45 protein-coding genes (1 of these 45 running past the window's edge) are annotated in these 57,671 nt (G+C 51.0%); 26 read left to right on the plus strand and 19 right to left on the minus strand.

Annotated features, from left to right (window positions below; genetic code table 11):
- Positions 1–136: 136 nt before the first annotated feature.
- The 3 genes from RIC19_RS21210 to RIC19_RS21220 all read right to left on the minus strand — a co-directional run bounded on the left by RIC19_RS21210 (position 137) and on the right by RIC19_RS21220 (position 4,459).
- The gene (locus RIC19_RS21210; RefSeq protein WP_350180374.1) at positions 137–1,330 is read right to left on the minus strand and encodes an immunoglobulin domain-containing protein; all 1,194 of its coding nucleotides are present in this window, start codon (positions 1,328–1,330) and stop codon (positions 137–139) included.
- 267 nt (positions 1,331–1,597) lie between these two features.
- The gene (locus RIC19_RS21215) at positions 1,598–2,185 is read right to left on the minus strand and encodes a Crp/Fnr family transcriptional regulator (RefSeq protein WP_350180375.1); all 588 of its coding nucleotides are present in this window, start codon (positions 2,183–2,185) and stop codon (positions 1,598–1,600) included.
- Between the two features lie 111 nt (positions 2,186–2,296).
- Positions 2,297–4,459, minus strand: a complete 2,163-nt coding sequence (locus RIC19_RS21220; RefSeq protein ID WP_350180376.1) for a T9SS type A sorting domain-containing protein — start codon at positions 4,457–4,459, stop codon at positions 2,297–2,299.
- Positions 4,460–5,181: 722 nt separating this feature from the next.
- Between RIC19_RS21220 and RIC19_RS21225 the strand changes: the two genes are divergently transcribed.
- The 3 genes from RIC19_RS21225 to RIC19_RS21235 all read left to right on the plus strand — a co-directional run bounded on the left by RIC19_RS21225 (position 5,182) and on the right by RIC19_RS21235 (position 8,363).
- The gene (locus RIC19_RS21225) at positions 5,182–5,964 is read left to right on the plus strand and encodes an enoyl-CoA hydratase/isomerase family protein (RefSeq protein ID WP_350180377.1); all 783 of its coding nucleotides are present in this window, start codon (positions 5,182–5,184) and stop codon (positions 5,962–5,964) included.
- Between the two features lie 156 nt (positions 5,965–6,120).
- Positions 6,121–7,713 (plus strand): GMC family oxidoreductase, encoded by a 1,593-nt coding sequence (locus RIC19_RS21230; RefSeq protein ID WP_350180378.1) that lies wholly within the window; start codon positions 6,121–6,123, stop codon positions 7,711–7,713.
- Between the two features lie 230 nt (positions 7,714–7,943).
- The gene (locus RIC19_RS21235; protein WP_350180379.1) at positions 7,944–8,363 is read left to right on the plus strand and encodes a sll1863 family stress response protein; all 420 of its coding nucleotides are present in this window, start codon (positions 7,944–7,946) and stop codon (positions 8,361–8,363) included.
- Between the two features lie 82 nt (positions 8,364–8,445).
- Here the strand turns inward: RIC19_RS21235 and RIC19_RS21240 are convergent, their stop codons facing one another.
- The 4 genes from RIC19_RS21240 to RIC19_RS21255 all read right to left on the minus strand — a co-directional run bounded on the left by RIC19_RS21240 (position 8,446) and on the right by RIC19_RS21255 (position 13,729).
- Complete coding sequence (locus RIC19_RS21240; protein WP_350180380.1) at positions 8,446–10,785, minus strand: hypothetical protein; 2,340 nt, start codon at positions 10,783–10,785, stop codon at positions 8,446–8,448.
- A complete protein-coding gene (locus tag RIC19_RS21245; protein ID WP_350180381.1) occupies positions 10,730–11,752 on the minus strand; it encodes a hypothetical protein in 1,023 nt (340 codons plus the stop codon). Before RIC19_RS21245 ends, RIC19_RS21240 begins: the two co-directional genes overlap by 56 nt.
- Positions 11,753–11,783: 31 nt before the next feature.
- Entirely contained in the window at positions 11,784–12,653 is an 870-nt protein-coding gene (locus RIC19_RS21250; RefSeq protein WP_350180382.1) for an alpha/beta fold hydrolase, read from the minus strand.
- An 86-nt stretch (positions 12,654–12,739) separates the two neighbouring features.
- Positions 12,740–13,729, minus strand: coding sequence for an NYN domain-containing protein (locus tag RIC19_RS21255; protein ID WP_350180383.1), 990 nt, complete (start codon positions 13,727–13,729; stop codon positions 12,740–12,742).
- A 378-nt stretch (positions 13,730–14,107) separates the two neighbouring features.
- On the opposite strand from RIC19_RS21255, the gene RIC19_RS21260 reads away from it, so the two are divergent.
- The 8 genes from RIC19_RS21260 to asnS all read left to right on the plus strand — a co-directional run bounded on the left by RIC19_RS21260 (position 14,108) and on the right by asnS (position 21,674).
- On the plus strand, positions 14,108–14,878 hold the full coding sequence (locus tag RIC19_RS21260) for a Bax inhibitor-1/YccA family protein (RefSeq protein WP_350180384.1): 771 nt from the start codon (positions 14,108–14,110) through the stop codon (positions 14,876–14,878).
- Between the two features lie 131 nt (positions 14,879–15,009).
- On the plus strand, positions 15,010–15,345 hold the full coding sequence (locus RIC19_RS21265; protein WP_350180385.1) for a TraR/DksA family transcriptional regulator: 336 nt from the start codon (positions 15,010–15,012) through the stop codon (positions 15,343–15,345).
- 470 nt (positions 15,346–15,815) lie between these two features.
- The gene (radA, locus tag RIC19_RS21270; protein ID WP_350180386.1) at positions 15,816–17,192 is read left to right on the plus strand and encodes a DNA repair protein RadA; all 1,377 of its coding nucleotides are present in this window, start codon (positions 15,816–15,818) and stop codon (positions 17,190–17,192) included.
- Between the two features lie 33 nt (positions 17,193–17,225).
- Positions 17,226–17,630: a thiol-disulfide oxidoreductase DCC family protein gene (locus RIC19_RS21275; protein ID WP_350180387.1), complete on the plus strand. Its 405-nt coding sequence runs from the start codon at positions 17,226–17,228 to the stop codon at positions 17,628–17,630.
- Between the two features lie 3 nt (positions 17,631–17,633).
- Positions 17,634–18,527 (plus strand): RluA family pseudouridine synthase, encoded by an 894-nt coding sequence (locus RIC19_RS21280; RefSeq protein WP_350180388.1) that lies wholly within the window; start codon positions 17,634–17,636, stop codon positions 18,525–18,527.
- A 160-nt stretch (positions 18,528–18,687) separates the two neighbouring features.
- Positions 18,688–18,939 (plus strand): RpnC/YadD family protein, encoded by a 252-nt coding sequence (locus RIC19_RS21285; RefSeq protein ID WP_350180389.1) that lies wholly within the window; start codon positions 18,688–18,690, stop codon positions 18,937–18,939.
- Positions 18,940–19,106: 167 nt separating this feature from the next.
- The gene (locus RIC19_RS21290) at positions 19,107–19,775 is read left to right on the plus strand and encodes a porin family protein (RefSeq protein WP_350180390.1); all 669 of its coding nucleotides are present in this window, start codon (positions 19,107–19,109) and stop codon (positions 19,773–19,775) included.
- 444 nt (positions 19,776–20,219) lie between these two features.
- Complete coding sequence (gene asnS, locus RIC19_RS21295) at positions 20,220–21,674, plus strand: asparagine--tRNA ligase (RefSeq protein WP_350180391.1); 1,455 nt, start codon at positions 20,220–20,222, stop codon at positions 21,672–21,674.
- Between the two features lie 61 nt (positions 21,675–21,735).
- On the opposite strand, the gene RIC19_RS21300 is transcribed toward asnS, so the two are convergent.
- From RIC19_RS21300 to RIC19_RS21325, 6 genes are all read right to left on the minus strand, one after another.
- Positions 21,736–22,227 carry a DUF4199 domain-containing protein gene (locus tag RIC19_RS21300; protein WP_350180392.1) on the minus strand — a complete coding sequence of 164 codons (492 nt, stop codon included), beginning with the start codon at positions 22,225–22,227 and terminating at the stop codon, positions 21,736–21,738.
- A gap of 62 nt (positions 22,228–22,289) precedes the next feature.
- Positions 22,290–22,685 carry a hypothetical protein gene (locus tag RIC19_RS21305; protein ID WP_350180393.1) on the minus strand — a complete coding sequence of 132 codons (396 nt, stop codon included), beginning with the start codon at positions 22,683–22,685 and terminating at the stop codon, positions 22,290–22,292.
- 56 nt (positions 22,686–22,741) lie between these two features.
- Positions 22,742–23,377, minus strand: coding sequence for a hypothetical protein (locus RIC19_RS21310; RefSeq protein WP_350180394.1), 636 nt, complete (start codon positions 23,375–23,377; stop codon positions 22,742–22,744).
- Positions 23,378–23,461: 84 nt separating this feature from the next.
- Complete coding sequence (locus RIC19_RS21315) at positions 23,462–25,243, minus strand: T9SS type A sorting domain-containing protein (protein WP_350180395.1); 1,782 nt, start codon at positions 25,241–25,243, stop codon at positions 23,462–23,464.
- 92 nt (positions 25,244–25,335) lie between these two features.
- Positions 25,336–27,051 (minus strand): sodium:solute symporter family protein, encoded by a 1,716-nt coding sequence (locus RIC19_RS21320; protein WP_350180396.1) that lies wholly within the window; start codon positions 27,049–27,051, stop codon positions 25,336–25,338.
- A gap of 68 nt (positions 27,052–27,119) precedes the next feature.
- The gene (locus RIC19_RS21325) at positions 27,120–27,266 is read right to left on the minus strand and encodes a hypothetical protein (RefSeq protein WP_350180397.1); all 147 of its coding nucleotides are present in this window, start codon (positions 27,264–27,266) and stop codon (positions 27,120–27,122) included.
- A 313-nt stretch (positions 27,267–27,579) separates the two neighbouring features.
- On the opposite strand from RIC19_RS21325, the gene RIC19_RS21330 reads away from it, so the two are divergent.
- The 5 genes from RIC19_RS21330 (at position 27,580) to RIC19_RS21350 (ending at position 33,780) form a co-directional block, all read left to right on the plus strand.
- Positions 27,580–27,864: an AbrB/MazE/SpoVT family DNA-binding domain-containing protein gene (locus tag RIC19_RS21330; RefSeq protein WP_350180398.1), complete on the plus strand. Its 285-nt coding sequence runs from the start codon at positions 27,580–27,582 to the stop codon at positions 27,862–27,864.
- Entirely contained in the window at positions 27,861–28,304 is a 444-nt protein-coding gene (locus RIC19_RS21335) for a type II toxin-antitoxin system VapC family toxin (RefSeq protein ID WP_350180399.1), read from the plus strand. The genes RIC19_RS21330 and RIC19_RS21335 overlap by 4 nt, the downstream gene beginning before the upstream one ends.
- Before the next feature lie 22 nt (positions 28,305–28,326).
- Positions 28,327–29,544, plus strand: coding sequence for a TPM domain-containing protein (locus RIC19_RS21340; RefSeq protein WP_350180400.1), 1,218 nt, complete (start codon positions 28,327–28,329; stop codon positions 29,542–29,544).
- A 76-nt stretch (positions 29,545–29,620) separates the two neighbouring features.
- On the plus strand, positions 29,621–30,862 hold the full coding sequence (locus RIC19_RS21345) for a M14 family metallopeptidase (protein WP_350180401.1): 1,242 nt from the start codon (positions 29,621–29,623) through the stop codon (positions 30,860–30,862).
- Between the two features lie 62 nt (positions 30,863–30,924).
- Positions 30,925–33,780: a M16 family metallopeptidase gene (locus tag RIC19_RS21350; RefSeq protein ID WP_350180402.1), complete on the plus strand. Its 2,856-nt coding sequence runs from the start codon at positions 30,925–30,927 to the stop codon at positions 33,778–33,780.
- 23 nt (positions 33,781–33,803) lie between these two features.
- Here RIC19_RS21350 and RIC19_RS21355 read toward each other — a convergent pair whose 3' ends face one another.
- Positions 33,804–36,764, minus strand: a complete 2,961-nt coding sequence (locus RIC19_RS21355) for a DEAD/DEAH box helicase (RefSeq protein WP_350180403.1) — start codon at positions 36,762–36,764, stop codon at positions 33,804–33,806.
- A 333-nt stretch (positions 36,765–37,097) separates the two neighbouring features.
- Between RIC19_RS21355 and RIC19_RS21360 the strand changes: the two genes are divergently transcribed.
- Positions 37,098–38,228 (plus strand): ATP-binding protein, encoded by a 1,131-nt coding sequence (locus RIC19_RS21360; RefSeq protein ID WP_350180404.1) that lies wholly within the window; start codon positions 37,098–37,100, stop codon positions 38,226–38,228.
- Between the two features lie 13 nt (positions 38,229–38,241).
- On the opposite strand, the gene RIC19_RS21365 is transcribed toward RIC19_RS21360, so the two are convergent.
- Positions 38,242–40,104, minus strand: coding sequence for a hypothetical protein (locus RIC19_RS21365; protein ID WP_350180405.1), 1,863 nt, complete (start codon positions 40,102–40,104; stop codon positions 38,242–38,244).
- Positions 40,105–40,533: 429 nt separating this feature from the next.
- Between RIC19_RS21365 and RIC19_RS21370 the strand changes: the two genes are divergently transcribed.
- The 5 genes from RIC19_RS21370 to RIC19_RS21390 all read left to right on the plus strand — a co-directional run bounded on the left by RIC19_RS21370 (position 40,534) and on the right by RIC19_RS21390 (position 46,481).
- The gene (locus tag RIC19_RS21370) at positions 40,534–42,849 is read left to right on the plus strand and encodes a hypothetical protein (RefSeq protein WP_350180406.1); all 2,316 of its coding nucleotides are present in this window, start codon (positions 40,534–40,536) and stop codon (positions 42,847–42,849) included.
- 130 nt (positions 42,850–42,979) lie between these two features.
- Positions 42,980–44,257 carry a dihydroorotase gene (locus RIC19_RS21375; protein ID WP_350180407.1) on the plus strand — a complete coding sequence of 426 codons (1,278 nt, stop codon included), beginning with the start codon at positions 42,980–42,982 and terminating at the stop codon, positions 44,255–44,257.
- Between the two features lie 69 nt (positions 44,258–44,326).
- Positions 44,327–44,893, plus strand: coding sequence for a DUF4199 domain-containing protein (locus RIC19_RS21380; RefSeq protein ID WP_350180408.1), 567 nt, complete (start codon positions 44,327–44,329; stop codon positions 44,891–44,893).
- A 57-nt stretch (positions 44,894–44,950) separates the two neighbouring features.
- Complete coding sequence (locus RIC19_RS21385) at positions 44,951–45,457, plus strand: DUF4199 domain-containing protein (RefSeq protein ID WP_350180409.1); 507 nt, start codon at positions 44,951–44,953, stop codon at positions 45,455–45,457.
- 52 nt (positions 45,458–45,509) lie between these two features.
- Positions 45,510–46,481 carry a glycosyltransferase family 2 protein gene (locus RIC19_RS21390; protein ID WP_350180410.1) on the plus strand — a complete coding sequence of 324 codons (972 nt, stop codon included), beginning with the start codon at positions 45,510–45,512 and terminating at the stop codon, positions 46,479–46,481.
- Positions 46,482–46,541: 60 nt separating this feature from the next.
- Here RIC19_RS21390 and RIC19_RS21395 read toward each other — a convergent pair whose 3' ends face one another.
- Positions 46,542–48,065 (minus strand): M20/M25/M40 family metallo-hydrolase, encoded by a 1,524-nt coding sequence (locus RIC19_RS21395; RefSeq protein ID WP_350180411.1) that lies wholly within the window; start codon positions 48,063–48,065, stop codon positions 46,542–46,544.
- Positions 48,066–48,344: 279 nt separating this feature from the next.
- Here RIC19_RS21395 and RIC19_RS21400 point away from each other — a divergent pair, with 279 nt between their 5' ends.
- The 3 genes from RIC19_RS21400 (at position 48,345) to RIC19_RS21410 (ending at position 52,981) form a co-directional block, all read left to right on the plus strand.
- Entirely contained in the window at positions 48,345–51,005 is a 2,661-nt protein-coding gene (locus RIC19_RS21400; protein ID WP_350180412.1) for a TonB-dependent receptor domain-containing protein, read from the plus strand.
- Positions 51,006–51,166: 161 nt separating this feature from the next.
- Positions 51,167–52,114 carry a DUF4249 domain-containing protein gene (locus RIC19_RS21405; protein WP_350180413.1) on the plus strand — a complete coding sequence of 316 codons (948 nt, stop codon included), beginning with the start codon at positions 51,167–51,169 and terminating at the stop codon, positions 52,112–52,114.
- A 186-nt stretch (positions 52,115–52,300) separates the two neighbouring features.
- Entirely contained in the window at positions 52,301–52,981 is a 681-nt protein-coding gene (locus RIC19_RS21410) for a Crp/Fnr family transcriptional regulator (RefSeq protein WP_350180414.1), read from the plus strand.
- 144 nt (positions 52,982–53,125) lie between these two features.
- On the opposite strand, the gene RIC19_RS21415 is transcribed toward RIC19_RS21410, so the two are convergent.
- From RIC19_RS21415 to RIC19_RS21425, 3 genes are all read right to left on the minus strand, one after another.
- Positions 53,126–54,208: a T9SS type A sorting domain-containing protein gene (locus RIC19_RS21415; protein ID WP_350180415.1), complete on the minus strand. Its 1,083-nt coding sequence runs from the start codon at positions 54,206–54,208 to the stop codon at positions 53,126–53,128.
- Positions 54,201–54,902, minus strand: a complete 702-nt coding sequence (locus RIC19_RS21420) for a DUF547 domain-containing protein (RefSeq protein WP_350180417.1) — start codon at positions 54,900–54,902, stop codon at positions 54,201–54,203. Before RIC19_RS21420 ends, RIC19_RS21415 begins: the two co-directional genes overlap by 8 nt.
- Before the next feature lie 123 nt (positions 54,903–55,025).
- On the minus strand, positions 55,026–56,786 hold the full coding sequence (locus tag RIC19_RS21425; RefSeq protein ID WP_350180418.1) for a M28 family peptidase: 1,761 nt from the start codon (positions 56,784–56,786) through the stop codon (positions 55,026–55,028).
- A 222-nt stretch (positions 56,787–57,008) separates the two neighbouring features.
- Here RIC19_RS21425 and RIC19_RS21430 point away from each other — a divergent pair, with 222 nt between their 5' ends.
- Positions 57,009–57,671, plus strand: partial view of a TapB family protein gene (locus RIC19_RS21430; RefSeq protein WP_350180419.1) — the 5' portion only. 27 nt of this gene lie beyond the right edge of the window; the window shows 663 of its 690 coding nt (coding positions 1–663); the start codon lies at positions 57,009–57,011; its stop codon lies off the right edge, out of view.

Here is a 57,671-nt window from a genome sequence, read left to right on the forward strand (position 1 = left end):
GAACACTGATGAATGCAATGCCTCTATCAACATTATGGACAACACCAAACCTACCGCAGCCTGCAAAAACATCAATATATTCCTCGACCCGCAGGGCAACGCTTCCGTTTCCGCAGAGCAGGTCGATAATGGGTCCTCAGATAACTGCGCAATAGAACTGATTGGGGGCTAGTGCCCTGGACTGAATTGCGCAGTTGTCTGAGGACCCATTATCGACCTGCTCTGCGGAAACGGAAGCGTTGCCCTGCGGGTCGAGGAATATATTGATGTTTTTGCAGGCCGCAGTAGGTTTGGTGTTGTCACCAATAATAACTGTAACTGGGGTAGCCTGGCTTTCACAGGAAGAAGACAGCGCAGTAGCATAAAAGGTGGTCGTTTCTGAGATTTCAGAGGTTTGAAACGAGCTTCCTGTTCCTGCAAGATTGTTTAAGCCTTCATCTGAATACCAATTGATCTGGTCCGCATCAAAAGCCGTTGCTTCAAGTAGGAAGCTTCCAGCTGTACAACTGCTCCCTGGTTCGGCCGGGACTTCAGGAGCAGCTGGTGATGGAGGTACGGTAACTGTTACGGTGGTCCTTTCGGTAGAACATTGGCTTGTTTCAAAGGCAACGTAAAGTGTAGTACTCTCTGTAAATTGCTGTACTAACGTAGCCCCTGTATGGATAGCATTGCCTCCCTCAGGTTGATTATACCATTTGATGCTTCCATTAATAAGTGGCTGGGCCATAGCTGCAGTCAAGCTTAACTCACCCCCGGAACAAACGGTAGTGCCCCCCATGATTTCCGGCGGGGCTACCGGGTACCAGTCAATATAAACAGTGACGGAGTAACCATTTGATCCGTTGATGACAACACTTTGCCCATCAGTCGAAAAGAAATCTAAATCTATTTCTTTATTAGAACTGGGAGATTGGTCGGTATCCTGAGCGTTACATGAGGCGTCTGTGTCAAGCGTATTATCACCTCCACATCCATCTTCTTCCCACATTTGCGCAATTATTTCAAAGTCTGTAGCACAAATGGCGTGCCCTTCTCCTGCAAAATCGTTCCTTGAATAAGTACCGCAGTTAGATGTGCCAAGGTTTATAATGGCAGGCTGAAGAGCTTCTACGGTATTTTCAAATAGATATTTCAGCGTGATTTTAAACCTGGGTTCCGGGGCGTTTGGAGCAAAAGGAGGAAAACCGCCTGCATCTGTTTGACATTCAGAATTGTGGCTCACGCTAGTGATTGTGGCGTTGAAGTTAATCAAGTCCTGAGCGAAAATCGTACAATAGCTTAGAAGCCCCAGCATAGTTAGGCATATTGCCCTTGAGGTGAAATGGTGCATATTTGTTGGGTTTTATCTAAAGTTGAGCTGATCCCTGCAATACTTACTTCGAGGCGCCAAACGGGCCTGTGTAGGATGAGTCATCTCATCCACTCCATAAGTGGCCATGTATCTAACCATGACTCTATAGCAATTGGTGATCAGCTAAAGGCTAACAGTCAAATTATTGAAAAGGGGGAGTGTGCTGTTCGGACAATCGATTCGGAAGTGCTTGATGATTTCCGCCTCAAAGATAAGAGCAATTAAAGAGCTTAGTCTTGAATTAATTTAAGAAACACGGCGTTTGCTTTTGATTTTGCTCAGCCATTCGGGAGTTATTCCAATGAACTCAGCAATATATTTATGGGGTACTCTTTGAACTACAGGATTGTGTTCTAATTCCAGGTAATTATATACTGCCTCTTTTGATAAAGTCGTAAGTTTTATTCTATACTCGTGTTCGGTTTGGATAGCATGTGCCATAGTGGCAATGAAAAAGGCCAATGTTGGAGGGTGCTGATAAAAAAATGTTTCCATTTTGGATTTAGGAAATTCAATAACTTTAGAGTCTTGAATAGCAAGAATTGAGGAGTGACTGGGAGACTCATCAAAATAGCTATGAATATCCACCATCACAGGTAAGTAATTATCCAAATGAAAGTTGATAGTTTTCTCCCAATCCTCTTTCTCCTGCCAGTACCGGATAATAAACCCTCCTTCGAGTACAAAAAAAGCTTTAGTATGAACTTCATCAGGATAGGATAGCAACTCATTTTTTTTAATCGCCCGAATTTTTCCCAGCTGGAAAAAGCTATTTTGTAACTCATTGGGTAGGTTAAACCGATCTAAATAATTCTTAAACTGTTGCAAAACCATTGTAGTGAAGATTGATGCTTCTGTTTCCTAAATAGAAGAAGCCAGCCCCGACTGGAACTGACTTCTTCTATATCTATTGGGTATATTTAGTCAATCCATTGAAAAAATCACTTACTGCTTCAGTACCTTAAGCACTTCACGGTAGCCATCCTCTGTCTGGACTTCCAGCAGATAAAGCCCCGCAGGGAGTTTGTTAGCATCCCATTCCAGTTGCCAGGTTCCGGGCTCCAGTTTGCGCTGACCGATAGCCTGTCCGAGCTCATTGCGCAGTACTGCTGTACCGGCTACCACTGTAGCTTGTTCGAACTCCACCGTAAACAGGCTCTGTACGGGCATTGGCCATACTTTAGCGCCCTGCTTAACGGCCGAGGCCTCCGCTGTTGGTACATTCGGAGTAGAGAGCGGCATGATTCCAGAACCGGAAACCTCTACGTTGCTGAACAGAGCTGTAGCCAGGTTGCCATTGCGGCTAGTTGTGAACAAGCCTACTTCTGCGCATTCACCCAGTTCAATATAAACTTGATGGAATAAATACCAGGCGTTGCCGTTATTACTGTGGTACGCACGGATGTAATTGCCGATGCGCTCCAGGCGAAGCCAGGTATCATGGGGGGCGAAGTAAGGCGTGAAGTTCAGCGGATCCCCGTCGTTATAGCGGGCAGCATGCAATATTCTGTTGGATTTATTAGCAGCAATAGCGAATAGCTTGGAACCGCCGGAAACAGGGATTTGGGGTGGGGAGATACTCTGTCCTGCTCGAATCATCAATCCGGCGTATCCATTGCTCACACCGTCAAAGCGGGCTGTGATCATACTGTTGCCGCACAAGGTCTGGTTCAGGAAGGCCATGTCATCGCTGGTCGCGTTATGACCCTGGCGGGAGGAAGTGGAAATCTCAATGTCACATCCCAAAACAAATTCGTCACCTTCCCCATTTTCGCCCAAAGAGCTCTTATCCCAAAGCTCATCAATCTGGTTTGGCCCAATGAAGAACGGATAGTCCGAAAGGATGTCTCCGTCATTGAAGAAGTAGCCTGTATTGAGATGTCCTTCAAAGAAAAATCCAGGTCCCTCCTGCGGCGAAACAGGAATGTTACCCAATGATAAATCAATCGTGCCCTCGTTATAGAGGCGGCCATCATTGACAATCGGCAAAGGTCCATCGATATAAATGGTGGCACAATCCTTATTCTCAATGAGGCCACTACCTGAGGTCACCAACGAGCCAATGATGAAATCATAATATGGTGCTTCCGGGTTTTGTGGAGCTCCCCCTATGATATCATTCAAGGAGATATCAACCACGTTGTGGTTAACAAAATTGCCATTGTCGCTTACATATACAGCTGCGTAGACCTCTCCCTCAGGCACACTCTCAGGGTCCGGTGTCTCACCTGGATCTGGCCCTTCTTCGACTTCCGGAGCCCCCGGAGAGGATGGTGCAAAGACTTCCATAAAGATGTTGAGTGCTCCTTCGTTTTCAAATTCCGCACCCGATTCGATATACACTACGTCCTCATTTACAAGCCCAAGGTTTATGACTCCATTTTCGGTGTTGAGGAAATAGCCATCGTCAACCTCAATCCCTTCGTTATTTACAAAACTGATATTAATCGTTCCGTTGTTTATGAATTCAGTATCGTCATCGTCCTGATCAATGGCATCGGATTCTACGAACATGATTTCAAGCAAACCCCGGTTGCGGAAGATGGCATAATCGTCCATTTCAATGCCCTCGTTGTCGATGTAGCTAATGTAAATACTGCCGCGGTTGACCAGCAGTGCGTCGTCTTCCATATCAATACCGTCGCCTTCCATATCGGCGTAAGCAATGGACAATTCTCCGCGGTTGAGTACGCGGGACTCGTCAGTCATCTCTATACCATTGCCGGTGTAATCTTCCTGACCGGTATGGTGAATATCGAGCGCTCCCCAGATGACGAGGCTCGAGGAAGCATTCATAAAGATACCTTCTGCATAGGAGTTGGCAACGGTCAAATCCCCTTCCGAACGAATAAGAAGGGTCGCATCATTGTCGAGATAAACAGACATGCAAGCTGCATCAGAAGCTGTAATCTGAACGTAAGCGTCTCCGGCTATGGTGACGGTGTTGTACTCATTCGGGACTTCATCTGTATCCCAGTTGTCAGGGTCTTCCCAGCGCCAGCCGTCCCCGTCACCTGTCCAGGTAATGTTACCGCCAGTCGCCAGGGCGGTGAAACTACTGCCTAAGAACAAGGCAAATAGTAGCAATGTGTGCAAATTTGTTTTCATGAGAATGATAAATTAAGTAGGTTATAAAATGCATATTTGTCACTTCGAGTGTGTGGGCCATCTAGTCAAAAAAACCGTTGTTTTCTTGGTTAGACGGACAGCCTGCCAAACTGGTTTGCCAGGGGGGCAGAGGCACAAAAACGAAGTTTACCATTTAGCTAAATGGCTTGTCCTACAGCATGCAGGAAGGGTTTCCGGGGTGCAGGATTAGCAGGGGATACCCTGATGTTACCCAGCAGACCGGTTCCCAAAGTCCCAGCACGCTCTTACCTTTACGGAATGACCGTAAGTAAGGTTTTGGCTTTTTACGACTAAATTTAAGTAGAAGATTAGCCGTCAAGGCTCTCTATTACAGTTGAACCTTTTTGGCTGGCTTATGCCTAGTGGGACATCGAACTAATTAATGGCATTAATGTAGGTGAGGGATGCGCCTACTAAGGCGAGACACAACACCAAAATACCATCATATTTTTGATGTGTTGAAAGAACAATTGGTGGGGAACCCTGCAAATATAGATATTTTTATCAAAGAAAGATGTTTTTCTTCTTTTTTTCAATTGATTTAGTGCATGTTTGCAGCAAACGATAGTAGGCAAGAGCAGCCCGAAATGTAAAGTCTCAATACGCTCTTAATTCCGTCAAAAATCTCTATTTTGGCTCTTGCCGGATAGATTCCGCAGTACAGAGGTGCTCGTTATTATTAAGTCATCCAAAAAAATATCATGCCCTATACCAATTTATTGATAGATGAACAGGACGGTATCCTTATCCTGACCCTCAATCGCCCAAAGGCTATGAATGCGCTGAATACAAAGACTATGCTGGAGCTGCAGCATTTCTTTAGTGAAGATGCGCCACAGCGGGAAGGGCTCAAGGGGGTCATCATGACTGGTGCAGGCGAAAAAGCTTTTGTTGCCGGTGCTGATATCAAGGAGTTTTTAGCACTGGACACCCGAAAGGGGCAGGAGATGGCGCAGAGAGGCCAAAATGTTTTCTTCCTCATCGAACGCTTTCACAAACCGGTCATCGCTTTGGTCAATGGTTTTGCGCTGGGTGGAGGCTGCGAGCTTTCAATGGCCTGCCACTTGCGTATCGCGACAGAGAATGCCCGTTTTGGACAGCCCGAAGTCAACCTGGGCATCATTCCCGGGTATGGAGGTACGCAGCGGCTGATTCAGTACCTGGGTAAGACGAAAGCCACGGAGCTTCTGCTGACCGGCGATATGATCACCGCAGATCAGGCGCTATCCTGGGGCTTAGTCAACTATGTGCTGCCTGCGGGCGAGGCGCTGGAAAAGGCTAAATCGATTATAGGGAAGATTGCTAAAAAAGGGCCGATTGCTATCGCCAAAACGATCGAATCTATCAATGCTTATTTCCAGTTCGATGAAGATGGTTTCGACCGGGAGGTCAGAGCTTTTGGTGAAACTACGGGTACGGAAGACTTCAAGGAAGGTGCCGCAGCTTTCATCGAAAAGCGCAGCGCTGATTTCAAAGGAAAGTAATTGGATGCCGAGACAAAGTGCAGGCCTGCAGCTTTACCGCTACCGGGAAAATCAATTAGGTTAATGGCTCGTCGCTAAGATGGTTAAGGGAATAGTGAATTTATGGCGAAAATTCGCTAATTTTCTGCTTTGGATGCCTTAACCAAATTTTGTTGCATGCCATTTGATTACATCATCGTGGGCGCTGGTTCTGCCGGCTGCCTGCTCGCCAACCGGTTGTCGGCCAATCCCAATCACCGGGTGCTTTTGCTGGAGGCCGGAGGGGAAGACACCGACAAGTCGATTCATATCCCCATCGCTTTCAGTAAGCTGTTCCGCAGTCCCTACGACTGGAATGACGACTCTGTGCCTCAGGCAGGGATGAACAACCGGCGTTTGTTCCAACCCCGTGGTAAGGTATTGGGTGGAAGCAGCAGCATCAATGCCATGATTTACATCCGTGGGCACCGGGCCGACTACGACCACTGGGCAGCCCTGGGGAATAAAGGCTGGGGCTACGATGAGGTGCTGCCGTATTTCCGGCAATTTGAGCAAAATCTGGAATTTGAGAACGAATACCACGGCACACAAGGGGCGTTGACGGTAAGCAAAGGCCGGCATCATCATTTGCTCAGCCGGCAGCTGCTGGTCGCCGCCGAACAAGCCGGGTACCCGCTCAATGAAGACTTTAATGGAGCTCAGCAGGAAGGCTTCGGGTACTATCAGGTGACACAGCGGGGCGGTGAAAGATGTAGCGCTGCACGTGCGTTTCTGGAGCCGGTACGGCACCGCTCCAACCTGGAGGTTCAAACCGAGGCTACTGTCCACCGTATTCTGACAGACGGAAAGCGGGCCTCAGGAGTCCGGTACAAGCGGGGAGCCGTTATGCACGAGGTTGAAGCAACGCGGGAAGTGCTGCTCTGTGCGGGCAGTTTCAATAGTCCTCAGCTTTTGATGCTATCGGGTATCGGGGATGGGAATGCACTGCGAAAACTGGGGATAGAGGTGGTGCATCACTTGCCTGGGGTCGGGCAAAACCTTCAAGATCATTTGCTGGCTGGCTGTGTCTACCATACGCATTTGAAAAACACCCTTGATAGTGCCGAGCGTTTTCCATGGTCAATACGCTACCTGCTTCAGTACCTATTCCTGAAGAAGGGGCTGCTGGCTTCTAACGTTGCTGAATGTGGTGGCTTCTTGCGTAGCCTTCCGGGTCAGGATGCGCCGGACCTGCAGTGGCATTTTTCCCCAAGCTACTTTCTGAGGCACGGTTTTGATAACCCCGAAACGGGCAATGGTGCAGGTTTGGGGATGACCCTGATTTGCCCTTACAGCCGGGGGCAGGTACAGCTACAAAGCCCCAATCCTGAGGACCGGCCACTGATTGACCCCAACTACCTGAGCGATGACCGTGATCTGCATACCCTAATCAGAGGTTACCGTATCACCGAGCGGATCATGGCGCAGCCTGCTTTAGCGCCCTACCTCAAGTCGCGTTTTATGCCGCCTCCTGAGGTCGAAACAGAGCCTACTTTGGTGCAGTACTTTCGCGATTGGGCACAATCGCTCTACCATCCGGTCGGTACTTGCAAAATGGGGCAAGACGAAGCGGCAGTGGTGGATCATCAGCTGGCCGTACAGGGGGTTCAGAACCTCCGCGTAGTGGATGCCAGCATCATGCCCGTTATTGTCCGGGGCAACACCAATGCCCCGGCGATGATGATTGCGGAGAAGGCGGCCGCTATGATCCGCAATAAAGCCACTTCCTGATACAAAACGAACATCCTCAGTGTCTGCTCGTTCCTTAGTTGGAATCATTTGCGGGGAATAAGACCTCCATACCAATCAGCTCGATTTTTCTATCGGCTTCCAGCTATTCTTCACTCGCCTGCAATAGGTGAATACGCTGATTCAGGATATCGCACCAAAAGATAATACTGATTCGGGTAGCTGGTTTTATAGATTTATTACCATTGAAAACAATCAAAATCCACTTAATTATGAGATTCATTGCTAATTTAAAAACCCTTCTCGTATTGTTTTTGGGCTTCGGGCTTCTGGCCTGTGGCAGCGATAGTAACGATGCGATGGAAAACACAGAAGATGCCGTCGAGGACACCGCGAATGAAATCGCAGATGTGTTCCGCTCTGACAAAGAAGAGATGAAGGCCGAGATTGATCGTACCCGAGAAGAGGTAAATGAAGAAATCGAGGAACTGCAAGGTGACCTTGAGAATGCCTCAGAGAGTGCCAAAGCAGAAATCCAGAAAGAGATTGACCAGCTGAAAGCCTGGAGCAGTGATCTGGATCAGAAAATTCAGAATCTGGGTAATGTAGCTCAGGATAGCTGGAAAGATTTTAAAACAAACGTCAACAGCACCCTGGAGAAAATTGACCAGGAGCTATCCGGTGACAACTAATTTTGTCATCCAATGCTCCAGTTTGCATAAGCAATTCAATGCGGCGCTGCCGCCAGCAAATAGCCTGGCGGCAGCGCCTTTTTTATTGGCTTACATAGTAGTTAAGGTAGTTGCATTCACGTATCGCCCGCTGGAAAAACCGGGTTTGCGGGTATTGCTCTTTCAGGCGCTTGAAGTAGGAAAGGTACCCTTGGGCTTGCATTTGACTCTGGACCTGAGAAAAAGTGGTTTCGGAGTTGCTCCAATCATCCATGATAAACTTATTGGACCAATAATTGGCTTGATCCAGGTCTGCCATTGCTTTGACGTAAAACACCTTTTGCTGGGCCTTTGCCGCCATAAAACAAGCTTGGGCTGCCATTTCTGGTTCCTGGGCATATTTCATTGCCTTGTCGTAAAACCCAAGAGCTACCCGGCAATCGTAAAACCCATCATAAGAGACACCGCTGCGGAAGAAGTTCATGATTTCATAAGCTGGCCCAAAGTAGGTCATATTGTAATAAGCATTGCCCAGTAGGTAATAATCGGTTGGGCTGTTGGTCTCCTGTGCTATTTGGTAGACCTCCGCGAGTTTCCGTACGAAGCGGTTGCGGGTAAAGGAAGCGCTGGTGTAGGCTTTACAGTGCACACAGTCGTTGATACTCATATTGAAGGGGTTTTCCTCCAGTGGGAAATCGTACTCAGCGGGCAAACTGTCAAATAAAGCGGCCGCAGCACCGAGGGTTTGCGGATCGCGCATCAGCAACCGCCCCTTAATGTCGAGCACATCGTACCGTACCCTACGGATGGCTGCGTCGGGGTCTTGCACAAAGGAAGACCAGGTCGCTTCGTTTCCGGTGAAATGTTTGAGTGCCAGTAGCTCAAGTTCGCTTGGGTCAGGCTGATTGATGAAGGTCAAAAGGCTATCTATCCCCTCCATGTCAGGATTTGTTTTGTTAGAGCTGATGACTTCCCGTGCCAGCAGCCGGGCCATGATGTGGTCTCCGGCCAGGCGTTTTCGGTGCGCCAGCAGTTCCAAAATAAACTCCTGATTGTTCTGCTGGGTCGACCAATTCGCCATAGGGTCTGCAAAGAGCTCCACCAACTGAATCGCGATGGTGTTTTCCTGAACGGTAGATAAAGGCTCAACCTGTTGCATGAGCTGAATGGCCAATAGCAGTTCGCCCTGAATACGAGCCTGAGGCCCTTCCAGCTCCCCTGCCTGCTCGAGTGTGATCCTTGCCGTGGAGAGCCGCCCGAGCATGAGTTCGAGGTAGCCTTTAGCCAGTGCCCAGAAGTGGTCGTCGCGGTTGTTGTAATAGGCCGTAGTCGAAAACCGGAGGAGCTGCCCGGCATAGTCCTCATAGTCCTCATTTTTGAGGAGGCTCTGCCCGTTTTCAACCCGCTTCATAAGCTCGGCGATGGGCTGTTGGCCGTAGAACTTTAGGTTATTGCTTTCCAGTTTGTTGATTTCTCTGGACATCACAATGCGCAGCCATTCATGATTGCCCAAAAGGCCGAATATGGAGCGCATGTCCTCCAGCCCCAGCACATCCTGTTTGGTGCCCCGGATGAAATGCATTAAGGCTTTGTCCTGGTTGGTTTGGCACTGCTTGTACGTCGAAGTCCAGTCTTGGCTGTTAGCAATGTTGAAGCTGTGGTAGGCGCTGTGCCGCCGGCTGGGAGCTTGCTCGAAGACCTTCAGGAAGTGATAGTATCCTTTTCCGGTTTCTCCTGCCTGCAGTAAAAGCCCGGCGTAGTGGTCCATTGCCCAGTAGCTGATCAGGTCTTTTTGCTCCAGCGGGGCAAAGTACTTATTGTAAAATTGAATAGCTTCCTGGGTTTGCCCGGTGTAGCGGTAAGCTTTCAGCAACTGAAACGCGTACCGGTTTTTAAGGAAGGGGAATTTTTCGCGCTCCATCGCCTTTTTTAGCCGCTCGGTTAAGTTGGCAGCGGCTTCCGGGGTTAGCTCCTCCTGCCTGCCGTAACCCCAGGTGTCGGTGGGGCGGTTGGATAGGGCTTCCATTTCCAGGGCGAGCAGCAAGTATTGTTTGGCGGCCTCTTGCCGGGGTATGGACACCATGGAGCCATCAAACAAGACGGATTTGACGAGCACGTCCCGGCCCACATTGTGGTAGCCTTCGATCCAGCTGTCGTACAGGACTTTGCGTAACGGGTCTTCCTTGACCGGCTTTTCAAAAAAATGCTGCCAGCTTTGCAGGTTGGCGTCGGGGTAATCGGCCTTGGCCCAAATATTGTAGTAGGCGCTGGAGGTATAGAAGGTCGGTTGGTACTCTTCGCCAAACAGCCATTCGGGCACAAAGAGGTTGAAGTAATGGATGGAATCGTCGAAAGCGCCACAGGCGTTGAGTGACTGTACGCCCAGGCTAAGGAGTAACGAGGCGCTTAGCCAAACGCTGCGGAAGGTTTTCGGGAAAGGCATTGGATAGGTTTTCGTCAAGATGGTAAAAGAGAAGGTGCTCACAGTTGTTATCAATGAGTTTGAGTTGGTCTGTTGCGGTTTCAAGGTCAGCGGTCGTGGGGGCTTCACAGCGCAGTTGGTCCCCCTGGTTAAGATAATGATTCCCAAAGTAAGCATTTTGCTGCATGCGGTAACGGTTTGGGCCCAGGGCTTCCACTGCTGTCATGGTGTCGAGTTGACTACAGCTGCTCTGATTGATGATAGCGTGCAATTCGCCCAGTCGGTACGCCAGCACCCAGGAAAAGGTGGGTAACGCATAATCCAGTGGAAGGTCATACTGCATGTTTTTGGTTAGGTACGTTGCTGCTGTGTTGGTGTTCAGGATGCTGTTGGGCTCTTCAACGCTTTGAATATCTCCCATATTGTAGTACATCAGAACGCCGCGGTCTACCGGAGGTACGCCGGTTTGCTTCGGGTATTGCAATTGGTGCAGCCGAATAGTGGCGGTCAGGGTTTTGCCCTCTGCCAGCTGCCGGAAACGCTTTAAGAACCGGAAGTAGGCGGCTTGCGTGGAGGGGCTCCAGTCACAATCAAGTTGATAGGTAGTAGGGGAGAGGTGGTAAGTGGTATTGATTTCCCCCAGGTAATTCCAAACTTGCTCAGCCAGGGCGTCCGGATTAACCTGCGCCTGGAAGGTCCGGTTGGTAATGAACACACAGGGCACTATTTCGTAGGCCTGATAAGCCTCTCCTTTGAATCGTATGGGGGCTTTGGGCACGGCTTGCCCGTTTTCAATATCCACATCCAGGTATTTCACGTAAATACGCTGCACCCGTTGGCGCTTCAGCCACTCCGTCTCGGCAGGGCTGAGGTCAAAAGTCGATTTCCAATAGTAGCAGCTGACAGCCGGTGGTGTCCGGTCAGGTTTACAGCCAGTCAGTAAGCTTCCGGTCAGTATCACGATTAACAGGGTGCGGAATACGCTCATAGCAATAGCATAATGCAGGAAGGCGGAAGGGTTACAGGTTTTCCCAAAATGCCCAGCAGTGCTCAAGGACCAACCCGGGCATTTCGGTTTGGGGGTAGTGCCCTACACCTTGCAGCAGCTGAATGTCGGGGGCCTTGACCAGTTCTTTGTAGCGCCTGGCCATGTGCCTTCCGGAAATCGGGTCTGCTTCCCCAACGATCAGCCGGACCATGACCGGAGGCTCAAACAAGGGCTTTACCCAGCGTTCCCGGTATTGCTCCCGCTCTTCCATATAACGGATGAGCAGGTGAAACACCCGCTGCCCGCTATTATAACGGATGAGCGACCACCACTCGTCTATTTCACGGGCGGAGGGTCGGGTATTGGGACCGAATATCTTATCAAAATTCCGCTTTAGGGTGCTCCTGGATAACAATGGTGTGAGCCACTGCCCAATAGGGCTGAGTAGCAGCTTTTGAATAGGACGGGGCTGATGGGTCTCGGGAAACAGCCCGCCATTGAGCAGAATAATGGATTGGACTTTTAAGGGTGCATCGCTTTCAGACTCCCGTGCGAGCAACTCCTGAGCCACGGTGTCTCCATAGTCGTGGGCAAGCAGGTGATACTGAGTGACGCCGATGTAATCAAGCAGCGACTCCACCAGGTCTGCCTGTTCCGAGATTTCATAGTCGTAGTCTGTAGGCTTGTCCGAGTACCCAAAACCCAGAAAGTCGGGAGCTATGAGGTGGTATTCCAGGGCTAGTTCCTCCCAGAGCGCCCGCCAGTCCCAGCTTGAGGTCGGGAACCCATGCAGCAGGACCAGAGTGCGCGGCTTCCCAGCACCGGTCTCCTTATAAAAAATCCTATGATCATCAAATTGGAAGTACTGGCCGGTTTCGTACCATTCTCTCAACTGAAGCATGGGCTAACGGTTTAGGAGGGCGCAAAACAGGGCGTAGCTAAAGTACTGGCAGGTGTACTGTTCAGCTACGCCCGGTTAAAGCGGATTTATTCTTCGTCCTCTTCCTGTAAGTACACATCAATAGCGATATCCTGACCCGTTTCCTGATTTTTACCCAGGCGGAACTCTACCCGGTCATTAATGAGCAGGTCGTTGAAATCGCAGTTTTGTACCTCAGAGTGGTGGAAAAACAGGTTGTTTGGCGGATAGGCAATGAAGCCAAATCCTTCTTTGAGCGATAAAATGGTGCTGGAGTGATAGACGCCATCCTCAGTGACCATCACTTCCGGTACAGCGGTTTCCGTTGCCTGTTTCTCCTGTTGCTCCCGGGGATTGTCCCGGTAGTCTTTCTTGGTGTAGTGTTCGGTTTTAGGAACAAACAGGTTGTTGACAATATGGGAGTCCCGGGTCACGCGGTTATCTATGATTTCATGCATGGCCAGAGGGTAGGTAACGTCTTCCAGCAGGTCTTGAGAGGTCCGGGTAGACCGCTGATTGCCGTAGTCATCCGTATATTCAAAGTCCCATGAAAGGACCATCACCCGTGTGCCACGGGAGTTGACTTTCCGGATGAGCGGCACATAATCGCTATCAGAGGCGATAAGTACCAGGACATCAAATTGTTTGTAAAAGACTTGCTCAAAGGCTTCCAGGGCCAGGAGTACGTCAATGCCTTTTTCAGCTTTACGCCCGTAGCTGTTGTTGCGCAGCGGCAGGTAGTGTGTCGTCACGCCTTCAGACATTAGTATGTCGTCAAAGACACGCTCATAGTAAAGTTGTTTGCCCTTTTGGCTAACCTCAGAGGCGCTCAGCCGCCCGCGGAAGTAGTGGGCATCTACGATCTGGCAGTGGTTGACATTAGTGCCGTCCCCTTCCAGTTCTGCAACTTTATGCCGAACGAATTCATGCAGCCCCTTGATGCTTATGCGGGTTTTGCGTTCGTGGACGTAATTGTAAAAATTACTGACATGGTAGAAGTAGTTTCCATCGTAAAATACACCAATCTTAATGAGTGGTATCCCGTTGGTATTTGTCATTTAATATTGAAGTGTTTTTTCTTTTTAAATCTATGCTACAGTTTGGATGTTATCCTTATCAGTTTATGCGTGCAAAATGTATTTAGGAGATTTTTTCGGGGACATTTTTTCTTATGCAGCCGCAAACGTACGCAAAAAAACTTATGTGTCGGCTCTGTATTGTAGAAGAAACACCTTTGAGGCCAGGAGGTTCAATTGGACTACGGCAACAAAAATGAGAATTAATTGTAGATTTGAGTAGTTCATTCTGTGAACTTGTCTGATAAAATAGCCTGAATCGTCAAGATTTAGCCTCAAAAAGGGAATTTTGGGTATCACAAGCCCGTTTTTCAGACCAGTTCTGTATTTTAAACAGCAATTCACTAACCTAGTAGTAAAATGAGCAGAAAAAAAGGTTTTTTTCAATCGCGTAATCCTGTAATGGGTGAGAAGGCTTTTCAGCGGGCCTCTGATCAGGTTTTAGACGCTGACATGACGCAGGCAGGTGCGCACGAAGACCGCATGACCGTTTCTGGTGCCGTCAACAAGTCGCTGTTGTTGGGCGCATTGATGATTGCAACGGCAGTACTCAGCTATGCAGCCGCTAACCCGCTACTGATGTGGGGCGGTGCTATCGGCGGCCTGATCGTAGTCCTAATCGCTACGTTTAAGATGGAATATTCTCCAATCCTGGCACCCATCTATGCGGCGCTTGAGGGTTTGTTTGTCGGCGGCATCTCCGCTGTCTATGCCAGTGCTTTCGATGGTATCATCTTCCAGGCGGTAACTTTGACGAGTGCGGTGTTCTTTCTGATGTTGTTCTTCTACAAGACAGGCATTATCAAAGTCACCCAGAAATTGCGCAGTGGCATCATCATGGCTACCGGAGCTATTTTTGTGGTCTACATGCTGAACTTTGTCCTTAGCTTCTTTGGTATCAATCTGCCTTATTTGCATGACGGAGGAATGATCGGCATAGGCATAAGCCTCTTGATCATCGCGGTAGCGGCCATGAACTTGCTTTTGGATTTCGACAACTTTGATAAAGGAGAAAAATACGGTGCGCCGGCTTACATGGAGTGGTTCTCTGCAATGGGCTTACTGATTACATTGGTTTGGCTTTATATAGAGATTCTCAGGCTGATTGCTATCTTCTCTTCTAGTGATTAAGAGCGTGTTGGGACTTTTGTCCGAATAAGCCAAAAACGCGGGGAGCCAAATTGCGCTCTCTGCGTTTTTGTTTTATCAAAAGCTTGTTGGAAATGCGCCGGCTCGGCTACAAGCGCTAAAAATAATTGTACATGAATCCGGAAGAACGCAATACCCTGAAAACAAAAATCGAAGCCGCCATTGTCAAAACCACAAAGGAGGTGGAGCGCCTGATGGAGGAGACCAAACCGATTGCGCCTGAGAATGCGATCGGGCGGGTGAGCCGTATTGATGCCATCAATAACAAAGGCGTTTCTGAAGCGGCTTTGCGTTCTGCCAAACGAAAATTGACCAATCTGAAAATTGCCCTGACAAAAATAGACCGTGAAGATTTTGGCATTTGTGGCCGGTGTAAGCAGCCTATCGCCCCTGCCCGCTTGATGTATATGCCCGAAAGCACAATGTGTGTGAGGTGTGCAGATTACTAGTGAGACTAGTCCGAAATAGCTGGGCGTATTTCACCCTTTGAAGCCTTGGGTTTGCTGAACTTCTAAGCTCAGGTACTTACAAGACCATCTCATTAAGGAAAAAAAACAGGGTCACCGCACCGAAGTGCAGCACCCTGTATAACCCCAAAAAACCAAATGAAAACAATCTACATATATCTTTGATCCCCTGATTTAAATCAAGAGATTATTATCTCTGTAATGTATACTAGTTAGTAAACGAAAAAAAGTACTGTCTGGTTGTAAAGAAAAAGTAAGCTAGTAGTCATACAGCCTACAATTAACAGGAAGACAGATTGTGTTAGGTAATAAGGCTAAGAGGTTTAAACAGTGTAAAGTTAATAAAAAAAAAATTTTCTAAAAACACTGTTTTGATTTCAGGCAACTCTTATCTTCTACAATTCTATCTTAGTGCCTGAATTTGAGAGTGTAACATCAAAAATAGAAAAAGGTTGGCAAAGGTGAAAAAAGTTTTTGCTTGCAGTAACTGCGGCGCAACGTCCCCGAAATGGATAGGGAAATGCCCGCATTGCGAGGAGTGGAATACCTACATTGAAGAAGTGATATCGAGGGATACCACGATAGAATCAAAAGATAAGGGCTGGAAGTCCCCGGAGAAAGCATCGAAAAACAAACCGGTTCCGCTTCCTGATATTAAAGCTGGAGAGACCACTCGCCTGACAACTCCTGATGGGGAGCTGAACCGCGTCCTGGGGGGCGGTATTGTGCCCGGGTCCCTGGTGTTGATAGGAGGGCAGCCAGGCATTGGTAAATCGACTTTGCTTTTACAGCTTGCGCTCAACGTACCCTTCACTATTTTGTATGTTTCAGGTGAAGAAAGCGATGAGCAAATCAAAATGCGCGCCGACCGTATTGGTGGCGAGGCCTCAAACTGTTATATCTTGTCCGAGACCAACACGAATAAGATTTTGAAACATGCGCAGAACCTGAAGCCATCCCTGGTGATTATCGATTCCATACAGACTTTATCAAGCCCGCATATTGATTCTATGCCAGGCAGCGTTTCTCAGGTCCGGGAATGTGCTGGCGAATTGCAGCGGTTTGCCAAAGAGGAGCATATTCCAGTCTTTCTCATCGGGCATATCACGAAGGAGGGCTCCATTGCCGGCCCTAAACTCCTGGAGCATATTGTAGACGCCGTGTTGCAGTTTGAAGGAGACCGCAACTATACCTATCGTATTTTGCGTACCATCAAAAACCGTTTTGGAAGTACGGATGAGCTGGGCATCTATGAAATGCAGGCTAGTGGGCTGCGGGAAGTGTCCAATCCTTCTGAGCTGTTGCTTTCCCAAAAGGATGAGGACTTAAGTGGTAGTGCTGTGGCAGCAACCATTGAGGGCCTGCGCCCAATGCTTATTGAGACACAGGCGCTGGTCAGCACTTCGGTATACAGCGCCCCGCAACGTTCCGCTACAGGGTTTGATTTAAGGCGGCTGGGTATGTTGCTGGCGGTTTTGGAAAAACGAGCAGGATTGTTTTTTGCACAGAATGATGTCTTTCTGAATATAGCAGGAGGTATTCGTGTGGATGATCCGGCAATGGATTTGTCCATTATCGCTGCGCTGATTTCCTCTTTGGAGGATGTTGCTATCCCTACGGATGTTTGTTTTGCAGGTGAAGTTGGCCTGTCGGGTGAGATCCGTGCGGTCAACCGGGTGGAACAGCGGATTCAGGAGGCCAACCGGTTGGGCTTCAAGGAGATTTATATTTCCAAGTACAACAATAAAGGACTGGACAAGAACCGGTATGAGATCGAGGTCAAGGCGGTATCTAAAGTGCAGGAGCTTTACTACACGCTGTTTAAATAAAAAACTCTGACTTGCTAAGTCTGTTGATCAAATATGGATACAACTAAACATCCCATATTGCTTTTTGATGGTGTTTGTAATCTTTGCAACAGTTCCGTTCAGTTTATTATAGAGCGCGACCCTGAAGCCCGCTTCCGCTTCGCTTCTCTGCAATCAGAAGAAGGGCAGGGTTTACTTCATACTTTTGGGGCCCGCCTACCTGATCTCAGCTCTGTCGTATTGGTACAGGATGGAAAGCTATACGCCCGTTCCGAAGCGGCTTTGCGGGTTGCCCGGCAGCTCAAAGGCGGATGGGCGCTACTCTATGCCTTTATCGTAGTGCCCCGCCCCATCCGTGATGCCATCTACAACTGGATTGCCCGCAACCGGTACCGTTGGTTCGGAAAAAAAGAGGCCTGCATGATTCCATCGCCCGATATTCAATCTCGTTTCCTTTAATCAGTGGAAGCTATTGAAGAACATATCGTACCTCCGGGTGTAGCTCCGGTCAGGCTAAGCGACTACTTGCATCAGGTTTTTGAAACCCTTCCCAGCCGGAAAGGAGGTAAAAAAGCCATTCAGGGTGGTGCTGTGCAGGTAAATGGGCAACCTGCAACGACTGGCGTCTGGGTAAAGCCTGGTATGGTCATTTCACTGATTGACCTCAACCGAAACCCTCCAAAACCCTTTCCACTGGGAATTCCAATCTTGTACGAAGACGACTTCCTTGCCGTGGTACACAAGCCTCCGGGGCTATCCGTTAGTGGTAACCACTACCGCACACTGCTGAATGCACTGGTTGGGCAGTTAGCGATAACTCCGGCGGAAGATGCACTGCCCTGGGGAATGCCGGTGCACCGGTTGGATGCGCCAACCTCTGGCCCTGTTGTGGTCGCTAAAACCCGCCGGGCTCAGGTGCTTCTCGGTCAGGCCTTCGAAGCACGGACGGTCAGAAAAGTCTACCAGGCTATTGTTTGCGGGCGTGCTCCGGATAGCGGGACGCTCGATGGAGACTTGGATGGCAAGCCTGCACTAACCACTTTCCAAAAGCTAGAGGAATGCCGTTCTTTGAATTGTGAGTGGCTGTCATGGCTGGAGCTGCACCTGCATACCGGGCGCACCCATCAGATACGGCGGCACTTGGCTCACCTGGGCACTCCTATTCTGGGGGATGACGCCTATACGCCTGAAGACAAGCCGCTATTGCGCAAAAAAGGTCTTTTCCTAAGTGCCGTTTCCATTGCTTTTGATCATCCCTGCGAACAGGGTAAGGTAAAGGTGGAGGCCCCGCCGCCTGAAAAGTTTAGAGCTATGATGGAGCGGTCAGAAAGGTATTTTTTGAACAAAAACAAATAAATTGACATATTTTGTTTATATTGTGGCATGGTACCCCACGATATACTTTGGAAAGGGCTAATTGAAGATTTGGCAGAGGATTTTCCTGCCCTTTCAAAAATCAGAATTTAGCTTTAAATTTGAAGAACAAGTCCGAGGTATCACAAAATCTAGAAAAGCTATGGGCATAGAAGAAGCGATCATACAGGAACTCAAAGCCCAGGCCATGAGGGAAGGGCGCAATACGGGTATTCAGAAAGGTCTTAAAGAAGGTCTTGAAAAAGGCAAATGGCAAAAGACACGCCTGTTTATTTTCCGGGCAGACCGCAAAGGGATGTCTGTAGCAGATATTGCAGAGCTCGTCGACCTGCCTGAAGAAGAAGTGGAGGCACTCATTCAAGAGGTTAGGCTAAACCCTCCGGAGGAACACTAGTGCCTCAAGCCATAAATCCTTGACACCCCAAGTTTCGTTATTTTTCGACTTAAGTATCAGAGATTCATGACTTGAGGCACTGGCTCGGAATTTAACAATGTTAAATTTTGTAAGGGTCGCGTGGTCGCCCAGGTTTTTTCGTTTATCAATAAACTAAACATCAAATCATGAGACCACTTCTGCTAACCGTTCTGCTGCTAACAACGGCGACTTCACTTTCTGCTCAATTCCGCCCAACGATCAGTCTTTCTGCTGGAAGCAATATTTCGACGGTACGATGGTACAATCCATTTGAACTGAATGGGCAGACCATACCCTCAAATGAGTATGATGAAACCGCTTTTGGGTTTCAGGCAGGTTTGTCTGTTGAATTGCCGATCTCTTCGACCTTTGGAGTTGTAGTCTCCCCCACATTTTCCCGACGAGGTTTCAGCGCCAATGAAGAAATATCTGGGGTGGCCTCTCGGGTCCGCCTTGATTATTTTGATTTGCCCGTATTGTTCCGGGTTGCTCCCATAGACCGCTTTTTTATCGAAGCAGGTCCTGCCATCAGCTATATGTTCCGGGCAGAAACGATTGAGGAAGGCAAACCTGTTGGGAATGAGGAAATATTGGGAAAGCTTTATAATGATTTCGATTTATCGGCCGTGCTGGGGCTCGGCTATGTCGTAAATGAACGGCTTACTGTCAATTTGAGGGCTTGCCACGGCTTTCTGACGGTCATAGATGCTCAATTTACAGATGGGAACGGAGAAAGCTTAGTCGATGGCAGTGAGCCTAAACTCCTCAATCAGTCCCTGCAGCTGAGCGTCCAATACGCTATTCTAAATCCATAGCATCAGAGCTCTGAAGCCCTCAGAAGCTGTTTGAATTTGGTTTCTGGAATTTATTATGAGGCATTTTTTTGCCAGTCAAGGCGCCAAAACCGGAGTTTAGCAGCGCTAAATGAGGATTTTGGTAACGCAGAGTGGCGAAAAAAGACCATAAGAAAACCTGAGGATTAAATTCAAACAGCTTCTCAATCCTGACAGAAATTAAAGGCCCGCTACAAATCCCGAAAGTAGCGGGCCTTTAAATTTCCCCCTTTTTCTTAAAAGCCCTATTTTCGCGCACTCAAAGATGGGGTTGCAGGGAATTTATCCATAGCATCCCGTGTTTTAGGGTCCTGGTTTATGGGTTTTAGGAAGCATACGAAGGCTGAAAACCAAAGCCTGTCCCTCGTAAAGCTTTAATTTACCGGGCAAACAACTATTCATCAGAGGCATGCTAAAAAACGAAAAATGAGCAAGCGCACGGAGATTCAAACGATACTTGAAGATTTTACGCCCCGCATTGGGCAGGAGCTTACCGTTATGGGCTGGGTACGGGCCTTCCGTTCCAACCGTTTTATAGCCCTGAATGACGGTACGAGCATGGGCACACTGCAAGTCGTTGTGGATTTTGAGCAGATACCTGAAGACATACTGAAGCAGGTTTCCTTCCACGCTTGTATTAAAGCTACCGGCAAACTGGTGGAGTCGCAGGGTACGGGCCAGGATGTGGAGCTGCTGGCAGATACCGTGGAAATCCTGGGCGCGGCCAATCCCGAAGAGTACCCTATGCAGCCTAAAGCGCAGTCACTGGAGTTTTTGCGTGAGAAGGCGCACTTCCGCATGCGCACGAACACCTTCAGTGCGGTATTCCGCATCCGTCACGGTATCGCTTACGCCGTGCACAAGTACTTCAATGACAACGGCTACTTTTACATGCATACGCCCATCATCACTGGCAGTGATGCCGAGGGTGCAGGTGAAATGTTCCGGGTCACCAACTTTGACATCAGCAATCCGCCGCGGACGGAGGAGGGCGAGGTCAACTTCAAAGAGGATTTCTTCGAAAAGGCGACCAACCTTACTGTTTCCGGACAGCTGCAGGCAGAAATCGGGGCGCTGGCTCTTGGTAAAGTCTACACCTTCGGCCCGACGTTCCGGGCGGAGAACTCCAACACTTCCCGCCACTTGGCGGAGTTCTGGATGATTGAGCCGGAGGTCGCCTTCTACGATATTTTCGACAATATGGACCTGGCGGAGGACTTCTGTAAGTACCTGATCAACCATATCCTGGAAAACTACAGCGCAGAGCTTGAATTCCTGGATCAACGCATTCAGAAGCTGGAGCAGAACATGCCTAAGAATGACCGTCGTGCTATGGGGCTCATCGATACGCTGCGTTTTGTGGTCGATAACGACTTCGAGCGCATTACCTATACCGATGCGGTCAACATCCTGCGCAATTCCAAGCCTTACAAAAAAGGCAAGTTTGAGTACGAGGTGGAATGGGGCAAAGACCTGCAGGCGGAGCATGAGCGTTTCCTGGTGGAGAAAAAATTTAAAAAGCCAGTCATTGTACGCGATTACCCGGCGTCTATCAAGGCTTTCTACATGCGCATGAATGATGAGCAGGAAGGCGTGCCGGGCAAAACCGTAGCCGCAATGGACGTCCTCTTCCCGGGGATCGGGGAGGTGATTGGCGGCTCACAACGGGAAGAGCGGCTTGATGTACTAAAAGCACGCATGGCTGATATGAACGTGCACGAGGAAGAACTTTGGTGGTACCTCGAACTGCGCAAGTTTGGTGGTGCGCCTCACGCAGGCTTCGGGCTGGGCTTTGAGCGTATGGTGCAGTTCATCACCGGCATGGGCAATATCCGTGACGTGATTGCATTCCCACGTACGCCGGGCAACGCGGAGTTCTAAACCCGCGCAATTACAGCAAAAAGAAGGGGCGGCAGATGAAAAACTGCCGCCCTTTGTTATATCAGGCTGCTTGTACCGGTTTGCGCTGTATAAAAATGGCCACAATTGCAGAGGTCACTATGCCCATAATTATGGCGCCGATCCCACCTTGCATCATATAGGATTGTAGGTTGAAATACTCCGCAGCAGCTTCCGGCGAATCGTAATACCCTGCATCTATCGAATAGGCAATCATGTTTGGAAAATACTCCGGCGAGACAAGGCTATGGGTGATCCATTGAGTTAGCGGGCTGAGCAGCGCAACGATAATGCTAATGAGCAGCCCTGACATAAACCCCTGCTTCCAGGTCATCTGCCCGCCCAGCTTTTGCCGCTTTTCCCGTAGTGCCAATACGTAAATGACGATGGCTACCAGCCCGAAAATATTGGTCATATAGGGGTGCTGCTCAATTTTGGGGCCATGCCACCCCATCGCTTTCTCAAAGACCATCCAGGCCAGGGCCGCCGCACAAAAGATTAGCGCCCATTTGGTTTCTGTTGCGTATTTTTTCATGACTTAGGCATTTTGTACCTCCTAAGATAGGCAATAATTCATACAAACTGAGTAGAGATTTCTTATCTCAAACACCTGATTACCCTCCTTGCCAGTGCATCAATCAGGTCCTCCGCTAATTCGTCATCATCCGGTAGATCGCTGAATGTGGTCTCTGAAACAGAAGAAGGAATTGCCCGTGAATCCCCGGAAATCTCAACTTCCTCGTCCTGTGCTTCCACCTGATCGGAAAAAGAACAGCCCGACATCGTACACTGCCCGCTCTGATTGATGATGTCCACCGATACAGAAAGGCTCGCCCGCTTGTGATGCGTGATGTAGGTCACCGTGCTGGATACTTCTTCATAAACAGGCACCTCATAAGCATTACCGCTGGTGTCGCGTTTGGTTTCGTGCCCGGTGATGACTTCCTTGGTATGATGGTCTTCGCTACTGTCCTCCCATTCGTCAATATCCACATTACTGAAGTTGATCCGGATGACGCAGTCCGCTTCCGCAGGATTTAGGCTATAGCTCAGCTGATAAAAGTCCCCGGCAGGCCCGGCAAGGTTGTCCAGCGCCCGCTCGGTATCGAAGCGATAGAAAAAGGGGGGGCGAGTTCCACCCGGGCCTGAAGCGTTCCACCCTTTCGTGCTGCTTTTACCAGGGAGTCGAGCGCGGCTTCCACCGAATTGCCGGCATATTCCTCCGCATGCCTGAAGTCAAAATAGGCCGCCTGAGCAGTAGATTTGCGACTGGTAGTGTCAAATTCCAGCATCCTTTGCCGGCCACGGTCAAGGTAGGCCTGATAGATTAAGGGCCGGGTACGTTGGTATTCGCTTTGCAGCCCGTCGAGTTCATATTGCAGGGTGCCTTGCAGATAGGGCAGGGCAGGGGAGAGCTGCTCTTGCAGGTCCGCATTGCGGTCGAGGGCTTCAGCCCAGTCAGCAGGGTCATCGGAGGCGTAAAGTTGATCGCGCACGTCATGCTCGCGCTGCAGGATTTGCTCGGCGGACCGCCGCATCAGGACGCGGAGTTCCGGGTCGCCCTGACCGTGCTCCAACCGGTCAAGGGCTTTTTTGAAGGCTTTGTCGTAATCTCCTGCTTCGAAAGCTTGTCTCGGGGACTGACAGGCGGTGAGTAACAGCAGCAGGTAAATGTATTTTTTCATACCAATAAGTTTGGCTTTGAAAATACAAACCTCTGAGCATAGCGTGTACAGCCCTTACCCACTTTAGCCCGCCCTTAACGGTTGTCAGGGGGCTTTTATGAAGCGCTTAACGTTTTGCGTATCCCCATGCAGCCAGACAATAGCGTACAGCCCTGCCGGCAATTGCTCCAGCGCAAACCGGTGCTTTAGCGTGCCAGGACCTAAGGTGCTGCGCCTGAGTATTTGGCCGTTGGAATGGTAAAGCAGGAGCTCGCTGCCGGTATCCAGGCCGGAAGGCAGCGTGATGTCCACCCAATGTTCCGCCGGGTTAGGAGAGATGCGCCAGTCAGGCTCGGGGGACGCTCCATTGTGGATATCCAGATTGGTGCAGAGCAGGTTATCCTGATAAGTATGCTCCGTCGGTGCGCCATGGGCTGTAGCCCAAAAGCAGAGCTCATAGGGGGGCTCCAGGTCTTGTAGTAAGAACTGCATTTCTTCGTCAATGGTAAGTGTGGCGCTGCCTCCGGGCGGGATCGTCACGTCTTCGAATGGGAACCAAAAGCCATAAATAGATTCACAAATGTCTGTGAATTCCCCACAACTTGGTCTTCGGGTACTCACTGATATGCCACTAACGGGGCGGTTGCCCAGGTTGACGACTTCAATAGTGAAACCATTAAGCCATACTTGACCATAACCGCCTTCGTCAGAGGGACAATTTATTCTGTCCTCCGGCAAGACGGAGTAGTTTCCGTTCCAACTGATATTATGAATAGCAATGTTTACAGCTTCAAAGGAGTGCTCTAAAGTTTTTAGCGATAGCGTCTTAAAAGTCATCATATTTGCTGCGCCCCCGCTTTGCATACTAATGGGGAAATCCCGTCCAGGGTAACGGTTTTCGTCAGGGATAAGCCGGTGCCCTAATAAGGCTATGGTTCCCTCCTGTATTGCTACATCCCACAAATAACCATCCCAGGGAATGAGAAAGTTTTCCCAGGTGTCCAGATCAGCAGAACGTTTTTGCATCCATGTCCGGTTACTGGCATCCATTCCAAACAGGTAGTAATATCCCTCGTAGTATTGAATGTGCTGGTACTCAATACCAGATTTTATTAGGTTTACGGTCGTAGAGGTTGTAAAAGGGTACTCAGAAACCCAAATCGTACTGTCTATGAGCGCACCAATTTTTAATCCGAAGGGGTAAAAGTCTTTAATATTGGCTACGGTTGGCTCAGAAAAGCCGATAAATCCAGGGCTTAAAGAGAAAGACAAGTCAGTAGCGTCGTAGTACCGTGGGTAAAGACGAGTTGATGCTGGGTTAAACCGCTTTAAATGAACCCAGACTATGGAGTCGCCGTTGCTTTTTATCTCGCGCGTATATACCAGAGAACCACTGTCCCGAAACAGGACATTAAGCAAAGAGTCGAGTAACAGCGTGCCTTGAATGCCTACGGCTGCAAACCTGCCGTCCTGAAGACTTTCTATTAAGCTTAGATAATTGGGCTGTGTATTGTTGTCTAGTACTCTTATTGGTTCACCTGTGGAGTTTTGAATAGCGGCACCGCCGCTGTAGATTAAATCGCAGCCTCCCTGCCCTCCTACCCAGGCTAGATCACCATTTTTACTTATTGTTGCATCCGTCATGTAGATAGGGTCTTCCCAGGGGGTATGAAATGTTTGCTGAATGCCTGAAGCATTTATTCGGGCTGCGTATCCTCCGGAATTATGTCCTTGATGGTTGTAGGTTTCTGCAGTAACAAACCATTCCCCACCATAAGGGATAATCTCAGCAGGCTGACAATAAAAAGAGGGCTGCCAGCTCAGGTCCACATACTGAGCGGATAGTTTGCAGGAAACCAACAGCAGCACAGGTAGAAAATAGCGCATGTTTTTACCCTAAAAATAGGCAATTCTGTTTAGTTTGCCTCTCTGACTTGCTGAGCAAGCCTCCTCAATAAGCAGCAAGGCTTTATGGAAGATTAAGCGTCGGTTGCGGTCGTTTTCGGCAGCACCTGCTCCAAAATCCACGCAATGCCCATCACCAGCGTGCACCCGATCAGGTTCAGCCACAGGTAGGCGATGTTGATGATCTCCATGGAGTTGAGTGTGAAAATGACCAGCACGATGGCTTCTCCAATCAGCGCGCCAATGAATACCGCCCGACTACCTACTTTTTTCATAAAAAAGGCCACTAGGAATATACCCAAAATAGCACCATAAAAGAGGGAGCCGATGATGTTCACGGCCTGTATGAGGTTCTCAAACAAATTGGCCGTAGCAGCGAAAATCAGCGCGATGCAACCCCAAACCACCGTAAATGCTTTGGACGCATTCAGGTAGTGCCGGTCAGTTTTGTCTTTGGCAAAGCTGCGCCGGTAGAGGTCAACCACCGTAGTCGTAGCCAGGGCGTTCAGCTCGGAGGCCGTGGAGGACATAGCCGCCGAAAATATGACTGCAAGCAGCAGCCCTACCAGCCCCACCGGGAGGTACTCCGTGACGAAGGTGATGAAGACATAGTCCGTGTCCTTGATCTTAGATGCGGGGTCGGCTTGCAGAATTAGGTCTTTGGTGGCGGTGCGCAGTTCTTTATCTGTTTCCCGCAGGGCGGTCAGCCGCTCCTGTATAGTTGCAATAGCCGGTTCGTTTTCCATGTCAATCGCATCCATGAGCGCCCGTACTTCCTCCTGTTGAGTGAGGAAGAGCGTATTGTGCTGCGCTTGCAAGTCGGCGAGTTCATCCGCATATTCGGTATTTTCCAGCTTCTCCAGATTGGCCGAGTTGAAGTGAATCGGGGGCTGATAGAATTGGAAAAAGACAAATACCAGGATACCCACGAATAGCACTAAAAACTGCATCGGTACCTTCAGAATACCATTAAAGAGTAGCCCCAGCCGGCTTTCATTCAGGGATTTGCCGCTGAGGTAGCGCTGTACCTGCGACTGATCGGTGCCGAAGTAAGACAGGAACAGGAAGACCCCGCCGATCATGCCGGACCAGAAGTTGTAACGGTTGGACAAATCAAACTCGAAGTCCACCACATTGAGCTTGCCCATCTTGCCGGCCACGCCCACCGCATCACTAAAGTCCACATCCGGCGGCAATTGGAAAATCAGGATCATTGCCGCGATGAACATGCCCGACAGGATGACAATCATCTGCTGCTTTTGGGTCACGCTTACGGCTTTGGTGCCGCCCAACATCGTGTAAAAGATAACCAGCGCCCCAATAAAGAGGACCGTCCACCGCAGGCTCCAGCCCAAAATCGTAGACAGAATAATAGCTGGCGCGTAGATGGTCAGTCCAGCGGCCAGCCCCCGCTGTATGAGGAAAAGGATGGCCGTGAGTGTGCGGGTACGGAGGTCAAAGCGCCCTTCAAGATACTCGTAAGCAGTATACACCTTGAGCCGGTAGTAAATGGGCAGTACAAACACACATAGAATCACCATCGCCACTGGCAAACCAAAGTAAAACTGGGCAAAACGCATCCCGTCTTCATAAGCCTGACCGGGCGTGGACAAAAATGTGATCGCACTGGCCTGCGTGGCCATCACGGATAGCCCTATTGTCCACCATGGCAAGTCGCGGTCGCCCAGCAGATAGCTCTGTACGTTGTCTACTTTGCGGGTGTACCATACCCCATAAGCCACGATACTCAGCAGCGTGCCCAGCATTATTATCCAGTCCAGTGTTTCCATGTGTGCTTTGGTTAGTCTTTTTTAGTGAGGATGGGCAGCAGGTTGTGCCCCAATGGCAGGCAACTGCCTTAGGAATAAGCTTGTGTAAACCAGTAGAATAAGGTGATAATGATGGCGTGCAGGATGAGCACAAACAGGTACATCCGGTTCCAGGTCTTCAGGATAGGTGGTGGCCCGTCATCGGGCAAAGGTTGGTGGTCTTGGTAGTCGGGCATGGATATGCGATTGTTTTTTAGTTCTGAACGGCTAAAATAGTAGGATATGCCGGAATGGACAATTTTGATTCCGGATTGTTGCGTCGGGTTAATAGTCCGCCAACCCAAGATTTGTGATTCCTGACTTGCTCTTTTCCTATCTCACCTCGTTGCAAAGCCTCGCCGATGCTTAGGCATCGCCTGCGTTTTCCGCCTTGCGAGTTAAAAAAATAGCTACGCCATGATTTCACAAATCCTGAGTTGTTGGACTATAAGCATTCCGGTATTGGAACTGTTTTGGCAATTTTTTAGTTTTATTGGCAAAATAAGGATTATGGAAGTCAAAATAGACAAGTTTGGGCGCATTCTGATCCCCAAAAAAGTCCGGGAGGAACTGGGGTTGAAGGCTGGGCAATATCTGGAAATAGGGCAGGTGAACGAGCAGGAGGGAATTTACCTTAAAAAGCAGCCGGTAGCAGCACCGCAATTAACACATTCTGCTGAAGGCTTCCCGTTTTTTTTATTTGAAGAAAGCCTGGAGCAAGAGGACGCCCCTGACGCTGCAAGCCTGATTAAGACCTCACGTGAGGAAAGAGACCAAAAAATAATGGGCTTATGATCAGGCATTATTTTGATACTTCTGTTTTGCTTCCGGCATTGGTTTCGGCCCACCCTCAGCATAAAGCAAGTCTTCAGTTGATGGACAATGCGCTAAGCAGTGGAGTAGGCGTTACCTCAGTTACACATACCTATGCCGAATTGTATTCCAACCTGACAAAGCTGCCCAAAGGCTTGGCGATTCCACCGGATTTGGCTTTCCAGTTGATCACAAAAGAGATCGGGGCTATTTTTGAAATTGTTGAATTGGCCAGGTCTGACTACGAAGCCGCCCTTCACCGCTGCGCCCAAAAGGGGCTGGTCAGTGGAGTGATTTACGATGCGCTGCACCTGCAGGCGGCTTTGAAGGCAGAAGTGTCCGTGCTGTACACTAATAATTTTTCCGACTTCGATCGCCTTCTCAACCCCACCGACAAAATTGAACTGAAAGCTGTACCTTAGTGGTCAGCTAATTCCTATTCCTATGTATACCCGATGGCTGCTCCTGGCCGTATTATTGATGCTGACTTTTGCCGCAACGGCACAGTCCGCCTATACCGTAGAGAATCTCCCCAACCCCAAAGACAACGGCGGGGGCTACGTCAGTGACCCCGATGGTATTCTAACCCCGCAAGACCGCAGCGCCCTCAACGCCCTGTGCCGGGAACTGGAGCAGAATAGCACCGCTCAGGTGGCGGTTGTTATCGTCAATTCTATCGGGCAGGAGAACCCCAAGGACTTTACCACCCGCCTGTTCAACCACTGGGGCATCGGGCAGGCAGATGTGGACAACGGGCTCCTGGTCTTCTCCGTTATGGATCAGCGCCGCACGGAGTTTGAGACGGGCTACGGACTCGAAGGCGTACTGCCGGATGCGATCTGCTACCGCATCGGCATGCAGGAACTGGTACCTTATTTCCGGGAGGGCAACTACGGTGCAGGCCTTATTGCTGCTACGCAGCGCATCAGGGAAATATTGGAAAACCCGGAGACGATTGAGGAAATCCGCTCCAGTGGGCCGGTACCCCGGCAAATGGTGCGTGGCGTGCCCAACTTCCTGTTTTGGTACGGAGTAGCAGATGCCCTGTTCGTGCTCTTTCTCATCATCTGGCTCATCTACACCAACTACAGCAAGCAGGAATTGTACGATCGCTTCATGATGGTGCGCAAGGTACACAGCTGGGTATTCATCATTTTATTCCCATTGCCCTACGCTTTGTTCTACCCCTTGATCAGCCGGCACCTGAAGAAGCTCCGCAATCAGCCCCGTTATGGCCGCAAAACCGGTGCCATTATGCACAAGTTGCACGAAGTTGAAGATGACCGCTATTTGGAATTGGGGCAGGTGGTGGAGGAGCACCTGGGCTCGGTCGACTACGATGTGTGGATTACGGAAGATGAGGAGGATATTCTCATTTTGCCCTACAAAAAGCGGTGGAGTAAATACAAAGCCTGCCCGAAGTGCCAGTTTAGCACGTATGCCTTATCAGACACCCGGGTTTTGCGCAGCGCCACCTATAGCCGATCCGGGCAAAAGGAGATCATCCATACTTGCAAAAACTGCAATTACCGTAAACGCCGCATCGTTACAATTCCCAAGAAAAGCAGCTCCTCCGGCGGTGGTGGCTCCTTTGGCGGCGGGGGAGGTAGTTCCTTCGGCGGTGGCAGCTCCGGCGGTGGTGGTGCCGGGGTAAGTTGGTAGCCGGGCTTAACAATTCCACAACACCTTTTTCCGTAAAGGCGTGTTATCTTAGTCCATGAGACAAAAATATAAATCCATGACCGGGGCTAAATTTTTTTCGTTCTGTATCCTCCTGCTGCTGACAGCGCTCCTGCCGGCACAGACCCTCACTCTTTCGGTTGATAAAGACCGCTTGCAATCTGAAGACCTCAAAGCCATTATGGTGAGTAATCAGTACGGCGTGCTCCGCTATTTTGCTTTTGCGGGGCAACTGCCTAAGGATTCTTCCCATACCTTTCAGGTGCGGCAGCGTGTAGGGGAGGCCCTTGCCCTCACGCTTGTGGAACAAGTGGAAGACCAGGGCTATTACAGCTTTGAGAATACCACCTACATCGGCCTGAAAGACGGTGCTATCGTTGGTTCCGTAAACGCCCGGGCGAAAGCGCCAAACTACCGCCCCTTCAACGTACGGGTGGCGGACGTGAACGGCGTGGAGGAGTTCCAGTTGTTTGGCCCGCTGACCCGCCGGCCGGAGTACCGGGTAAACCGGGGCATACTCAATATCAGCGCTAAGCTGGAGGATGATGCCGGGATTTTTGCAGTCATGCGCCTGCCGGGAGAGAACTTCCTGCGCCATTTTACCAGCCCGATGACCGCCGACAACAACTTTGAGCTTTCGCGGGAAGGCCTGGGCAAGACCGTCTACATGGGCAAAATCGCTATGCCTTACAAAACAGAATGGCAAGGCACGGTAAAGGGCCTGAAAGATGGGGCTGAGTTCCATCTGTTCAATAGTGCACAAGGTCAATCCGTGGCTACGGACACGATACGCTATTTTCTGCCGGGTGGTGTGAATTTCGACTCGCTCACTTTGTTCCTTTCAGATATCAACAACAAAGGCATTGCCCTTTACGGCACTTATAAGGAGGCACTGCCGGCCAGAATCGATACGTTCAGCTTTGAACCTTCCTTCCTCCGGTCGGAAAGCAAAAGCTTTACTTTTGCTGCAGGTAGCGACGAGGGGCAGCACTATGCCATTTCCTACTACTACAGCCTGGGGCAGGGGCGCCCCCTTGCAAGCTGGCACCTCTGGGGTAAAATGGAAGGTATGGACCAGGTAGACTTTATCCTGCCCGATATTCCGGAGGAGCTGTACGAGATCATCCCCGAACTGGCGGAGATCGCCTCGCCAATTGCCATTGATAAGAATAGCTTCTTCTGCACGCAGTACTGCGATGATTATGACTTCAGTGTCCGCCCGGCACTGCTGGAAACCCCTAAATGGCGAATGCGGCACGGCATGGTAGCTCGCCGTAAGTTGAAGGAGTTGGAAGAGTAAATTAAAACTTAATCCAACCCCATCTTGTTGTTGCAAAAGTCCATCAGAATAAGCGTTAGACTATGTCAACAACCACTTCCCTAGTTCCAAAAACCATTGCCGGCGACCCGCTTCAGGTGCAGATTTATACCCTGCGCAATGGCATGACTCTGTTCCTTTCCGTCAATCCGGAGGAGCCTCGTATTCACACCAATATCGTTGTGCGTGCGGGCTCCAAGCAGGATCCGGCTGATGCAACAGGCCTGGCCCACTACATGGAGCATATGCTCTTCAAGGGAACAAGCCGCATCGGTGCCCTGGACTGGGCGCAGGAGTCGAAGTTTCTGGAGCAGATTTCAGACCTGTACGAACAGCACCGTGCTACCCGCAATCCGGAGGCACGGCGTGAGATCTATCAGGAAATCGACCGTTTGTCTAACGAAGCGGCAAAGCTCGTTGCCCCCAATGAATACGACCTGCTATCGGGCGCAATAGGTGCCAAGGATACCAATGCTTACACTTCTGTAGACCAAACGGTTTATATCAACAATATACCGTCCAATGAGCTGCAGCGTTGGATGCGCCTGGAATCCGAGCGCTTCCGGATGATGGCCCTGCGCCTGTTCCATACCGAACTGGAAACGGTGTACGAGGAGTTCAATATCGGGCAGGATCAGGATAATCGAAAAGTCAACCGGATGATCCGGGAGGCATTATTCCCCAATCACCCCTACGGTACGCAGACCACAATTGGCTCGGCTGAGCATCTGCGCAGCCCTTCCCAAAAGAAAATACAGGAATTTTTCCGTACCTACTATGTGCCGAATAACATGGCGCTCATCCTGTCCGGTGACTTTGAACCGGAACAGGCCGTTGCGCTGGCGGAAGCCCACTTCGGTGTCTTCGAGCCCGGTGCTGTGCCTCCATTCAGCTACGAGCCCGCCCCCCCGATTGAGGAACCGGTAAGGCTCGAAGCCTGGGGGCAGGAAGCACCCTTTGTGGATATCGCCTGGCGCTTTCAGGGCGCTGCTTCAGATGACCCCATGATGCTGTCGCTCATTCAGAACTTGCTGCACAACTATCAGGCGGGGCTGCTCGACCTCAACCTCAATCAGCAGCAGCGGGTCCTTGACGGGAGTGCCTGGTCCTGGCAGTTCCAGGACTATACGGCACTTGGCATCGTAGCCCGCCCGAGGGAAGGGCAGTCTATGGAGGAGGTGGAAGCTTTGCTGCTGCAGGAAGTACAGCGCCTCCGGGATGGCGACTTCGCGGATTGGATGCTCGAAGCGGCCATCAAAGATATCCGCCTGCGGGAAGTGAAGCTTACCGAGAGCAATCGCGGCCGGGTAGACCTGATCACGCAAGCCTTTGTTTTGGGCATCGGCTGGGAGCGGATGATCAGCCGTTTCGACTGGTGGGAGAAAGTGACCAAAGGGGACGTTATGGAATTTGCGCAAGCCAATCTGGGCGACAACCGGGTGGTGGTCTACAAGCAGCAGGGCGATGACCCCAACGTCATCAAGGTAGAAAAGCCGCCTTTCAATGCAGTGCAATTGCAGCGCAACCGCCTGTCGGAATACGCGCAGGACTTTCTTTCGGTAGATACGCCGCCTGTGCCACCGGTATTTGCAGATTTTGAAAAGGGCATTCAGCAGGTCGATCTGCAGCCGGGGCTCCGCCTGGAATATGTCCACAATTACCGAAACGAGCTGTTCCGCCTGGACTACGTCTTTGAGCTTAACAAGCTTTCTGGCCGCACCCTGTCAATGGCTATCGCCTACCTGCCTTACCTTGGCACTTCCCGATACAGTGCAGCCGAATTGCAGCGGCAGTTCTTCCGCCTGGGCTTATCTTTTGATGTGCACGTCAATAACGACTACACCTATCTGACGATCAGCGGCCTGAGCGAGTCAATGTCTGAGGGCATCCGTCTCATGGAGCATGTGATGGCCAACCTGCAGCCCGATGAGCAGGCCCTGGCAAACATGAAAGCTGATGTGATTAAGCGGCGCGAGCATGCCAAACAGAATCGCAATTTTGTCCTGCGCCGGGCGCTGGGCAGCTATGCCCGTTATGGTGCCGACTCGCCTTTCCGCTACCGTCTGGAGGAAGCCGAAGTACGTGCACTAACTTCGGAGGAATTGATTCAGCGGCTCAAGGGCCTGAGCAATTATGAGCATATAGTGCATTATTATGGCCCAAACCCGGTGAAGGAAGTTGCTGCTGTCATTCAGCAGTACCACAAGCGGGCGGATCAGTTGAAGCCGGTACCGGAGGGCAGGTCCTTTGAACAGCCCCATACGTCAGAAAACGAAGTGCTTTTCCTCGATTTCCCAATTGTACAGGCCGATGTGATGCTGATTTCCCGGGGCACATCTCACTTCAGCCTCGATGAATTTCAGCTCAGCGAGTGGTACAATGAGTACTTCGGCTACGGCTTGTCGAGTATCGTCTTCCAGGAAATCCGGGAGTCGCGGGCACTGGCCTACTCCTCATTCGCCTACTACAGTTCGCCCGACCGCCTGGACCAGCCGCACTATTTGCAGGCCTATCTGGGCACGCAGCCTGACAAGCTACAGGAAGCTATTCCCGCCCTGACCGGCATTTTGCAGGATATGCCCGTGCTGGAAGGGCAGGCGATGCAGGCCCGGCATTCCATCCTGCGCCGCATTGAAAGCGAACGCATTGTGCCCGGCCGATACTTCTGGGAGTCACTGACCGCCCGCCGATTGGGCTTCGAAAAGGATATGCGGGAAGATTTGTACCAAAGGCTACAGCGTAGTGAACTGCCTGACCTGCTCCGTTTCCATCAGGAGCATGTCCGTGACCGGGCTTACAAGCACGTCGTATTGGGCAGCGCCGACCGTATGGACTGGGCGGCACTGGAACAGGTGGGGCCCGTTCGTAAGCTGAGTATGGAGGAGGTTTTTGGGTATTGATCTTTATGATCTTCCAGTAGTGCCTACCCAAACAAATACTCAATATCCCCCTTCGAGAACTTCGCTTTTCCCACATCGCCGATGATGTCTTCGGCCAGCTTGGATTTTTTGTTCTGCAGGCGCAGGATTTTCTCCTCAATGGTATCTTTGGTGATAAACTTGATGGCGATCACATGCTTGTCCTGCCCGATACGATGCGCCCGGGCGATGGCCTGCTGCTCGGTCGTCGGGTTCCACCAGGGGTCAAGGATGAACACGTAGTCGGCGGCTGTAAGGTTGAGGCCGGTACCGCCGCTCTTGATGGAAATCAGGAAAGGCTGCACCTCCGGTTCTTCCATAAACGACTGAATAGCTTGCTCCCGCTTTTTACTGGTTTGACTGCCTGTGAGCCAGGCGTAGGGCTGATTCGTACCTTCAAACTGCTGCCGGTAAAGCTCCAGGTGCTGCACAAAGGAACTGAAAATCAAAACTTTGTGCCCGCCTTTTTGGATGGTCTCCCAATGTTCGATCACGTCCTCAAACTTCCCGCTGCCTTTGGCGTAAGCCTCCGCCGCCATTTTGGGGTGGTTGGCAATCTGCCGCATCTTGGTCAGCGACTGCAGTACTTTGAAGCGGAACTGCGGATTGTCGGCATCGTAGTTTTCCAGCAGATAATTACGGGCAGAGGACTTCTCCCGTTCGTATAAGCGTTTCTGCTCGGCGGTCATCTCGCAGTAGAAGACCTGTGTGCTCAGTGGTGGCAGGTCTTTAGCCACTTCCTCCTTGGTCCGTCGCAGCAGGTAAGGCTGCACCAGTCGGCGGAGCTGATTTTTCTTGTCCTCATCCTGTAGGCGCTCAATCGGGCGGATGAACTCCTTTTTGAAAAAGTTGAAACTGCCCAGCAGGTTGGGATTGATGAACTGCATCTGCGCCCAGAGGTCAGACAGCGAATTCTCAATCGGTGTGCCACTGAGCGATAGCTTGTGCAGCCCTTCCAGCTGATTGATGGCTTTGAAGACCTTGCTGTCCTTGTTTTTGATGTACTGGCTTTCGTCCAGCACGATGTACTCAAATTCCATCTGCTTCAGCACCTCCACATCGCGCAGGGCGGTTTGGTAGGTGGTGAGGATGACATCGAAGCGCGACAGCAGGCGAATGTCTTTGTAGCGCTTTTGCCCGGTATGCCGGTACACCTGCAGGGTAGGGGCGAACTTCTTAATCTCGGCCTCCCAGTTGAACACCAGAGAAGCCGGCAGAATCACCAGCGACTGCAAAGGCTTGAGCGTATCGTGGTCATCGGCTTGCGCAAACAGACCGAGCTGTGCGCCAGTGTCTGTCGTGCCCTGCTCTTTTGCTTCCTGTTGGCGGTTGGCACGTTGAGATTTGGCGTATAGCAAGACAGTGAGGGTTTGCAGCGTCTTGCCCAGCCCCATATCATCAGCCAGGCAGCCACCGAGCTGACTTTCGTAAAGGCCTACCAGCCATCTTGCCCCTTCCAGCTGATAAGGGCGGAGGGCGGCTTTGAGCTGATTGCTGGGTATGAAATCCACGGCCAGTTGTCGTTCTTCGGCTACCTCATCGCCGGCGCTGATGCCAATTTCCTGCAGCAGGGTGAAGTGGCTTTTGGCCAGGCGCATCTGGTCTTTGTCTTTTTTCCCAAACTGGAACAGCCCCTTGTAACGGGCCATCCACTCCTGCGGGATGAGAAAGAACTGCCCATCGGGCAAAGGGAAGAGCCGTATCCCATCGCGGATGTACTTGGCCAGCTTCATAAAGGGGAAGGTGTGGGCCCCAACCGTTACCTGCCCTTTGAGGTCGAACCAGTCATTATCCTGATTGGCGATCAACTCCATTTTGGGTGGGTGCAGGTAAAGTGCCTTGCCCTCCGCTGAGGGTAGTTTTAGCGTAAAGCCTTCAGCCTCAAGTGTAGTGCGGTTCTCGCTGATCCATTCCAGCAGGGCGTAGCGGTCTTCATGGGCTTCTGCAAGTACAAAATGCTGATGCGCGTTGACCTCCAGTCCCTGGTTTTTCAGCTTCTCCACAAAAGCGGCCTCTGCTTCCCGTTGGCGGAGTGCCTGCAGGATGCGCACCTCGTCCCCCTCATCGAATTCAAGGCTCGTGCGTTTGTCCTTCGGGTCACTCCAGGTGAACGTACTGCCGGGGTAAGCCATTTGTACCGAAAGCACCCATTGCCCGGAGAAGAGGTCCTGCACAGGCTCAAGGATGCAGGCTTGCAGCTCCTCGTGCTGCTGTACCTCGAAGCCTTCTGCCTCGATTTCCGATTTAGCCGCTACTTTCAGGATGAACTTCTGGAAGTAGGTTTTGACGGCTTTGCGGGGGATATGTACCTCTTCCTTTTTTTGAAAAGGCAGCACCATATTGCCGTTGATAGCGGGGGCACGGTACAGTTTGTAGTCCACAAAGAGCCAGGCCGGGTGGTTGGTAATGGGCACCACATCGCGGGAGCCAATCGCCCAGGCCCCGTCACGGTCAGCCAGTTGCAGGCGGTAGTGGACACCCGCTTTTTCCCGTTTGAAAAACAGCTGAGGCTCCAGGGGCTCCAGCCCGGTTTCTATGACAAAGTCTTTAGCCAGCACGGTGCGCTCTACCTGCCAAGTCAACGGCAGCCCTTCGGCATTGGCGCGCTCCAGGAGTTCCGCCAGGCGGGTATGTACGTATTTGTAAATGGGCCCCGCCAGGTCGCGGTCCGCCAGGAGTGTTTCCAGCGTCGGTTTGCTCCGTTTGTTGGGCCGGAATTTTTCCGCCAACAGTTTGGGCTGCAGTTGTTCGATGAGGTCAAAGAGGCGGTCGCGGGTAGGCGTCAGCTCCAGCTCAAAGCTCCCGATGGTGTCTTTGAGCGCCTTCTGCTTGATGTGCGCCAGGTAGCCTTCCTGATCTTCACTGACGATGTAGGCAGTAGGGAGGTAGAGCTTCTCCGCAAAGTGGTAAATATCGTACACCACATGGTGCGTGGCGCGCTGTGTATCGGTTTTGAATAACTGCATGTTTGCGACTCCTGTACAGAAGGCGGGTACTCGTCGACGATGCGCCTTCCCTTTACTTTGATTTTATCTGAACTGACAAATGTAGGGAAAAAAATGCGGGTATTGAGAACGGAGCTGCTGTTAGGGGAACCAAAATTAACATGCACGCTGTTCGCCCTAAAGCGGGATAAACCGTGAAATTCGGATACTGATATTGTGCTTGTTTCAGCGCACTCAGCGTGTTTTTTTACAGGCAAAATGATCCTTCCAAACTCCAGGCTTAGTCATAAATGTAAAAATTTGTAGTTTAGTACAAAAAATTACATTAAAATTTGTAGTTTAGTACAAAAAAATATGATACAGCGGCAGCTTCAGGCGGTGGTCAACCGCTGGTTGTTTCGGGGGAAGATCGTCATTCTATATGGTGCAAGACAAGTTGGAAAGACGACTTTGGCCAAAACGCTATTGCGTGAGCACGGTGGTGATTTAAATGCCTACTACAATTGTGAGATACCTTCTGTACGGCAAGTATTGGAACAGCAGGAGCCCGAATTGCTGAGGCGTGAGTTTGGGGCACACCGATTGATCGTGCTGGATGAAGCACAGTATATCCCGGATATCGGGCAAATCCTGAAGGTCATAGCAGACCACCTGCCGGAAGTACAGGTTATAGCTACCGGTTCTTCAAGCTTTGAGCTGGCGCAGCGGACCGGGGAACCACTCACCGGGAGGGCGCTTACATTCACCCTATACCCTTTTTCTTATGAGGAGCTCGGGCAACTTCACCGGCCCGGCGAAAGGTTGGGCCTGCTGGAAAATTGGTTGCGTTTTGGCACCTATCCGGAGGTTGTCCAAGCTTCACAGGAAGATGCCAGGTTTTTGCTTGATGACTTAACGTCACGGTATCTCTACAAGGATATTTTTGTCTTTGAAAACATCCGCAAAGCTGATATTGTCCACAAATTGTTGCAGCTACTGGCTTTTCAAATCGGCAACGAAGTTTCCATTCATGAACTGGCCCTTAAGTTGAAGGTCAATGAACGTACGGTATCCAGGTACATTGACCTGCTGGAAAAGGCATTCGTCATTTTCCGCCTGCCCGCATTGAGCCGAAATCTCCGCAAAGAGGTAAGTAAAAAGAAGAAGGTTTACTTCTATGATTTGGGCGTACGCAACAGTATCATACAGCAGTACCAGCCATTGAAGGGCCGTGCAGACCAGGGCGCATTATGGGAGAATTTTTTAGTTGCAGAACGCATGAAATACCTGCACGCACGCCTGCGATTTCCCAGACAATACTTCTGGCGCACACATGACCATCAGGAGTTGGATTATGTGGAAGAATCTGATGGGAAGCTGCACGGTTACGAATTCAAATGGAATCCCAAAAAAGCTAAGACACCCGTTGCTTTCGCAAAAGCTTACCCAAAAGCGGAGGTCCAATTACTGCATCAACATAATTTTGAGCCGTTCTTGTTAGCTTAATGAAGCCGTAACCTTAATTTTTGGGGACATAACGCTCCACCCGCACCTCATCCAAATACACCCGTTGCCCTGCCGGATTGCGCAGGTAAAGCCGGAGCTGCCAATCGGGCTCAAAGCCGCGCGGGAGCCGGAGGAAGAAAGCCGCCTCGCCCCACTGATCAGGAGTGCCAGCATGCCAGATGGAGTAGTCACTGTTGCCGATGTAGGAAGTAGGGCGCATCAGGCGGCGTTTTTTGCGGCGGCCTTCTGCATTTCGTAATTCTGCAAAGAGGATGATGCCCAGGTCCCGGTTCCAGATGCGGTCGGCTGCGGGCATATAGGCACGCAGGCTGATGCGGAGCCAGTCGCCGGGCTGTGCAGTATCCAAAGCGATCTGATCAGACAGGGTGTAGTCGCCATCAGGTGGCAGCAAAGCGCCCTGCCCCTGAAAAACCTGCTCAGTAGACCGGTGCGGAAGATCGGCAGACTCAAAGCCTTCCCGGAAAAGCAGGCCGGCTGCTTGTAGCGTGGTCGTGTCACGCGGCTGCCGTTCCTTCGTGTCGAAGGCGACCATGGAGTGCCAGGTGGGCTGCAGCGTGCCGAAGGTTTCCAGGTAGAAAGCGGCATTGCCCCGCTCTGACCAAATGACGCCCTTCTTCATCTGCCAGGTTTGAAACAGGTTGAGCCAGGCGAAAAACAGCAGCCCCAGCCCCAATCCTGCGGCTGCCCAACGGTGCCTAAGTAAAGGTGCGAAACAGGCCCCCAATCCAAAAGCTAAAAGGGGATAGGTCTCCACCATGGGCCGGGAGCCCAGCCCCGGGAAGTACGTCCAGGCGTAGTAGGAGTAGTGGATGTAGGCGTGCAGCGCCACAAACAGTGCAACAGGCAGCAGCTTGCCCGGAGCATGCCGGCGCAGGCGAAACAGCCCGATCAGGCTGAAGAGCATCACCGGGGTGTAAATCAGCCAGCCATTGGAGAAGTCGAACCAGCCTTTGTAAATCATGGGCTGCAGGAAGTTGAAGCCTTCACCTTCGTAGGGGTTGAAGTACAACTGCCCGCTCACATAGTACCAGTAACCCAATTGCGGACTGAAAGCAAGCCCCAGCCCCAGCCCGGCGAGCAGAAGGTAAGCCGGCCGGCGCAGGAAGAACTGCCAGCGTTCGCGCAGGGTTTCCGTGCCATTCACCCCCCAAAGCAGCGGGATAAGCAGGCTGATGACTTCCGGCACCCGCGTCAAAGCAATCAGGCCCACAACCAGTCCGATACCGAATGCTTTGGCCCGGCCGGGGCGGTCGTAGAATCTTTCCGTTAGAAATAGGAGCAGGCAGTAATTGAAAAAAAGGAAACCATGCGCCATTGTGACGTAAGTGGCGTGGTAGAATACGTTGGTGGCAAAGGCAAGGGTGAGCAGCACTACCGCCGTCACCTTGCTGCTGAAGTATCGCTGCAGGACCCGGCTGAGCAAAAAGAAGCCTAGCAGCAGGTACACGATGGTCGAAAAACTTACTGCCAGCAGGTAGGGCTTGCTCCAGCCATCTGCGGGGTAAGCATCAGTGGCTTTCGCCCAGGCGTGGGCAAGGAGGAAAAAAGGCGTTTCCATCACCGGCACGCCCAGGGTGTATTTGATGTAGCGCCGCCCGCGTTCTGTGAGGCGTATGCCAAATTCATCCTCGCGGGGATCGGCAGAACCTGGGTTGGCAGCCTGCAGGCTGCTGATGGTCGCATCGTAGTCGCCTACATCCTGATTGATCCAAAAAGAGACTACATGGAGGTAGTAGCTGTTACTGTCGCCGTAGTAAAGGGCTTCGTCCCACCGGTCGATGAGCACATAACCGGCTATAAATAGCAGGGCGATGGCAAGCAGGGCCCGTCTGATGATGGGAGGAGTGGTATCCAATGACCTGGGTTTGGTTTCGGGGCTGAAGATAAGAAAGGTTGGGTTGTTTTATGGGCGTTTGGGATTGAATTCATGCGAAGTCCGTGGAGGGGTTTCACGCAGAGATCGCGGAGGGAGTCACGCGAAGATTGCGGAGGGTTTCACGCAGAGATCGCGGAGGGGTTTCGCGCAGAGATCGCGGAGGGGTTTCACGCGAAGAAAGGCTTGACGATTCTATCAAGCCAGGTATGCCAAACGTGACGTTGAGTCCTTTGTGGCTCATTCTTTGCGCGCGCTGCGTGAAACCAGGGGCAGCGCATGGCTCTGCGCCCTTTGCGTGAAAAAATTGCCAGCCCTCTTGCGGTCTATATGCGAGGGTCTTTCAGTGAAACCCCACCTCATTTCCTCCCAAAAACGTACATTTGCTCCTAAACAAGGAACGCCGCCACCATGAAGGACCGCTTTTCAGATGCAAACCTTGGCCGCCTGGCTGTAATTGTGCTGGGCATTGCCCTACTGGGGTTGCGCTTCCCTGATTTCTTTGCCACGCCCAATCTGGTCATCGAGCCCTATGCCGATGGGCTTAAGGCGTACACCAATATCGAATACCACGCCCGCCATGACAGCTCCTTCACCTACTTCGAGGGGATGAATTACCCCTACGGCGATCATGCTTCGGCTGCTGTTACGCAGCCTCTTGTCTCCGGGCTCATTAAAGTCGTGAGCGATTACGTTGTGGACATCACGGGGTATACCCGGGCAATCGTCAACTTTTCGCTGCTGCTGGGCATATTGCTGGGGGCTTATTTCCTCTACCTCTCTTTTTTGCGCCTTGGTACGGCTCCGTGGTGGGGGGCTGTGGCCAGTCTGGGCATCGTATTCCTGTCTCCCCAGATTTACCGGTTTGTCGCGCACTACGGTTTGTCGCATATTGAGGTGATTCCCATACTCTTTTACCTCCTCATCCGGCTGGAGGAAGCGCACAGCCTGAAGTACAGCCTTTGGATGGCCGTGGCGCTGCTGGTCTTCCCGCTTATCCACTTTTACTATTTCGTCATTATGGCGATGACCATATCCTTTTATTTTTTCTTTGGCTTTTTGCGTAAGCCTACGGTGCGCCGGTTTTTCCGCTATCTGCTGCACTTTAGCGTGCAAATTGGGCCGCCTCTGGTCTTCTTTTACCTTTGGATGTACCACAGTAATCCGGTGACGGACCGGGCTGCCCGCCCCTGGGGTTTTTTCCACTTTCATTCCATCTGGGAAGATATTGTCACCTCCACAGCCATGCCTTATTTTGCCTGGATTAATGAGGAGGTGATTGCCATTCAGGATGGGGGCTTTGAAGGTAAGGGTTACATTGGGCTGGTGGCGGTAATTGGCCTTCTGGTGCTTACCATTCGCTGGGTGAGCAGTGGCTTTAAAGCGTCATTTGTGCAGGCAGGCGGTGAGTTGCAGCCGTTCCTAAATAAAATGATGCTGACGAGCCTGGTGCTCCTGCTGCTATCTTTTGGGTTACCGTTCACTATTCCGGGGCTGGAAGGGCTGCTGGATTATACCGGCCCCTATCAGCAATTCCGGTCCGTGGGGCGCTTCAACTGGCCTTTTTACTACGCCATCAACCTGATTGTCTTCACTGAGCTTTGGGCATGGATAGACCAATCCAAAGCACAGTGGAAGCTGGGTCTGGGCATTGGGGCTTTGCTCTTGCTTGGCTTTGAAGCCTATCATTCCTGTACCGACCCCGACCTGAAACTGGATGACATCCGGCAATTGCACGAAGGCGAGACTTTTGCTGATTTGCCAGGCATTGACTACCGGGAATTTCAGGCAACAGTACCGCTGCCTTACTTTAACCTGGGCAGCGATAACTTCTGGATTGAAACATCTGGCAATGTAATGCCATGGACGCTCATGCTGGGCATGCAAACCGGTCTGCCTACGACCGGTGCCGCACTGACCCGCACAAGCCGTAGTCAATCCTACAATCAGTTGCAGCTGGTGTCCGAACCCTACCGCATCCCCAAAATCCTGAAAGATTTCCCCAATAACAAGCCGTTGTTGCTGGTGTTGGGCAAGTATCAGTTCGAACAAAAGAAAGACCGCTACGGGCATATGCTTACTGGGGCACAGCTGCTGTTTGAAAATGACCAGTACGCCTTGTATCGCTTGTCTTTGAATGCGTTCGAAGAGCGGATTGAAGCTAAAGTACGCGAAATCAGCTATACCCTGAAAGCCGACAGTGCCGCCCTGTACCCGGTGGGTAAATTCCTTTCCCGGGATTCCACGCACAACTTTTACTACGAGAGCTTCGATACGCTTTCTGCTGAGCGCTACTACCGTGGCGGAGGAGCTTACGCTGGCGAGGTGAGCCAACCGAATGTCCTCTTTGACGGCACTTTGCCCCGGCAGTATGGTACAGGCTGGTATACCTTTTCCACCTGGATCTACGTGTATGTGGACCGCCTGGCCACTGGCTTTTTCCATATTGAAGAGTATGATGCCCAGAGCGGGGAGCGATTGCAGGAGCAGCACTACCGCATTTACGATCACTTCCGTACTTTTGATAATAATGGTTGGGCATTGGTGGAAATGGGCTTTGTCCCTCAGCGGTCTGATAGCCGTATCCGGTTTTGGGTGGATAATCAGGGCATAGGGGAGGCACCTTTGTATATAGATGAGCTGCTCATCCGGCATGATGTTGCGGAGATTTATCAGAAAGGGCAAAATTATCTGTTCAAGAACAACCGGTGGTATCCGGTAGAATAATCACCTTCTCTGACCATTTTGGCGGGAAATGCTTTCGCGACGCGAGATACGACCAGAAGGAGTAGGTTTTTTCGTGAAAGTATTTGCTTCAAGGCGCGGAAGTTGTTAGAGAACCAATAATCACAGGCGCATGGACTTGCATATTAAGAACGCTACCATCATCGCACCCGGTAACCTGCACCACGGCAAGGTGCGCAGTGTGCTGATCCGGGAAGGGTATATTCAGAAAATCGGGGAAACGCCCTTTGAGGGGGAGGATGCCCCTTTACTGGAAGCAAAAGGGCTGCACCTGTCAATCGGCTGGATGGACTTCGGTGTGCAGGTGGGCGACCCCGGGCTGGAGCAGCGCGAAACCCTGCATACTGCGGGGGCAGCGGCAGCAGCGGGCGGTTTTACAGCTGTAGTGGCATTGCCCAATACCGACCCGGTCATTGATACGAAATCCGGTGTCCAGTACATTTGTAAGAATGCGGAAGGCAAATTGGTAAACTTCTACCCCATGGGGGCGCTGACCCTGAAATGTGCGGGCAGGGAAATCACCGAGATGATCGATATGCAACGGGCGGGCGCTGTGGCATTTACCGATGGCCCTGTCGCCTTGCAGCATACCGGGGTGATGCTCCGGGCGCTTAATTATGTAAAGGCCTTTGGTGGAGTAGTAGCCCATCAGCCTTTGGACGATCACCTGTGCCACGGTGGGCAGGTGCACGAAGGCATTGTTTCCACGTCGCTGGGCATGCCGGGCATTCCGGCTATAGCCGAGGAGGTGATGGTACGCCGTGACCTGCACCTGTTGGAATACACCGAAAGCCGCCTGCACCTCGCCAATATCTCCACAGCAGGCGCTGTACAAATGGTACGCGAAGCTAAAGCTAAAGGCTTGCAGGTGACCGCAAGTGTGGCTGTGATGAACCTCATCTACGAGGATGAAGCCACTACAACTTTTGACTCCAACTACAAAGTACTGCCGCCCCTGCGCAGCGCCGCCGACCGGGAGGCATTACAGGAAGGCGTCCTTGATGGCACCATTGATATCATCTCCTCGAATCACCAACCACTGGAAGAAGAAGCCAAAAAGCTGGAATTCCCCTATGCCGAATTTGGGGCAACCGGGCTGGAGACCCTTTATGCGCTTTGCCGCACCCACCTCCGTGACTGGCTTACCGATGAGGTCTTGGTTGAAAAGATTGCTTATGCCCCCCGCCGTATTCTGGGGCTCGATCTACCCGAAATCAAGGAAGGCGAAATGGCAGAGCTGACCCTCTTTCAACCTGATGCCCAATGGGTGTACGACCGCAGCCGGGTATATTCCCGCTCCCTGAATTCGCCGGTGCTGGGGCAGGAACTGCGTGGGCGTGCCGTTGCAGTAGTCAATAACAATCAGTCGTTTGTTAATGCCCATTCATAGAAAATTCAGGCAAGAGAACAGGAATTGAGCGATATTGAGGTTTATTCACCAACTTTAACCATTACATTCATGAGTACGCTTGACAATCCTAATGACATAATTGATCCTCAGCAGGTTTCACCATGGCCTACGGCCAGCCGTCATGGTCTGCTTGCCGGCCTGGTTTTAATCGTTGTTGGCTTGGTTATCCACATGGCAGGGCTGGTGGATTACACCGGGCAAAGTTCAGGCAGTAACTGGCTGTCTAATTTTGCTACCTGGGGTGTGATGATTGCCGCAATCGTCATGTCGGTTCGGCAGCACCGCGACCAGGACCTGGGCGGCTACATTACCTTTGGCCGTAGCTTTTACACGGGGTTTATAGCATCACTGATGATTGCGATAGTTTCCGCCATATGGGGGTACATCTTCTTTTCCTTTGTAGAGCCGGGCCTGATTGATACGATGATGGAAATGAGCCGGGAGCAATTGATTGAGCAGCAGGGCATGAGCGAAAGCGATGCCGATAAAGCCATGGGGATGATGGGGTGGATGATGAACCCGGCGATGCTTTCTCTATTTGGTGCGATCGGCGCCCTGATTGCCGGTATTGTCTTTTCGCTGATCATTGGCGCTATTATGAAGCGGGAAGCTTAGCGATCATACTATTTTTTGCTTTAGCCCACGTATATTTGCCGTACAACCAATAAGCATATGCTAAAGCAAAATCGAGGCGTAAAGTACGGCATCATAGCAGGTGGGATTACCGTGGGTATCTACCTGCTATTTTATTTGATTAATAAAGAACTGGTTTTCAATTCCTTCCTGAATTGGGCAACGGTGGGGCTTTACCTGGCCATCGCCTGGAAATCCATTGATGATGAGCGGCAGGCCCTGGGCGGGAAGCTGGAGTTTCAGCAAGCGCTCAAGGTGGGTTTTACGGTCTTTGTAGTCGCCAATTTGGTATACTACCTGTACTACTATTTGCTGCACGGGGTCTTTGACCCGGGCCTGGAAGAGGTACAGCGTGCGGTGATGTCTGAGACTTTGGAAGCCCGTAAGGGCATGTTGTCGGAAGAGCAGTACGATGCTTTCAAAGAATCCCTGGAAGGGGACGGCTTGAAAGTCGGCCTGCAAAATACCCTGCTGACCTACGCCCGCAGCCTGATCGGATACTTTCTGATCTCCCTGGGCCTGGCGGCATTAGCCAGCCGGAAATAAGCATCTTTTCTGATTTTTGCGCGTTCTTCACTTTAAGACCAGAAGCTGATACATGGATATTTCAATTGTCGTCCCGCTTTTTAATGAGGAAGAATCCCTGCCGGAACTGGAAGCCTGGATACGCCGGGTGATGGAAACACATAGCTTCTCCTACGAAATCGTCTTCGTGGATGATGGCAGCCGGGATAACTCCTGGCTGGTGGTGGAAAAACTGGCGCGGGAAAATGCCTGTGTCCGGGGCATCAAGTTCCGCCGCAACTACGGAAAATCTGCTGCCCTCAACCGGGGCTTTGCTGTTGTGCAGGGCGATGTGGTGGTCACTATGGATGCCGATCTGCAGGACTCGCCTGAGGAACTGCCGGAGCTTTACCGTATGGTCACCGAGGACGGGTACGACATGGTGTCGGGCTGGAAGAAAAAGCGCTACGACCCGGTGCTCACTAAAAACCTGCCTAGTAAGTTCTTCAACTGGACCGCCCGCCGCATGACCGGTATCCACCTGCACGATTTCAACTGCGGGCTCAAAGCTTACCGCAATGCGGTGGTCAAAAGCATTGAGGTCTACGGCGATATGCACCGCTACATCCCGGTGCTCTCTAAGTGGGCGGGCTTCAAAAAGATAGGGGAGAAAGTGGTGCAGCATCAGGAGCGGAAGTACGGCACAACCAAGTTCGGTATCGAGCGCTTTATCCGGGGGCCGTTGGACCTGCTCTCGGTCATCTTTATCTCCAAGTTCGGTAAGCGGCCCATGCACTTTTTCGGGATGTGGGGCGTCTTTATCTTCGTACTCGGCTTTTTTGCGGCGGGCTACATCGGCATCAGTAAGCTGTACCGCCTGAGCCAGGGGCTGCCCACCATTCTCGTAACGAATAACCCCTACTTTTTTATCTCCCTGACTTGCATGGTTATTGGTACGATGCTGTTCCTTTCAGGCTTCCTCGCGGAGCTTATTTCCCGAACGGCTTCTGACCGCAACAGCTACCTAATCGAAAAGGAAATCGGAGTGGTTAAAGCAACGCGCTAAAAAAGCACGTACCCGTGCGTTGACCGGTACGTGCCTTCGTTTTCTTTTGAGGCCAATGGTTTAACGGTTGTACAACTGTTTACCCGCTTCCTCGTATTTATCCCCTTCCATCCAGAATGGGCGTTCTTCATCATCGGCAATCAGGCGGGCAGTACGTGCCAGTGCCTGACAGAATTTCTGCAGATAATCGAAATCGATGGTATCCGGGTCATCGGCTGCCTGATGGTAATAGGTGCTAATCTCCTCATCAAAGGAGGTAAGGCCAGGGCTAAAGCAGAGTGCCGGCACCCCTAATTTGGCAAAGGAGACATTATCAGAGCGGTCGAAGAGGTTCTGCTCGGGGGCAGGGTTGGGGAAAACATCCAACCCGAAAATATTGGCGGCGGCTTCGACCAGCCCATCGGTGCCGGTACGCCCGAAACCTACGATAGATACATAAGACGGGTCATTGTACCCTGCGCCATCTGTATTCAGGTTGAAAATGGTCTGCTCCATCGGGATCAGTGGGTTTTCAGCGTAATACTGACTGCCCAGGAGCCCGATTTCCTCACCGGTTACGGCCAGGAAGATCACGGACCGCTTGGGAGGCTGCTCTGCCAACGCCTGAAGCGCACCAAGAAGTGCCGTTGTGCCCATAGCGTTATCGCGGGCACCATTGAAGATGCTATCCTCAGGCGTGTAGGGCGAGCCACCGTTTTTGCCTGTACCCACGTGGTCGAAGTGGGCAGTGATGAGCAGGTATTCCTCCTTCAGCTCCGGGTCGGTGCCCTCCAACATGCCGATAACGTTATTCGAATAGACAGACCGGCGGGAGAAGCCCTCACTGCTGATTTCTACCTTGGTCTTTTTGCTCTCCTTCATGTCGTTGAAGGTCTCTTTGTTCTCTTCTTTAATCCAGCCATAGACAAAGTTGGGGTTCGATTTGGTCGTCTCCATGTCGTCAGACAAGTTCAGGCTCTCCTTATTAAAGTAGGAAAGGAAGAATTGCCAGGGGAACTGAAGCCGGTACAGCTCGATTAGTCCAATGGCGCCCTGCTCTTTGGCCAGCTTGCGCTTTTTGCTCATGGAATTGAATACGGTGAGGGGGTCTTTGCCCTCAGGAGTGCCCGGCAAAACAAAGACGAGCTTGCCCTTTACGTCCAGCCCCTTGTAGTCATTGGTGCCAGCCTCCTCGTCCATCCAGCCGTAGTTGGCAAAAACCGCTTTGGTCTTGGTGAGGTCGAGGTTGCCGGTCATCACGAGGAGGTTTTCCCCTTGCTGATAGGTTTCGTCATTGATTTTGATGCTGGCTGCCACCGGAGGCGTAATCGCTTCGAAGGGCACCGGCTGGTAATAACCGTTGGCCCCTTCTACCTGTTTGAGGCCGTAGGTGGCGTACTGAGAAGCAATATAGGCGGCTGCGATGTCATTGCCCATTTCGCCGGTGCGCCGGCCTTCCAATGCATCTGAAGCCAGGAAACGGAGGTGCGCTTCCATGTCCGCTTTGGATATATTAAATTCAGGAGCCTGCTGCTCGCCTTGAGCCTGAGCTGTGGTAAAGCAAAAGAAGGCAAGGCAGCTTGCCAGTAGTGGTAATCTTTTCATTAATTTCCAATCGTTTGGTTTATACGGTTGCCGCTCTGTGGAGCGGCTTTTCAGACCGAGCTCTAAAGGTAAACATACGTTATGGAATCAGGCGTATGGATTCTACAGAAGTTGGCAAATGATGGATTGATCGCTAAAATACTCCGCTGAAAGCCCATTTAGGCCTTACTATTTACCTGGTCTTCAACCTGTAGTGCCAAAGCCCTGTTGTTAATCCTGAAAAATCACCGTATTTTTGAATATCAGAATAGCGACTTCCCCTGATCTGCAATTGTTCATATGAAGCGAATCCTACTTCTTCTCCTGTTTACGTTGCCATGTGGTTACGCTTTGACCGCTCAGGGGGTGCTCACTCAGCGGGTTTCTGCTGAATTCCGGGAAGTGGGGCTAGAAGAGGCTTTGTACAGGCTGGGCGATGAACAAGGTCTGCGGCTGTCCTTTTCCAATGATATCCTTCCTCCCAAAACCATTTCCATACAGCTCCGGCAAATTGCAGTAGCAGAGGTGCTGGAAGCCCTGCTGGAAGATACGCCCCTGCGCTATAAAGAGCTGGGCGGGCAAATTGTGATTTTCCTGCCTGAAGATGTACAGTTTACCATCAATGGGATTCTCATTGACTTGGCTACCGGGGAGCGGTTGATTGGCGCCAACATTTATGATAATAAAAGCGGGAAAGGCACTGTGACCAACGAGTACGGCTACTTCAGTATCACCCTGCCGGCCGGCCCGGTTGAGCTGGACTTTTCCTATGTAGGCTATGGCGTCCGGTCTGCTTCTTTCTACCTGATGGAAAACCAGCGCCTGGATCAGCAGTTGCGGTCTGACCTGCAGCTGCAGCCTATTGAAGTGGTGGGGGACCGCCCAAAGCTGGAGCAGCATCTGGTACAACCGGGTGGCACTACGCAGCTCAATATGGAGCAACTGGAGCAGCTGCCTGCCCTTGCCGGGGAGTCAGATTTAGTCCGGGCTCTACAGCTTCTGCCAGGGGTGCAGTCTGGTACCGACGGATTGGACGGCTTGCACGTAAGGGGCGGTAGCAACGGCCAGAACCTGATCATGATTGATGGCGTGCCGGTTTACAATATCTCTCATGCGGCTGGTTTGTTTTCAGTATTTAATACGAATGCTGTGAAAAGTGCACAGCTTTACAAAAGCGGTTTTCCTGCCCGCTATGGAGGCCGGTTGTCCTCCGTTTTAGACATTCGTACCCGGGATGGCAACAATCAGCACTACGAGGCGGAAGCCAGCGTGGGGCTGCTGTCGGGCCGAATGACCCTGGAGGGCCCCATCCAAAAAGGCAAGAGCAGCTTCCTCCTCTCCGGGCGTCGGAGCCTGGTTGGCTGGTACCTGCAGCCCCTGGCCGAAAGTATGCGGTCTGAAGAGGACCGGCAGAGCCTGGTCGATTATGACTTTTATGACCTCAACGCTAAGCTCAATTTTACGCTCTCCGACCGGGACGACCTTTACTTTAGCTTTTACCGGGGAGCAGATGCCTATCAAAACCGGAGCATTACCCTGGACACGCTCCTGGCACAGGATACAAGCGTGGCAGAGCCTGCACCATTCCTTTCTTCCAGAAGTGCGCTGGAAGAAATGAGCTGGGGGAATACAGTGGCTTCTATGCGCTGGACCCACCTTTTCGGGGAGCAGCTGTTTGCCAGCCTGACTGCTTCTTACAGCGGGCTTGATGTGGGCATAACGTACGAACGCAGCGACTCCCTGACCAATCTTAGTTCAGGTAGTATTGCAGACCGCTACCTCAGTATCGGCCGGTACTTCTCACAGATCAATGATTTTGGGGCGCGGCTGGATTTTGACTACCGGCCCTCGCCGGCGTTGTTCCTGCGTTTTGGGCTTTCGGCTACCCGCCACCAATTTGAGCCGGGCTTATTGTCATTGGAGTTGGTTGAAAAATCGGACACCCTGCGGCAGCCGCAGTTGCAGGCACGTTCTATATCTGCCAATGAGTTTGGAGCGTACCTGGAAAACGAGTGGCAAGTTACGCCTGACTTCAAAATGAACACCGGGCTTCATTTAGCGGCTTTCGAGGTTGATGGGCGGACTTACTCCTCTTTGCAGCCCCGGCTACAGGCTAACTGGAAGATCAGGAAGGACCTTGAGTTAAACGGCTACCTCAGCAAAATGACGCAGTTTGTCCACTTGCTTTCCAATGCAACCCTGGGCCTGCCCAATGACCTTTGGGTGCCAAGTACGGGTGCTGTAAAGCCCGAGCAAAGCTGGCAGTTTGGCTTGTCTTCCACCTGGCATCTCCAAAAAGGCTGGCAGTTGACTAGTGATTGGTATACCAAGCGTATGAGTCAGTTGTTGACCTATTCAGAAGGCGCCTTGTTTTTTAACGACTGGGAAAGCAACCTGACCTCGGGCGAGGGGCGTGCCTACGGGATGGAAGTGCTGCTGGAAAAGCGGCAGGGTAAAACCACCGGCTGGGCTTCTTACGGGCTCGCCTGGGCGGACCGCCGGTTCCCGCTCGTCAATAATGGAAACCGTTACCCCTATCGCTATGACCGCCGGCATAGTTTAACCCTGGCCTTTGTGCACAACTTTAACGATTGGCTGGAGTTTTCCGGATCATGGGCAATGAACTCCGGCTTCGCTTTCAGCCTGCCACAGGGGCGGTATCAGGTTTTCCTGCCGGGCATTGGAAGCGTAAATGTGGTAGACTACGGCGAAAAAAACAGTTTCCGCATGCCGGTTTATCACAGACTGGACGTGGGTGTTAATATTTATATCCAAACGGAGGCGGTCAGGCATACCCTGAACCTGGGCGTGTACAACCTTTACAACCGCCGCAACCCGCTCTACTATAATCTGGAAACCCGATACGTATCAGAGGGCAGCGAAATCAGGGAAGAACGCCAGTTTACCCCGGTATGGCTGCTACCTTTAATACCCGCACTGAACTATTCTTTGAAATTATAATTGTATATTCGCTGACATCTCCTTACATTTTAGGGGAGTTACCATCGGGATGAGCCGGGCTTGATCAAATTTTGAGAACTCGCCGAATTTTATTCCGAAATCGCCTTCTGATTTTCATATTTGTTTGTTGGCGTCTTTAGTATGGAGAAAACGGATAGCTTATGCCGCGGATAATTTTACTGCCGATCCTTTCGATGCTGTTAAGCCTGTTGCTTAGCTGCGAAAAAACTTTTGATGTCAACTCCGTGGTAGACGCACGCTCCGCTCAGCTGGTAGTGGTTAGCAATTTCACGCTTGACCGCACCCTGCAGGTCTACGTTTCTGCTTCTCAAAGCATTCTTACCGATGAGCCCGTGGGCTATATCGATAACGCAATTGTCGAGCTTTACCGCAATGAAGAATTCCTTACACAGCTTAGTTTTTCTGAAGATAAGGATAAAATCTCCAACCTTCCCTTTTACTCTGCCGGCGATTTCCACCCTCAGGTAGGGATCAGGTATACGGTCAAAGTGGATGTACCCGGTTTTGAAACGGTTACTGCCCACAGTCAGATTCCTACGCCCATTAAAATGATCTCCTCGCAAATCTCGGATCTTCAATTTTCTGAGACCGTAGGAGAAAAAGAAGTCTCCGTGCGCTATAATGTGAATGTAGCTTTTGAAGACCCGGGCCTGGTGGAGAACTATTACCACGTTAACCTGCTACAGCAGTTCAGGGAGTTTGCAATCATTGAGCAAGATACCCTCTATTTTCGGGAAGAGATGCGGCCGGTGGTCTTCTCCAATCAGATGAACACCAATTTTCAGGTGGCACATATTGGCGGAGGGCTGCTGTTGGAAGATGAAGGTATTGATGGACAAACCATCCGCCTAGACCTGCCGGTGGAGTTTAAATACCGGCCTGCGCGGGACGAATTAGGCAAGCTTTTTATTGAACTTCGCGCGGTTTCTAAGGAATACTACCAATACTTCTCTACAATCAGCCGTCAGGATGGTGTTTCTGATACGCCTTTCTCCGATCCGGTAATCGTTTTTGATAACATCAATGGCGGTCAGGGGGTCTTTGCCGGTTTTAGCACTTCGAGCGACTCCCTTGTTGTAGGCTACTGAGCCTTTCCCCGTACTTACCGGCCTCTTTTTTCAAGATCAGTAATTTTGCAGTACCGTAATTCTGAAATTCTTTCTTCTTCGCATAGGGGAGGCTTTGATATTTAGTGTCTCTATAGATGAAATTACAGAACACATGGCATTGAATACAGTCCGTGTCTAAAAGTGAGATTATCTAAAAGAGCTATTATGAACGCCGAAGCAAAATCATCTTTTATTGACCTTTTTCCTCTCTTCTCTGTCCTTTCGGATGAAGATAAAACCACCTTGGCAGAGATGATGGAGTATAAGGTGAAGCCTAAGTACTCCTTCATTTATATGCCTGGAGATGCTTCTGAATATATTTATTTCCTCGCTAAGGGTGCTGTTAAGATTGGCACGCACTCTACCGATGGCAAGGAGATTATTAAGGCATTGATCCACCCTACCGCGATGTTTGGTGAGCTGGGGCTGATCGGGGAGCCTTACTACAAAGATTTTGCGCAGGCGCTCAAGCAAGACATACACTTGTACCAGCTGAAGGTATCGGATATGAAAAAGCTGATGCAGAAAAGCTTCGACCTTTGCACCTCCATAATGAACTTATTTGGCGGTCGCTTGGTGCGGGCTGAAGACAAACTTGAGTCACTCATTTTTAAAGATGCCCGTACCCGCATTATTGAGTTCATCAAGGATGCCGTCGATAAGCGCGGCCGGCGCGTAGGCTACGAAATGCTGCTCAACCACTCCCTGACGCACCAGGATATTGCCAATATCACCTGTACTTCCCGTCAGACCGTTACGCTTGTGCTCAATGAACTGAAGAAATCAGACCTCATCTACTTCAACCGGGGCAAAATCCTGGTTAGAGATATGACTAAACTGGCTTAAGCGCAGCAGCGTCTAAGAGCTTGTTTGGAGCAAAAATGCTCCTCCAAACATGCGCTAAGAATCGAATTTGTAAAAAAAGCCCCGGAAGGTAGTATACCGCTCCGGGGCTTTTTAGTGTGTGGTGCAGAAGGGGTAGCTTCCAGTCTACTCAACAACGATTGTCTTTAAGCCAGACACCCCATCGCTGCCGATTAGCTGAATCAGGTACATCCCACCGGATAAATTATCTGTGGAAATCTGGTGAGCGTTGCCTTTTATTTTTTCAGTCTGTATCACCCTTCCCTGAATGTCAAGGAGCCTGAATCGGTATTCATCCTCCGGGAACCGAAGCCTGAGCCAGTCCTTTACCGGATTAGGAAAAGCCTCAAACTGTAAGTCTAAAGTTTCCGTTTGGGTGGAAGTGATCAGCCGGTCTCCAATACTGATTTCGCTGGCATCGAGAACAGGGCGTGTCCTAAAGTCGTCCTCTTGGTGCAGGGTGGCGATCACGATAAGCCTGAGGTGTTCAGGGGCCCAGCTTTCATCAAGGACCAGGTAATCCTGCCAGGTGTAGGAGGTGCCTACTTGCAGCTGCTCCGGCAACCCTGCACTGCTCCCCCATGTTTCACCGATGATGTCCCGCACTACATTCATAAACGGGTACATCTGTATAGAGCCGCCCAGGCCAAACAGCGGGTGCCCTTCCTCTTCGTTGTAGTAATTCGACTGCTGATAGCCTGGCGCTGTACTTTGGATGGAGTCTTCAACCACCAGTACACTGAGCCGGAGCTCACCTGCTTCGGGTAGTGGTTCTAATAACTCAACGCTGACTTCAAAGCTAAGGGGAGCGTCCTCAGATTGTGGCGCAAATTGGATATCCAGATCCAGGTAATCGGGCTCGCTGAGCTGCCCTTCCACTAATGCTGACCATTGCCCGGTGTAGGCATATATTGGACCGGTAGCCTCCGCGGGCGTCCGGTTGATGACTCCAAGAGGAGTGCCCGGTATCAGAAACGCATTCTTCCAGGCTGTACTATGTGGATTAGCCATAGGGTCTGCAGAAGAATGATGATAGGCCAATATGACCCGGTCCGGATGATCAGCAGCTATTTGCTGAGCAATAAGGTGCGCGTGGGGGCATTCTCCGCACCAGGAAGAGGTGTAATGCTCCAGCAAAACCCGCCGTTGGGCATGTAGCTGTACGCTGATGACAGCCATCAGCACAAAAAGAATGGTCTTATTACTCATTCAGCGCCCAGTTGTACTCCAGGAAAGTCACTTTTGCCTTAGGTTTGATATCGATCTCGGTGTAGCGGTTTGCAAAAGCAGCAAGGTCTCCGAAATCTTCACCGTACCAGTTGAAGATTTGAGAGAGTTCCAATGCTTTAGCTCCAATGCGATTGTACTGTTCGTTATTGATAAAAGCCCGCGTTTGCTGTTCCAGGTTTTGCTCGAGGTTTTCGGCGGTCCAGGCGTGGTTGAGCAGAGGCGGGCAGGACTGCGCGGCACAATTGACCGCAAAGTGGATGCGTGGTTCATCGTAGCGGGGGCGAATGATATCATGCTCAATCTGATTGAGCGAATAAGTTTGCCGCCCCAGTTCTATCCACTTCACATCCCAGGGGTTGCCATCGTGCAGGTCCCGGATGCTCTTGACCGGGTAGTTGTCTACGATGAGCTTGACCGTATAGGCATTATAGGCATTAATCCAGTAGGCAAGTTTCTCATCGCGGCTCCAACTGTCCATAGGCGGGTGGCTGGCCAGTTCGTCCAGATAAGCATTTAGCGCTTTCTCATTTTTGGCCATTTTTTTATAATTCACCACTCCGGTCTCTGAGACATATTGCTGAAGCACCGTTTCCCAAAGGTTATGGTCAGGGGCGGAAGCCTGTGGTGTGGATATGCTGGTCATGATTGCCAGTACAAATGAAATGTAGATCATAGTCGTTTTACAGTTTTAAATTGGGGGGAAGATAATCATTATCACGTTCAAAAAACCGATTTGACAGATGGGATGTTGCCCGCTCCGGCGGTAAATGTTACGGAGCGGACACATCAAGCGGCTTTAGTAGGCGTAGATCATCGCCTTGGTATCAACGGGCCTGCCGTCAATGACCAGGCTGTAATAGTACGTACCGGGCACGTACCGGTGGTGCTCGTAGCCGTACACAATTTGTACAAGCCCGGGGTTGAGCTCCACATCATAGCGTGCCAGTTCCCGGCCCTGTATATCGGCAATGCGGATAAACGCTTTTTTGTAATCGATGCTGGATTCCACCATCACCCCGATCGTTGTTGCTTCATCGAAGGGGTTGGGCCGGTTTTGCAGCAGGGTCAGCCCTTCATAGGCTTTCACCTCCTGCGTGCTCGTAGTGAGGTTGGCGAAGGTCTCCTCTGAGAAGTGGCTTTCGATATTGTTGGTATCAAGAGCGGCGGCAGACATCAGGTAGACCGTACCAGGCGGCAGCCAGGAAAGGGTGTCTTCCAGTGCTGAAACGGTAACGAGGGTATCAAAGTAAGCGGTTTCGGACTCAAAGCTGCGTATGCCCAACCGGTAAAGGCCGGTGCCTGCCGGGTCTTCAAATTTATACCGGATTCCGGCGAGCGTTGCTTCCAGCTCAAAATCAACCGGGGTAGCCGGCCCCATAGCACTTGCAGCAGCAGCACCACCATTGAGTACGGTATTGCGTGCCAGGTAGTTGAAGTCAACAAAGAAGCTGTCGAGCTGCCCGTCCCCGTTGGTATCCATCCCAAGCATATCCTCGATGGTATGCTGACGGTCATGGTAATCGGGGGTGCTGGGATTGCCGTTGCCATGCTCGTTAGCAGAGGTGAAACGAACGGCAGAGTAGCCGCGCTGCCGGAAGGGGATGTGATCGCCCCCGCGTCCGGCACGGTCTTCCCGGGAGATGATGTTGACCTCGCCCGCAACCGTTACGATGGGAGCAATATTCTCATCGTACTGCAGCTTGCTGTACCGTGCAAGCAAACGAGAGGAAGATGCGCCAAAAAGCCCGCCATTGGAGGAGTAGACCCGCACATTGATGCTGTCGATGGCGTTGAGCCCCGGGCAGCCCGGTGGGGAGGCCGTTGCGCCGCAGATAATGCCGCCAACGATATCGTTGTTATAGACGCCCCGGATTTGAATATCCTCCTGCTCAGCGTACTCTGCAAAGGCATTGGCCCCAAAAAGGCCCTGTTCTTCTCCGGTAGTAATCATGAAGACGAGCGTACGGTTGAACGTATACCGGCTCATCACGCGTGCCAACTCAAGCACCAGAGCGGTACCGCTGCCGTTGTCTTCCATGCCATGCGCCATGCATTCCGTATCACAGACTTCCGCACACCGGCTGTCCATGTGCCCTTCAATGAGCACGACTTCGCCCCGGTTGGGGCCAATGCCTGGTAGTACGGCAAGGACATTCCGGTGCTGCCCCATACCGCAGATCTCCTGGTCAAACTGGAAATACCCGACCTCAAGACGGCCTTCCTGTGCTGCCGGAAAGCTTTCGAATTTACCATGCGCCCAGCGGCGGGCTGCTCCCATACCAAAAGTCGCACTTGTGGTGTCTGCTCCGGTGTTCCGGTTTTCAAAGCTGCTCAAGTCAACAAGGTAACTGTATAGAGAATCCGGGGAAACCGCATCGACCAAATCCGCAAATACTTCATCCGGGTGGTTAATCAGGGTGGCCGGTTCGTAGTCGGAAGCCGGGTAGTTGCCCTTGAGCAGGTCCTCCATTACAGGATTGGTAAGCAGTAAGTTGGTCTGACCAAAGGCAGGTGCCGCAGCCAGGGCTGCCCAAAGAAATAAGTAAAGTCGCTTCATGGCTCTTTTTTGTGACGTTCGAAGATTACAAATACTCCAGTATAATAAAAAGGGTTTCAGAAATGTTTTCAATTGCAAGTCCGTAGGGGCTTGCGGCTTTCTTTAGAGATGCTATGTTTAGCATCCCAACAAGCTTTTAAAACGGCCTTAACATTCGGAAGTATGGAATTCATCGAGGATCGTTATCTTACCGGTATAACAAAAACCGAAATACTGTAACTGATGAAATACAGAATCCTATTCGTACTACTGCCAGTACTACTGAGCAGTGCTGGTAAAGCCCAGGATTGTTCCACCTTTTTCCCATTCAAAGAAGGAGCTTATATGGAGTATACCACCTTCAACAAAAAAGGGAAAGTAGAGAGTATTACCGAAAATACCGTGAAAGTGATCAATGAAAACGGCACAGAGGTACAAGCCGAGGTAGGTACGGTGCTCAAAGACAAGAAAGGCAAAGAATCTTACTCCGGCACCTATGAGGTGTTTTGCAAAGACGGAAAATTAATGATGGATATGAACGCCATGTTTAATCCCGCCATGCAGCAATCGTTCAGCGGTTATGAAGTTACCATCGAAGGCGATGCTTTGACCTTCCCGAATGAAATTGAAGTAGGGCAGACATTGCCTGATGCATCTTCCAGGATCACCACCGCGGCAAGTGGGATCAATATTGCAACCATGAACATCGAAATTACAGACCGTAAAGTGGGGGAGAAGGTGACCCTTTCTACTGATGCGGGCACCTTTGAGTGCTACAAGATCAGCCAGACCTCCAATATCAAGATGATGATCAGCCGTTCTTATTCCACAATTGAGTACTTCGCAGAGGGTATAGGTGTGGTGCGGTCCGAGACTTATGATCAGGGTGGGAAACTGCAGAGCTAC

This window comes from Phaeodactylibacter sp., assembly GCF_040219495.1.
Classification (GTDB): Bacteria; Bacteroidota; Bacteroidia; order Chitinophagales; family Saprospiraceae; genus Phaeodactylibacter.

Bases quoted from the DNA above. Each gene is read 5' to 3' on its own strand.
- RIC19_RS21210 (WP_350180374.1), bottom strand. From the start codon at position 1,330: ATGCACCATTTCACCTCAAGGGCAATATGCCTAACTATGCTGGGGCTT.
- RIC19_RS21215 (WP_350180375.1), bottom strand. From the start codon at position 2,185: ATGGTTTTGCAACAGTTTAAGAATTATTTAGATCGGTTTAACCTACCC.
- RIC19_RS21220 (WP_350180376.1), bottom strand. From the start codon at position 4,459: ATGAAAACAAATTTGCACACATTGCTACTATTTGCCTTGTTCTTAGGC.
- RIC19_RS21225 (WP_350180377.1), top strand. From the start codon at position 5,182: ATGCCCTATACCAATTTATTGATAGATGAACAGGACGGTATCCTTATC.
- RIC19_RS21230 (WP_350180378.1), top strand. From the start codon at position 6,121: ATGCCATTTGATTACATCATCGTGGGCGCTGGTTCTGCCGGCTGCCTG.
- RIC19_RS21235 (WP_350180379.1), top strand. From the start codon at position 7,944: ATGAGATTCATTGCTAATTTAAAAACCCTTCTCGTATTGTTTTTGGGC.
- RIC19_RS21240 (WP_350180380.1), bottom strand. From the start codon at position 10,785: ATGCCTTTCCCGAAAACCTTCCGCAGCGTTTGGCTAAGCGCCTCGTTA.
- RIC19_RS21245 (WP_350180381.1), bottom strand. From the start codon at position 11,752: ATGAGCGTATTCCGCACCCTGTTAATCGTGATACTGACCGGAAGCTTA.
- RIC19_RS21250 (WP_350180382.1), bottom strand. From the start codon at position 12,653: ATGCTTCAGTTGAGAGAATGGTACGAAACCGGCCAGTACTTCCAATTT.
- RIC19_RS21255 (WP_350180383.1), bottom strand. From the start codon at position 13,729: ATGACAAATACCAACGGGATACCACTCATTAAGATTGGTGTATTTTAC.
- RIC19_RS21260 (WP_350180384.1), top strand. From the start codon at position 14,108: ATGAGCAGAAAAAAAGGTTTTTTTCAATCGCGTAATCCTGTAATGGGT.
- RIC19_RS21265 (WP_350180385.1), top strand. From the start codon at position 15,010: ATGAATCCGGAAGAACGCAATACCCTGAAAACAAAAATCGAAGCCGCC.
- RIC19_RS21275 (WP_350180387.1), top strand. From the start codon at position 17,226: ATGGATACAACTAAACATCCCATATTGCTTTTTGATGGTGTTTGTAAT.
- RIC19_RS21285 (WP_350180389.1), top strand. From the start codon at position 18,688: ATGGGCATAGAAGAAGCGATCATACAGGAACTCAAAGCCCAGGCCATG.
- RIC19_RS21290 (WP_350180390.1), top strand. From the start codon at position 19,107: ATGAGACCACTTCTGCTAACCGTTCTGCTGCTAACAACGGCGACTTCA.
- asnS (WP_350180391.1), top strand. From the start codon at position 20,220: ATGAGCAAGCGCACGGAGATTCAAACGATACTTGAAGATTTTACGCCC.
- RIC19_RS21300 (WP_350180392.1), bottom strand. From the start codon at position 22,227: ATGAAAAAATACGCAACAGAAACCAAATGGGCGCTAATCTTTTGTGCG.
- RIC19_RS21310 (WP_350180394.1), bottom strand. From the start codon at position 23,377: ATGAAAAAATACATTTACCTGCTGCTGTTACTCACCGCCTGTCAGTCC.
- RIC19_RS21315 (WP_350180395.1), bottom strand. From the start codon at position 25,243: ATGCGCTATTTTCTACCTGTGCTGCTGTTGGTTTCCTGCAAACTATCC.
- RIC19_RS21320 (WP_350180396.1), bottom strand. From the start codon at position 27,051: ATGGAAACACTGGACTGGATAATAATGCTGGGCACGCTGCTGAGTATC.
- RIC19_RS21325 (WP_350180397.1), bottom strand. From the start codon at position 27,266: ATGCCCGACTACCAAGACCACCAACCTTTGCCCGATGACGGGCCACCA.
- RIC19_RS21330 (WP_350180398.1), top strand. From the start codon at position 27,580: ATGGAAGTCAAAATAGACAAGTTTGGGCGCATTCTGATCCCCAAAAAA.
- RIC19_RS21335 (WP_350180399.1), top strand. From the start codon at position 27,861: ATGATCAGGCATTATTTTGATACTTCTGTTTTGCTTCCGGCATTGGTT.
- RIC19_RS21340 (WP_350180400.1), top strand. From the start codon at position 28,327: ATGTATACCCGATGGCTGCTCCTGGCCGTATTATTGATGCTGACTTTT.
- RIC19_RS21345 (WP_350180401.1), top strand. From the start codon at position 29,621: ATGACCGGGGCTAAATTTTTTTCGTTCTGTATCCTCCTGCTGCTGACA.
- RIC19_RS21350 (WP_350180402.1), top strand. From the start codon at position 30,925: ATGTCAACAACCACTTCCCTAGTTCCAAAAACCATTGCCGGCGACCCG.
- RIC19_RS21355 (WP_350180403.1), bottom strand. From the start codon at position 36,764: ATGCAGTTATTCAAAACCGATACACAGCGCGCCACGCACCATGTGGTG.
- RIC19_RS21360 (WP_350180404.1), top strand. From the start codon at position 37,098: ATGATACAGCGGCAGCTTCAGGCGGTGGTCAACCGCTGGTTGTTTCGG.
- RIC19_RS21370 (WP_350180406.1), top strand. From the start codon at position 40,534: ATGAAGGACCGCTTTTCAGATGCAAACCTTGGCCGCCTGGCTGTAATT.
- RIC19_RS21375 (WP_350180407.1), top strand. From the start codon at position 42,980: ATGGACTTGCATATTAAGAACGCTACCATCATCGCACCCGGTAACCTG.
- RIC19_RS21380 (WP_350180408.1), top strand. From the start codon at position 44,327: ATGAGTACGCTTGACAATCCTAATGACATAATTGATCCTCAGCAGGTT.
- RIC19_RS21385 (WP_350180409.1), top strand. From the start codon at position 44,951: ATGCTAAAGCAAAATCGAGGCGTAAAGTACGGCATCATAGCAGGTGGG.
- RIC19_RS21390 (WP_350180410.1), top strand. From the start codon at position 45,510: ATGGATATTTCAATTGTCGTCCCGCTTTTTAATGAGGAAGAATCCCTG.
- RIC19_RS21395 (WP_350180411.1), bottom strand. From the start codon at position 48,065: ATGAAAAGATTACCACTACTGGCAAGCTGCCTTGCCTTCTTTTGCTTT.
- RIC19_RS21400 (WP_350180412.1), top strand. From the start codon at position 48,345: ATGAAGCGAATCCTACTTCTTCTCCTGTTTACGTTGCCATGTGGTTAC.
- RIC19_RS21405 (WP_350180413.1), top strand. From the start codon at position 51,167: ATGCCGCGGATAATTTTACTGCCGATCCTTTCGATGCTGTTAAGCCTG.
- RIC19_RS21410 (WP_350180414.1), top strand. From the start codon at position 52,301: ATGAACGCCGAAGCAAAATCATCTTTTATTGACCTTTTTCCTCTCTTC.
- RIC19_RS21415 (WP_350180415.1), bottom strand. From the start codon at position 54,208: ATGAGTAATAAGACCATTCTTTTTGTGCTGATGGCTGTCATCAGCGTA.
- RIC19_RS21420 (WP_350180417.1), bottom strand. From the start codon at position 54,902: ATGATCTACATTTCATTTGTACTGGCAATCATGACCAGCATATCCACA.
- RIC19_RS21425 (WP_350180418.1), bottom strand. From the start codon at position 56,786: ATGAAGCGACTTTACTTATTTCTTTGGGCAGCCCTGGCTGCGGCACCT.